The organism is Litchfieldia alkalitelluris (assembly GCF_002153425.1).
GTDB lineage: Bacteria > Bacillota > Bacilli > Bacillales > Salisediminibacteriaceae > Evansella > Evansella alkalicola.
The window spans coordinates 3,383,438-3,441,108 of sequence record NZ_KZ119600.1; the positions used below are offsets into that span (position 1 = coordinate 3,383,438).

The 57,671-nt window shown below is 37.2% G+C and carries 55 protein-coding genes, 1 riboswitch and 1 other annotated feature (2 of these 57 running past the window's edge); of the genes, 19 read left to right on the forward strand and 36 right to left on the reverse strand.

Features of this window, described 5'->3' with window-relative positions; genetic code table 11:
- From murC to BW724_RS16390, 9 genes are all read right to left on the reverse strand, one after another.
- Window positions 1-1,243: the 5' portion of a UDP-N-acetylmuramate--L-alanine ligase gene (gene murC, locus BW724_RS16345; RefSeq protein WP_088076245.1), read on the reverse strand. It extends 59 nt beyond the left edge of the window; the window shows 1,243 of its 1,302 coding nt (coding positions 1-1,243); it begins with the start codon at window positions 1,241-1,243; its stop codon lies beyond the left edge, outside the window.
- Window positions 1,244-1,426: 183 nt separating this feature from the next.
- Window positions 1,427-2,098 carry a hypothetical protein gene (locus BW724_RS16350; protein WP_088076246.1) on the reverse strand — a complete coding sequence of 224 codons (672 nt, stop codon included), beginning with the start codon at window positions 2,096-2,098 and terminating at the stop codon, window positions 1,427-1,429.
- Window positions 2,099-2,353: 255 nt separating this feature from the next.
- Entirely contained in the window at window positions 2,354-3,460 is a 1,107-nt protein-coding gene (locus tag BW724_RS16360; protein ID WP_088076247.1) for a nicotinate phosphoribosyltransferase, read from the reverse strand.
- Between the two features lie 50 nt (window positions 3,461-3,510).
- The gene (locus tag BW724_RS16365) at window positions 3,511-3,699 is read right to left on the reverse strand and encodes a hypothetical protein (RefSeq protein WP_088076248.1); all 189 of its coding nucleotides are present in this window, start codon (window positions 3,697-3,699) and stop codon (window positions 3,511-3,513) included.
- Window positions 3,700-3,904: 205 nt separating this feature from the next.
- The gene (locus tag BW724_RS16370; RefSeq protein WP_417891422.1) at window positions 3,905-6,091 is read right to left on the reverse strand and encodes a DNA translocase FtsK; all 2,187 of its coding nucleotides are present in this window, start codon (window positions 6,089-6,091) and stop codon (window positions 3,905-3,907) included.
- Between the two features lie 298 nt (window positions 6,092-6,389).
- Window positions 6,390-7,199: a DUF1444 domain-containing protein gene (locus BW724_RS16375; protein WP_088076249.1), complete on the reverse strand. Its 810-nt coding sequence runs from the start codon at window positions 7,197-7,199 to the stop codon at window positions 6,390-6,392.
- A 184-nt stretch (window positions 7,200-7,383) separates the two neighbouring features.
- The gene (locus BW724_RS16380) at window positions 7,384-7,704 is read right to left on the reverse strand and encodes a thioredoxin family protein (protein WP_088076250.1); all 321 of its coding nucleotides are present in this window, start codon (window positions 7,702-7,704) and stop codon (window positions 7,384-7,386) included.
- A gap of 12 nt (window positions 7,705-7,716) precedes the next feature.
- Window positions 7,717-8,736 carry a PTS sugar transporter subunit IIC gene (locus tag BW724_RS16385; protein WP_088076251.1) on the reverse strand — a complete coding sequence of 340 codons (1,020 nt, stop codon included), beginning with the start codon at window positions 8,734-8,736 and terminating at the stop codon, window positions 7,717-7,719.
- Window positions 8,737-8,813: 77 nt separating this feature from the next.
- Window positions 8,814-9,320 carry a hypothetical protein gene (locus tag BW724_RS16390; protein WP_088076252.1) on the reverse strand — a complete coding sequence of 169 codons (507 nt, stop codon included), beginning with the start codon at window positions 9,318-9,320 and terminating at the stop codon, window positions 8,814-8,816.
- A 161-nt stretch (window positions 9,321-9,481) separates the two neighbouring features.
- On the opposite strand from BW724_RS16390, the gene BW724_RS16395 reads away from it, so the two are divergent.
- Window positions 9,482-9,925 carry a YtoQ family protein gene (locus BW724_RS16395; RefSeq protein ID WP_088076253.1) on the forward strand — a complete coding sequence of 148 codons (444 nt, stop codon included), beginning with the start codon at window positions 9,482-9,484 and terminating at the stop codon, window positions 9,923-9,925.
- Between the two features lie 25 nt (window positions 9,926-9,950).
- On the opposite strand, the gene BW724_RS16400 is transcribed toward BW724_RS16395, so the two are convergent.
- Both BW724_RS16400 and BW724_RS16405 read right to left on the reverse strand, forming a co-directional pair.
- The gene (locus BW724_RS16400) at window positions 9,951-10,493 is read right to left on the reverse strand and encodes a DUF84 family protein (RefSeq protein ID WP_176371438.1); all 543 of its coding nucleotides are present in this window, start codon (window positions 10,491-10,493) and stop codon (window positions 9,951-9,953) included.
- Between the two features lie 64 nt (window positions 10,494-10,557).
- Entirely contained in the window at window positions 10,558-11,631 is a 1,074-nt protein-coding gene (locus BW724_RS16405; protein ID WP_088076254.1) for a M42 family metallopeptidase, read from the reverse strand.
- A gap of 284 nt (window positions 11,632-11,915) precedes the next feature.
- Between BW724_RS16405 and BW724_RS16410 the strand changes: the two genes are divergently transcribed.
- A complete protein-coding gene (locus BW724_RS16410) occupies window positions 11,916-12,239 on the forward strand; it encodes a PepSY domain-containing protein (protein WP_088076255.1) in 324 nt (107 codons plus the stop codon).
- Between the two features lie 685 nt (window positions 12,240-12,924).
- The gene (locus BW724_RS16415; RefSeq protein ID WP_088077990.1) at window positions 12,925-15,336 is read left to right on the forward strand and encodes a S8 family serine peptidase; all 2,412 of its coding nucleotides are present in this window, start codon (window positions 12,925-12,927) and stop codon (window positions 15,334-15,336) included.
- 66 nt (window positions 15,337-15,402) lie between these two features.
- On the opposite strand, the gene BW724_RS16420 is transcribed toward BW724_RS16415, so the two are convergent.
- Window positions 15,403-16,221, reverse strand: a complete 819-nt coding sequence (locus tag BW724_RS16420; protein ID WP_088077992.1) for a YtnP family quorum-quenching lactonase — start codon at window positions 16,219-16,221, stop codon at window positions 15,403-15,405.
- Between the two features lie 79 nt (window positions 16,222-16,300).
- Complete coding sequence (gene trmB / locus BW724_RS16425; RefSeq protein WP_088076256.1) at window positions 16,301-16,936, reverse strand: tRNA (guanosine(46)-N7)-methyltransferase TrmB; 636 nt, start codon at window positions 16,934-16,936, stop codon at window positions 16,301-16,303.
- A gap of 171 nt (window positions 16,937-17,107) precedes the next feature.
- On the opposite strand from trmB, the gene BW724_RS16430 reads away from it, so the two are divergent.
- Both BW724_RS16430 and BW724_RS16435 read left to right on the forward strand, forming a co-directional pair.
- Window positions 17,108-17,431, forward strand: a complete 324-nt coding sequence (locus BW724_RS16430) for a YtzH-like family protein (protein WP_088076257.1) — start codon at window positions 17,108-17,110, stop codon at window positions 17,429-17,431.
- Between the two features lie 67 nt (window positions 17,432-17,498).
- Entirely contained in the window at window positions 17,499-17,783 is a 285-nt protein-coding gene (locus BW724_RS16435; RefSeq protein ID WP_176371439.1) for a YtzH-like family protein, read from the forward strand.
- A 69-nt stretch (window positions 17,784-17,852) separates the two neighbouring features.
- Here BW724_RS16435 and BW724_RS16440 read toward each other — a convergent pair whose 3' ends face one another.
- From BW724_RS16440 to thpR, 3 genes are all read right to left on the reverse strand, one after another.
- Entirely contained in the window at window positions 17,853-18,635 is a 783-nt protein-coding gene (locus tag BW724_RS16440) for a phosphotransferase family protein (protein WP_246596114.1), read from the reverse strand.
- 201 nt (window positions 18,636-18,836) lie between these two features.
- Window positions 18,837-19,820, reverse strand: coding sequence for a nuclease-related domain-containing protein (locus BW724_RS16445; RefSeq protein ID WP_088076260.1), 984 nt, complete (start codon window positions 19,818-19,820; stop codon window positions 18,837-18,839).
- 8 nt (window positions 19,821-19,828) lie between these two features.
- A complete protein-coding gene (thpR, locus tag BW724_RS16450) occupies window positions 19,829-20,377 on the reverse strand; it encodes an RNA 2',3'-cyclic phosphodiesterase (protein WP_088076261.1) in 549 nt (182 codons plus the stop codon).
- Between the two features lie 126 nt (window positions 20,378-20,503).
- Here thpR and cysK point away from each other — a divergent pair, with 126 nt between their 5' ends.
- Complete coding sequence (gene cysK / locus BW724_RS16455) at window positions 20,504-21,442, forward strand: cysteine synthase A (protein WP_088076262.1); 939 nt, start codon at window positions 20,504-20,506, stop codon at window positions 21,440-21,442.
- Window positions 21,443-21,563: 121 nt separating this feature from the next.
- Here cysK and BW724_RS16460 read toward each other — a convergent pair whose 3' ends face one another.
- The 5 genes from BW724_RS16460 to pepV form a co-directional block, all read right to left on the reverse strand.
- Entirely contained in the window at window positions 21,564-22,772 is a 1,209-nt protein-coding gene (locus BW724_RS16460; protein ID WP_088076263.1) for an MFS transporter, read from the reverse strand.
- A gap of 36 nt (window positions 22,773-22,808) precedes the next feature.
- Window positions 22,809-24,119 (reverse strand): TRAP transporter large permease, encoded by a 1,311-nt coding sequence (locus BW724_RS16465; RefSeq protein WP_088076264.1) that lies wholly within the window; start codon window positions 24,117-24,119, stop codon window positions 22,809-22,811.
- A gap of 2 nt (window positions 24,120-24,121) precedes the next feature.
- Window positions 24,122-24,613 (reverse strand): TRAP transporter small permease, encoded by a 492-nt coding sequence (locus BW724_RS16470; RefSeq protein WP_088076265.1) that lies wholly within the window; start codon window positions 24,611-24,613, stop codon window positions 24,122-24,124.
- Window positions 24,614-24,692: 79 nt separating this feature from the next.
- Window positions 24,693-25,856, reverse strand: coding sequence for a TRAP transporter substrate-binding protein (locus BW724_RS16475; RefSeq protein WP_088076266.1), 1,164 nt, complete (start codon window positions 25,854-25,856; stop codon window positions 24,693-24,695).
- 348 nt (window positions 25,857-26,204) lie between these two features.
- Entirely contained in the window at window positions 26,205-27,596 is a 1,392-nt protein-coding gene (pepV, locus tag BW724_RS16480; RefSeq protein ID WP_088076267.1) for a dipeptidase PepV, read from the reverse strand.
- 272 nt (window positions 27,597-27,868) lie between these two features.
- Here pepV and BW724_RS16485 point away from each other — a divergent pair, with 272 nt between their 5' ends.
- Window positions 27,869-28,087: a DeoR family transcriptional regulator gene (locus tag BW724_RS16485; RefSeq protein ID WP_176371440.1), complete on the forward strand. Its 219-nt coding sequence runs from the start codon at window positions 27,869-27,871 to the stop codon at window positions 28,085-28,087.
- Between the two features lie 57 nt (window positions 28,088-28,144).
- Here BW724_RS16485 and BW724_RS16490 read toward each other — a convergent pair whose 3' ends face one another.
- From BW724_RS16490 to ftsW, 4 genes are all read right to left on the reverse strand, one after another.
- Window positions 28,145-28,864, reverse strand: coding sequence for a pseudouridine synthase (locus BW724_RS16490; RefSeq protein ID WP_088076268.1), 720 nt, complete (start codon window positions 28,862-28,864; stop codon window positions 28,145-28,147).
- Complete coding sequence (locus tag BW724_RS16495) at window positions 28,864-29,529, reverse strand: hypothetical protein (protein WP_140354987.1); 666 nt, start codon at window positions 29,527-29,529, stop codon at window positions 28,864-28,866. The genes BW724_RS16490 and BW724_RS16495 overlap by 1 nt, the downstream gene beginning before the upstream one ends.
- Before the next feature lie 128 nt (window positions 29,530-29,657).
- The gene (rodA, locus tag BW724_RS16500) at window positions 29,658-30,842 is read right to left on the reverse strand and encodes a rod shape-determining protein RodA (RefSeq protein WP_088076270.1); all 1,185 of its coding nucleotides are present in this window, start codon (window positions 30,840-30,842) and stop codon (window positions 29,658-29,660) included.
- Between the two features lie 26 nt (window positions 30,843-30,868).
- Window positions 30,869-32,071: a putative lipid II flippase FtsW gene (gene ftsW, locus BW724_RS16505; RefSeq protein WP_088077996.1), complete on the reverse strand. Its 1,203-nt coding sequence runs from the start codon at window positions 32,069-32,071 to the stop codon at window positions 30,869-30,871.
- A gap of 198 nt (window positions 32,072-32,269) precedes the next feature.
- On the opposite strand from ftsW, the gene BW724_RS16510 reads away from it, so the two are divergent.
- Both BW724_RS16510 and BW724_RS16515 read left to right on the forward strand, forming a co-directional pair.
- Window positions 32,270-32,581, forward strand: a complete 312-nt coding sequence (locus BW724_RS16510) for a winged helix-turn-helix transcriptional regulator (protein WP_088076271.1) — start codon at window positions 32,270-32,272, stop codon at window positions 32,579-32,581.
- 313 nt (window positions 32,582-32,894) lie between these two features.
- Complete coding sequence (locus BW724_RS16515; protein WP_176371441.1) at window positions 32,895-33,878, forward strand: DUF4349 domain-containing protein; 984 nt, start codon at window positions 32,895-32,897, stop codon at window positions 33,876-33,878.
- 60 nt (window positions 33,879-33,938) lie between these two features.
- Here the strand turns inward: BW724_RS16515 and BW724_RS16520 are convergent, their stop codons facing one another.
- From BW724_RS16520 to BW724_RS16530, 3 genes are all read right to left on the reverse strand, one after another.
- Window positions 33,939-34,343, reverse strand: coding sequence for a secondary thiamine-phosphate synthase enzyme YjbQ (locus BW724_RS16520; RefSeq protein WP_088076273.1), 405 nt, complete (start codon window positions 34,341-34,343; stop codon window positions 33,939-33,941).
- Window positions 34,344-34,380: 37 nt separating this feature from the next.
- Window positions 34,381-35,184 carry a pyrroline-5-carboxylate reductase gene (gene proC / locus BW724_RS16525; protein ID WP_088076274.1) on the reverse strand — a complete coding sequence of 268 codons (804 nt, stop codon included), beginning with the start codon at window positions 35,182-35,184 and terminating at the stop codon, window positions 34,381-34,383.
- A gap of 697 nt (window positions 35,185-35,881) precedes the next feature.
- A complete protein-coding gene (locus BW724_RS16530) occupies window positions 35,882-36,574 on the reverse strand; it encodes a hypothetical protein (protein ID WP_088076275.1) in 693 nt (230 codons plus the stop codon).
- Window positions 36,575-37,027: 453 nt separating this feature from the next.
- Here BW724_RS16530 and BW724_RS16535 point away from each other — a divergent pair, with 453 nt between their 5' ends.
- Window positions 37,028-38,302 (forward strand): BaiN/RdsA family NAD(P)/FAD-dependent oxidoreductase, encoded by a 1,275-nt coding sequence (locus BW724_RS16535; protein WP_088076276.1) that lies wholly within the window; start codon window positions 37,028-37,030, stop codon window positions 38,300-38,302.
- A 233-nt stretch (window positions 38,303-38,535) separates the two neighbouring features.
- Here BW724_RS16535 and leuS read toward each other — a convergent pair whose 3' ends face one another.
- Both leuS and BW724_RS16545 read right to left on the reverse strand, forming a co-directional pair.
- A complete protein-coding gene (gene leuS / locus BW724_RS16540) occupies window positions 38,536-40,953 on the reverse strand; it encodes a leucine--tRNA ligase (RefSeq protein WP_088076277.1) in 2,418 nt (805 codons plus the stop codon).
- 187 nt (window positions 40,954-41,140) lie between these two features.
- Window positions 41,141-41,372 (reverse strand) — a binding site (T-box leader).
- Between the two features lie 155 nt (window positions 41,373-41,527).
- A complete protein-coding gene (locus BW724_RS16545) occupies window positions 41,528-42,730 on the reverse strand; it encodes an MDR family MFS transporter (RefSeq protein WP_088076278.1) in 1,203 nt (400 codons plus the stop codon).
- 169 nt (window positions 42,731-42,899) lie between these two features.
- Here BW724_RS16545 and ltaE point away from each other — a divergent pair, with 169 nt between their 5' ends.
- The 3 genes from ltaE to BW724_RS16560 are packed head-to-tail and all read left to right on the forward strand — an operon-like array spanning window position 42,900 to window position 45,468.
- Complete coding sequence (gene ltaE / locus BW724_RS16550) at window positions 42,900-43,922, forward strand: low-specificity L-threonine aldolase (protein ID WP_088076279.1); 1,023 nt, start codon at window positions 42,900-42,902, stop codon at window positions 43,920-43,922.
- Window positions 43,923-43,936: 14 nt separating this feature from the next.
- Window positions 43,937-44,899, forward strand: a complete 963-nt coding sequence (locus BW724_RS16555) for a tRNA modification radical SAM protein MnmL/YtqA (protein WP_088076280.1) — start codon at window positions 43,937-43,939, stop codon at window positions 44,897-44,899.
- A complete protein-coding gene (locus tag BW724_RS16560) occupies window positions 44,896-45,468 on the forward strand; it encodes a tRNA 5-(aminomethyl)-2-thiouridylate-methyltransferase MnmM (RefSeq protein WP_088076281.1) in 573 nt (190 codons plus the stop codon). Before BW724_RS16555 ends, BW724_RS16560 begins: the two co-directional genes overlap by 4 nt.
- Window positions 45,469-45,757: 289 nt before the next feature.
- On the opposite strand, the gene BW724_RS16565 is transcribed toward BW724_RS16560, so the two are convergent.
- Window positions 45,758-46,822, reverse strand: coding sequence for a tetraprenyl-beta-curcumene synthase family protein (locus tag BW724_RS16565; RefSeq protein WP_088077997.1), 1,065 nt, complete (start codon window positions 46,820-46,822; stop codon window positions 45,758-45,760).
- Window positions 46,823-46,837: 15 nt separating this feature from the next.
- Window positions 46,838-47,635: an alpha/beta fold hydrolase gene (locus tag BW724_RS16570; protein ID WP_088076282.1), complete on the reverse strand. Its 798-nt coding sequence runs from the start codon at window positions 47,633-47,635 to the stop codon at window positions 46,838-46,840.
- 126 nt (window positions 47,636-47,761) lie between these two features.
- On the opposite strand from BW724_RS16570, the gene BW724_RS16575 reads away from it, so the two are divergent.
- Entirely contained in the window at window positions 47,762-48,280 is a 519-nt protein-coding gene (locus BW724_RS16575; RefSeq protein WP_088076283.1) for a gamma carbonic anhydrase, read from the forward strand.
- A gap of 97 nt (window positions 48,281-48,377) precedes the next feature.
- On the opposite strand, the gene metK is transcribed toward BW724_RS16575, so the two are convergent.
- Window positions 48,378-49,574, reverse strand: coding sequence for a methionine adenosyltransferase (gene metK, locus BW724_RS16580; RefSeq protein ID WP_088076284.1), 1,197 nt, complete (start codon window positions 49,572-49,574; stop codon window positions 48,378-48,380).
- A 151-nt stretch (window positions 49,575-49,725) separates the two neighbouring features.
- Window positions 49,726-49,847, reverse strand: a riboswitch (SAM riboswitch).
- Between the two features lie 704 nt (window positions 49,848-50,551).
- Between metK and pckA the strand changes: the two genes are divergently transcribed.
- From pckA to BW724_RS16600, 4 genes are all read left to right on the forward strand, one after another.
- Complete coding sequence (gene pckA / locus BW724_RS16585; protein WP_088076285.1) at window positions 50,552-52,135, forward strand: phosphoenolpyruvate carboxykinase (ATP); 1,584 nt, start codon at window positions 50,552-50,554, stop codon at window positions 52,133-52,135.
- A 312-nt stretch (window positions 52,136-52,447) separates the two neighbouring features.
- On the forward strand, window positions 52,448-53,440 hold the full coding sequence (locus tag BW724_RS16590) for an ABC transporter substrate-binding protein (RefSeq protein WP_417891421.1): 993 nt from the start codon (window positions 52,448-52,450) through the stop codon (window positions 53,438-53,440).
- A gap of 25 nt (window positions 53,441-53,465) precedes the next feature.
- On the forward strand, window positions 53,466-54,233 hold the full coding sequence (locus BW724_RS16595) for an ABC transporter ATP-binding protein (RefSeq protein ID WP_088076287.1): 768 nt from the start codon (window positions 53,466-53,468) through the stop codon (window positions 54,231-54,233).
- Window positions 54,223-55,029, forward strand: a complete 807-nt coding sequence (locus BW724_RS16600; protein WP_235848994.1) for an ABC transporter permease — start codon at window positions 54,223-54,225, stop codon at window positions 55,027-55,029. Before BW724_RS16595 ends, BW724_RS16600 begins: the two co-directional genes overlap by 11 nt.
- Before the next feature lie 59 nt (window positions 55,030-55,088).
- Here BW724_RS16600 and ytkD read toward each other — a convergent pair whose 3' ends face one another.
- Genes ytkD through BW724_RS16615 form a run of 3 tightly spaced genes read right to left on the reverse strand, consistent with a single transcriptional unit; the run spans window position 55,089 to window position 57,023 of the window.
- Complete coding sequence (gene ytkD / locus BW724_RS16605; RefSeq protein ID WP_419178074.1) at window positions 55,089-55,589, reverse strand: RNA deprotection pyrophosphohydrolase; 501 nt, start codon at window positions 55,587-55,589, stop codon at window positions 55,089-55,091.
- A complete protein-coding gene (mobA, locus tag BW724_RS16610) occupies window positions 55,576-56,229 on the reverse strand; it encodes a molybdenum cofactor guanylyltransferase (protein ID WP_088076289.1) in 654 nt (217 codons plus the stop codon). The genes ytkD and mobA overlap by 14 nt, the downstream gene beginning before the upstream one ends.
- Complete coding sequence (locus BW724_RS16615; protein WP_176371443.1) at window positions 56,229-57,023, reverse strand: formate dehydrogenase accessory protein FdhE; 795 nt, start codon at window positions 57,021-57,023, stop codon at window positions 56,229-56,231. The genes mobA and BW724_RS16615 overlap by 1 nt, the downstream gene beginning before the upstream one ends.
- A gap of 134 nt (window positions 57,024-57,157) precedes the next feature.
- Between BW724_RS16615 and BW724_RS16620 the strand changes: the two genes are divergently transcribed.
- On the forward strand, window positions 57,158-57,671 hold the 5' portion of the coding sequence (locus BW724_RS16620; RefSeq protein WP_235848995.1) for a polysaccharide deacetylase family protein. 398 nt of this gene lie beyond the right edge of the window; 514 of the gene's 912 nt are visible here — the first part of the coding sequence; it begins with the start codon at window positions 57,158-57,160; the stop codon falls past the right edge of the window.

Sequence of the window (57,671 nt, forward strand, 5' to 3'; positions counted from 1 at the left end):
TAAACAAAATGACGCTATTTTCATGTTCCTTAAGCTTAGAGATAGTGTCTTCCTGTATTAACTCCGCACCTGGAACCTTCTCAATTAAGTCTTGGATCGTTAGTTCACCAGGTTTCTCCCTAGCTGAGGAAAATATATCACATAAGTAAACATGATCTGCATTTTTCAAGCTATCTGCAAAATCATCTAAAAATGTTACCGTTCTTGAGAAAGTATGTGGTTGAAATACTGCAACAACTTCTTTATCCGAATACTTTTGTTTAGCAGATTCTATCGTTGCCCGAATTTCTGTTGGGTGATGGGCATAATCATCAATGAGAACTTGAGTTCCAATTGTTGTTTCACTAAATCTCCTTTTCACTCCCCCAAAGGTTTTTAGGCGAGCTTTAACAATTTCTACATCAATTTGTTCATAATGGCATAAAGCTATAACCCCTAATGCGTTTAAAACATGATGAGTTCCGTAGCCTGGAATGGAAAAGGTATCATAATACGAGTCCCTCACATACACTTCAAAATGTGTGCCATTCTCGTCAGTACTAATATTTTTCGCATGAAAATCATGGTCTTCACTTAATCCATAATACACGACAGGAACTTGTGCATTGATTCGTTGTAAATATTCGTCATCACCACAAGCAATAATAGCTTTCTTTACTTGCATTGCCATTTCCTGAAAGGCATCAAAAACATCGTCAACATTTTGGAAATAGTCTGGATGATCGAAGTCGATATTCGTCATGATAGCATAGTCTGGTTTATAGTTTAAAAAATGTCGACGGTACTCACATGCTTCAAACACAAAAAATTCACTATTCTCTTCTCCACGTCCAGTGCCGTCCCCAATAAGGTAAGATGTTGGTTTAGCTTCCTGTAATACATGTGCTAGTAAGCCTGTAGTAGAGGTTTTTCCGTGTGAACCTGTAATGGCAATACTCGTGAAATTTTGTATAAATTCACCAAGAAAACTTGGGTATTGATGAACAGGGATGTTTTTATCATTTGCCTCTTTAATTTCTTCATTTTCATTATTATATGCTGCTGAAGCGATCAAGGTTTGACCAACTTGAATATTTTCTTTCTGAAATGGAAGAAGGGGTATTCCTTTTCTCTCTAATGGTTTTTGCGTAAAGAAAACCTTATCCACGTCAGAGCCTTGGACATTATATTTCATATCGCTTAGTATTTGTGCAAGTGCACTCATTCCAGAACCTTTAATTCCGATAAAATGATAAATTGTCATTGGGAGAACCTCCAAAATCCATTGGTTCTGAGGGTACCATTTAAGGTCCACTCGAATCATTTAATAAAGTATATGCCTTAATTGTATAAATGCGCCTATCTAAATTCATACTTACCTATTATAGCAAAATCTAGATAAGTTACCAATGTACTCTTTCCTATCTTATAATACTTAACGTAATTCTTAAGTATTCTTATCTTTTCCTTTTTTATAACGTAAATAATCAATACCATTTTCTTTCATTTTCGTCCTATAATTCTTTGATTGTTTTAGCAGCATTACTTCCTGCAGAACTTCAGATTCCCTTTGTTTCATAATTGAAAAAGCAGGTCCAATTACTTTTTTTACCGAACCTACATTTAAAACCCTCATAAATACTAAATCACCTGCAGTAACCTCAGGACTAAATAAGAAGAATTTTGCCGTATCACTTGTAGAGCTAAAGTAGCTATTATACACTACTGTACTACCAGTGACTTCATCAATTTGCACTGGTTCCAATGACATTAGCATAAAAAATCCACTTAAATCTAACATGGACTTCGTTAAATCTCCTTTCTTTTCCCTAACAAATAAATCAAACATTCTTGAGCCAACTACAGTAATATAATCAAAGGCAAACCAATGCTCAAAATGTGCTCCAATGACATTGTCAGTTTCTATATCTAAAATGTCTATTTTGGTTTTATGTGAAAATAACTTTTTGGCACGAACTTTTTCACGTATATTAGTATGTTGTTCCATATACTCAAAAAAATGAGTATATAAATCAAATAAGCTCCGTTCTATGTGTGCCTGTTTTTCCTGTTTAACTTTTTCAAAGTCAATGAGAAAAAAGGATTGCTTTCTTTCCATGAAATTCCCCTTCTTTAGCAAACATATAAAAAAGCCGGGACGAAAGTGTTTTTAACATATGAAAAATTCGAACATTCGCTTCGGAAATACACTTCGCTTTCCATGGGCGGCTGGTGAGCCTCCTCGTGCTGCGCACTACGGGGTCTCACCCATGCCTTCAATCCCACCGGAGTCTACGTATATTTCCTTCGCTATAGTTATTATTGTTCGCTTTTTCAGTTAAAACACTTTAGCTATGTCCCAGCCTCTTTATAGTTAAGCTTGTAACTCAATTTTTTCTAAACGTGGATTTGGTCTATATTTTCTACCAGTTTTAGCCTGTGGTTTTCCATTAAGGAGTACATTATCACCAGTAAAACCAATATGAATTTTAAGCAGGCTACTACCGACACCATACATATCTACTGGAGCCTTCATTTCTTCGTATTGCTTAATTCTTTTTGCATCAAAACCACCTGAGGCAACAATCTTTACGTGTTGATAGCCTTCTTTATCCAATGCTTCACGTAATGCAAATAACAAAGTTGGATTTACACCACGGGGATCAAATGTGCCAAGCACTTCTGGATTCCGTGTGAAATATTCATCAATAAGATTTTTAGAAGTATCTACACGAACTCCCTTTAATTTATTTCCGAAAGCCTTTGCTACTTTCAGAGAATCGGTGATCACATCATTGTTGTAGTCTACAAGGGCTAATAAATCATCCTCTGGGAATGTTTCATAATAAGCTCTAGTAGCTTCCACCACATCTCCTTCAAACAGTTGGATTAATGCATGGGGCATTGTTCCCATTCCTTGCTTTCCCCACCATTCGTTCATCGCATGTGTTGCTTGGGCTTGGGATCCACCAATATATGCTGCATAACCATCTCCAGCCTGTTGAGTAAAGTGATCGTCACGATCTCCCATAAAAATGATCGGTTTTTCTATCCCTGATGTTTTCGCTGCTTTAACAACCTCATACACATTAGTAGCAACAGATGTTCTTCGAGCAAAAATACCGTCTATGACACCTTCCAAAAATCCAAAGCTTTGATAAGGTCCTTTAATGGTAAAAACAGTTTCAAAGGGTTGAATTTTGTCCCCATCTTTTAAGGAGTAGATTTCAAGTTCCTCTGGGTTTGTGGCAAAAGTGTTGATGAGTGCGATCACTTCGTCCGTGCCGCATAATACAGCGTGTTCTTTCTGAAAAAACTGCATTGTAACAATATTGTCTGGCTTATGTCTCTCTGCAATTTTTTTCGTTTTTAAAAAGTAAACAGCTGAGAACCAACCTTCTCCCACACGTTCATCAAATTTAAATGTTTTGTTCGTTAATCTTTTAATTTTCCCTTGTAACTTTAAACTTATTTCCTTCATTTACATAACTCCTTGATTTACTTTAACCAATGCACCACCAATTACATCATTTAGTGGTAAAATGGACTTTTTTGATGCTCTTGTATAACTGCTTCTACAATTTCTACTAAATCTTCTTCATCAACTTGCGCAATTCCATTTTTTAAGACTATCCATTGTGTTCTCTCTTCTTCTTTCAGTAGGTGAAGCCACTTCGGAGATACATATTGAACCAAATTTGCTAAAGGAATTTGTTGCATGTGAACACTCCCCCTATTCTTTTTGATTCTATTCTTATCTCAAGTGTTGCTGGTAAAGAATCTTGCGTCGTTCCTTACACTTTCTTTTATTACACCTAGCTGGAAAGCTGATGGGATCCCACACCCTAGATAAATATATACTGATGTGATAGTTATACCATATTTTATAAAAAAATGGGAACTCTGTGTAGGTAAAAATCTCCCTTTACCTTATTCTTTCGTTAATTTCTTCTTTTGTCAAATAAACTTCTCGAGGTTTACTACCTCTCGCTTCTGAAATGATACCTCTCATTTCCATTTCGTCTATCATTCTTGCTGCTCGATTATAGCCGATTCGGAAGTGACGCTGCAGTAAAGAAGCTGATGCAGCTTGATGTTCATAGACAAATTCACACGCTCTTTCAAAGAGTTCATCCTCTGCTTCTCCATCCACTTGTTGAAGCAGCGTCTCTTTTTCGAAAAGAAATGCTGGTTTATCAATTTTTTTCACATGAGACATCACTCTGTCTATCTCATCATCAGAAACAAAGGTCCCTTGAATACGTACTGGTTTACCTGACCCATTTTCTAAAAATAGCATATCACCTTTTCCAAGAAGCCGTTCTGCACCTCCACCATCCAAGATCGTCCTAGAATCAGCTTGGGCAGACACAGAAAATGCTATTCTTGTAGGTATGTTCGCTTTTATTAATCCTGTAATAACATCGACGGAAGGACGCTGTGTAGCAACTAAAAGATGAATGCCACAAGCTCTAGCCTTTTGAGCGATACGACAAATTGCTTCTTCCACATCATGCGGTGCAACCATCATTAAATCTGCTAATTCATCTACCACTACTACAATATATGGTAGAACTAGCTCCTTCTTCCCCTCTTCTTTCATCTTATGATTAAATCTTTTCAAATCTCTTGTTCCGTGCTCTGCAAATAATTCATACCTTCGTTCCATTTCTAGTACAGCCCATTTTAGTCCCTCTGTAGCCTCTTTTGGATCTGTAATAACAGGACAAGCCAGGTGTGGTATATCGTTATAAGGTGCTAACTCCACCACTTTCGGATCTATTAGTAATAGTCTAACCTCCTCTGGAGATGCTTTATATAACAAGCTTACCAAAATAGAGTTTACACAAACACTTTTACCAGACCCCGTTGCCCCGGCGATTAATCCATGGGGCATCTTCTGCAAGTCCGTTACTACAGGAGTTCCTGTTATGTCCATCCCTAATCCGACTGTCAACGGAGAACTTCCTTGTTGGAAGGAAGAATGACGTAGTGTTTCTCTTAATAACACTGGTTTAGGATCGTTATTAGGCACTTCTATCCCAATAGTATTTTTCCCAGGAATAGGTGCTTCAATTCTTATATCTTTGGCAGCTAGAGCAAGTTTAATATCATCTGATAGGTTCGTAATCTTACTGACCTTCACTCCTGGCTCAGGCTGAACCTCAAACCTTGTAACTGTTGGCCCCTCAGTTACATTAACGACATTTGCTCCTATATTAAAATAGCGAAAAGTCTCATCTAACTTATTAATTTGTTTTGTTAACCACTCTTTATCTGAACTATCATTCCTCGGAGGTATATCTAGTAAATGTAGGGTAGGATAAGCATAATTTTTTTCTTGCTCAACCCTTTTCTTGCTTTCTTTTATTCGATCTCGCTTAAACATCATAACGTTAAATGGTATATTGCTTCCTTCTACTACTTTTCTATCACTACTCGTACGACCTTCCTCTACTTTTCTAGTTTGAATTTCAAATGCTTTGACCTCTTCTGTTTGCTTGTCTTTCGTATTTATTGAAGAAGGTATCCTTTCAATAGGTGAGTTATCCACCGTATTTTTTTCGTTAACTATAGATAAAGGTTTGGTTATTTCATCATTTTCACTACCAAGCGCAACTGATTCTGTCTTTGTTTCATGTTCATCGTTGTCGTCTTCCATGTAATTAACTTGGAAGGCTCCTTCTTCTTTCTCTACAGGTTTTAATGTTTCAAGTATAGTAGCTTGTTCTTCCTTTATTTCTTCATTATTTTCATCATTATCATTTTTGATCCTATAGCCATATATGGGAGACGGACTCTTTTGATAGGAGAATTGCGTACCTTGAAAAAATTGTGTACGCTCTTCTGATTGTTTATTTTGATTAATATTCACTACCTTATCTGTTTTTATGGTAGGTTTGTCGGGCTCTAGCGTTTGTTTCTTCTCACTCTTCCTTTTCCTGTTTCTTTCAACTAACTCCCCTAACGGTTCATCATCTCTCACTGCAGGAAAAGGAAAGTTATTTGATTTTGGATATTGGTGAATTACTTTAGCTCCAACCATATTGTTATAAAGTTTATTTGAGTAAGTTGTACTCCTGTTTTGTTGTCTATTTGTTTGGTTTTCCATTTCATCTTTAGGAAAAATCCATTCTTTAAAATATGTATACATTCGTTTGAAACGATCCAATGATATCATCCTTTTTTATTTGCATTGATAAATTACTAGTTTCTTTTTATCCTTCATGTAGCAGTATATCAAATTATAATAGATATGTAGGAGGTTTTTTAAATAAAAAACCTGTTAAACTTTGATATAGATTTTTGATTTTGCTAACTTTGCCAATAGGAACTTACATTGTTGCAAAAATAAAAAATCGCCCATTTCCGTATCAAACCTAATTCATACGGAAGGAGCGATTATTTTACTATTTTTTTGTACTACCTTTCGGTTTTCTCTGTGCGAGAATAAATATAGGTTCTAGTTCCCCGTCTTTATATACGAAAGGAAGTGCTGTAATTGGAACACGACCTTCCGAGAAAAATTGAAACACCATTTGAGCTAGCACATCGAACCCTGTCTCGTTTTGAATATCAGCAAAAACAAGTACATCCTGGTGCGGTACAGCTACCGCAAGTTCCCCAGCAACTTTTTCATCCATCTCTTTTAGCAATGGTTCGTTTAGGATTCGGCTTGCATCATATCCATCATCTGTGTGTAGAAAATAAAATTTATTACCAGCTACTTCATCTACTTTTAGTTCATGTGAGAGAGATCTCACATTGAATAAAGCCATCTCTTTAATTTCCTTCAGGCTTATCCCTTCTGTAGAAAGGCTCTCTTCATCGATAAGAGAATAAGATGCACCACGGTCTACTGCGTAAAAAATCCTTGTTTCTGCAGTATGGTCACTATAGATTAATTTTTTCCCATCTTCCTTTTCTAGTGGGAAAGAAGTAGAGCGAACTACTGGATAAATATTCTTTTCATTCCCTTTAATTTCAATTGGCATCACGAGTAGCCTTAAACCTTCAGAGACAATTTGGACTGTATCCTTTAGGGCTTTTTCCTTATTCTCCTTAAATTTGTCCTTTATCGTTGAAAGTTGAATCGTTACCCCTTTGTTTACTCGCTTATCTATTACTTTCATGCTTTCATTATCTTTATCGTAAGAAGTCACCCAGTTTTCATTTTTAAGGGCTGATTCTAGTTCTCGTTTAATTTCGATTGGTTTCATTGCAATACCTCCTAATCTAATGCTATTTTACCATGTTACAATCTATCTACCAACGAACGTGCTTTAATCTTTATAAGCAAGCTGGTAGATTGCATATCAACAACTCTTATCACGAATTCAGGTAAAAGTTAAAAGAGCTGCTTACACAATTTTAGTGATTAGCAGCCCTTCTCGTATTCCACTTTTATTTACTTAAAGCATCGTTTAGGAACTTTTCTATTTCTTCCTTTGTTTTTCGATTCTTATCTACGTAACGATGAACCTCTTTTCCATTTTTATAAACAAGAAAGCTTGGTATCCCAAATATATCTAGATCCTGACATAATTCAATAAAATCATCGCGATTTACTTTATAAAAAGTTAATTCCTTGAATGAATCTTCCAAGTCTAGCAAATGTGGTTCAATAAAGACACAGTCTGGACACCATCCAGCTGTGAACATAAAAACACTTCCCTGTTCTTCCGTTGCTTGACGGAACTGCTCCTTCGATTCAATTTGCTTCATATTTATTTCCCCCTATGATTGTTCAATTTTCATATCTCCAAACTTAATCCAACCAATCTTTCTCATTCCTTCTGAGATTATCAGACTAAGGAGGGCAGGTGCAAGTATATGGAGAACCAAGATGGAAAATAGTACACTCCCATCACTCCCCATCGTCTCCACCGTCATAATCTGTCCTACCAACCCACTTGTTCCCATACCAGCTCCTGCAGCATTATTTTCCATGTGAAAAACTAATGTGGCAAATGGACCAAGAATGGCAGCAGTCAACGTTGGTGGAATAAGAATAACCGGTTTCTTCATTACGTTTGCAATTTGTAACATGGACGTCCCTAAACCGAGGGCTACTATACCTGACCACCTATTTTCCCTAAAGCTACTCGTCGCAAAGCCCATCATCTGTGCTGCACATCCTACTGTAGCTGCTCCAGCAGCCAAACCTTCTAGACCTAGCATGATTGCTATTGCAGCACTCGAAATTGGTGCAGTGAGAGCTAGTCCCATTAAAACAGCGACTAAAATCCCCATGATAAACGGTTGCTGAAGGGTAGCAAACATAATTAAATCACCAAAGCTCTCCACCCAATTGGCGATGATTGGTCCAATCATTGTAGCTGTCCCAACACCAGTAATAATTGTAACGAGTGGAGTAACAATAATATCTATTTTCGTTTCCTTTGACACGAGTTTTCCAATTTCAGTAGAAAGTAATGAAGCTATAAAACTTCCTGCTGGCCCACCTAACTCCGCTCCCGCGGCCCCACTGACGACTGCAGCAAATAAAACAAGTCTAGGTGCCTTAAGTCCATAAGCAACTGCCACACCTATTGCAGGCCCCATAAGTCCCATTGCCGTAGTTCCTATTGACTCCAGCAAATGGAAATAAGGAACAGGGATTGTTCTCCCGGCAGTTTGCATTATCAACCCTATGATTAATGATGAGAATAATCCCAATGCCATATAACTAAGCCCGGTCACAAAATATGTATGAAAAGATATACGGACTCCTTTTCTGTTCAGAAATTCCTTCACAATATCACCTACCATATTGGTTACAAAAAAGAGGTTGAGACAGTATTTGGTTATGTCTCAGCCCCTATGTTATTGCATTATTTTGTCACAGAATGTACGATATCAAACATCATTTCTGCAATATTATTGATGTTAGATAAGTCTGTAATCGTTGTAATTTTAACACCATCATACCCTACGACAATTGTAAACTCACCATCTGGCTGCTCAGTTACGACAAAATATCCAACTTCATCGCCATTTTTTTTCATTTCTAAAATGAATGGCTCTTCCTCAATCATTAGCTCTTCTAGTACATCTTCCCTATCACCATACTCTACAAAATCATTTAAAAACAATAAAAATATATGTCCATCTCTCTCCAATATGAGATTATAATCATCGATCTCATTGACTTTAGTATAACTAGGTACATACATAGCTAACTCATCTGTGATATATGTTTGTGGCTTTGGTTCTTGTGCCATTTTCTCAGCAAACGACTCTTGTGCTAATTCCAAAACCCTTTCTTCAGATACTGCACACGCAGTAAAGGTTAGAAATGATCCTACTATTAAAACAACAAATAATTTACTATATTTCATGTTCTTCTCCCTCCTACTTCCTAGGCCTTCTATCATATTACATGAATTATTTTGATTAATACAATACCTTTCTAGAAATGTCATTTATCTTTAATATTTTGTTTCTTTTTCATTTGTTGATCTTTGAGTTAAAATTAGTAGAGAAGAAAGGGGTGAATTACATGCTTACAGTATATTTAGCAGGTCAAATTCATGATGATTGGCGTAAACAATTTAAAGAAAAAGCATCGGCATTAGAGTTACCTTTAACATTTGTTGGTCCAATGGAAAACCATGATAGGTCTGATAATATTGGGGAAGAAATATTAGGTAAACAACCGAACCCAGTATTAAAAGATGAAGCAGCCTCCAAGTTCAATAATTTAAGAACACAGGTGTTACTTAACAAATCAGATGTGGTCATTGCACTCTTCGGAGAAAAGTATAAACAGTGGAACAGTGCCATGGATGCAGCAACAGCAATTGCATTACAGAAGCCACTAATACTGATTAGACCAGAATCTCTTCACCACCCACTTAAAGAAATATCAGAAAAAGCACAAGTCACTGTTGAAACAATGGATCAAGCGTTACAGGCTCTTGCTTATATTTTTGAGGACAATTAAAATAATAAAATTATTCGAGGGTGTCTCATTGTTTTTTTGTGGACACCCTTTCTTTTCTACGTTCATGGAACTTCCATTGTCCATAGAGAAGTTCCACTACATGCCTAAACATTTTAGCCCTATCTACTTCACCCATAGTTAATATTCCAATTGTGCCCTGACCTTTTCTTACATTCTCTGCATTAGCCCATTGGTCAATAACCAGGCCCAGTTCCTTTCCTAATCTTATTTCTTCTGCAAGATCATTTGGCAAAAATATTCTAGCTCCCCCTGCAGTATAGATATCCCCAGTATCAGTGGCTAGTGCCCCCCAATTACATAGTTGCATTCCTTCATCTGTATCCACTACACCACCTTCTAACCCTATAGCCATTGGCGCTTTCATATTTTTAACTAAATAAGTTGCGCGATTCTTTGCCCCTAGTCTCGTTTCATCATCCGAGAAGGGCTGGGCAGATACGGACGATGGAACATCCACTGGACATAAATGAACGGAATCAGGAAAAACTTGTTTCACAGCATTTATTTTTGCAGGATTTTTCGAGCCTATATATATTTTTGTTATCATCATTTATTCTCCTTTAAAGAAAAACCTCCCCAATAGTAAGGGGAGGACAGTTCAAAAGTTAGCTTTATACATTTTGGCGAATCACTTCTACCGTTTGTTTATCCGTCTTCCTTGCTAGAGTAGTGATCAATTCTTTAGCTGCTGCATAATCATCAACATGGATAATGGAAGCAGAAGTATGAATATAACGAGAACAAATTCCTATCACTGCTGATGGAACACCATTTCCGGACATGTGTACACGTCCAGCATCAGTTCCACCTTGAGAAATAAAGAATTGATATGGAATGTTATTAGATTCTGCCGTATCTAATATAAATTCTCGCATTCCACGATGCGTTACCATCGTTCGGTCAAAAATACGAAGTAAAGCTCCTTTTCCTAGATGACCAAATGCATCCTTTTCACCTGAAGCATCATTCGCAGGACTAGCATCCAAGGCATAGAAAATATCTGGTTGAATCATATTAGCTGCAACTTGTGCACCACGTAGGCCAACTTCTTCCTGTACAGTGGCACCAGAGTATAAGATATTAGGAGTTTTTTCATCTTTTAATTCCTTTAAAAGCTCGATAGACAATCCAACTCCATATCGGTTATCCCACGCTTTAGAGAGAAGTTTCTTTTCATTGGCCATTTTTTGCATCGGGCAAACAGGAACTATTTGTTGACCTGGCTTAATCCCGATTCTCTCTGCGTCCTCTTTATCATCTGCCCCGATATCTATGTACATATTTTTTATGTCCATTGGCTTTTTTCGTTTTGCTTCATCTAATAGATGTGGTGGAATAGAACCAATGACTCCAATAACAGGACCATTATCTGTCATAATTTGCAATCTTTGTGCTAATAAAACTTGGCTCCACCAGCCTCCTAATGTTTGAAAACGAATAAGTCCATTTTCCGTAATAGAAGTTACCATGAATCCAACTTCATCCATGTGGCCTGCGATCATTACCTTAGGGCCATTTTCATCTCCCTTTTTAACTCCAAACACGCCACCAAGTCTGTCTTGAACTATTTCATCACTATACTTTTTTAATTCCTCTTTAACAAAGGCTCTTACTTCATGCTCGAACCCTGGTGCTCCCGGTAATTGCGTTAATGTATTAAACATATCGAAAGTTTCTTTATTCATCAAATTCTCCTTTCAAGAATTAGTCTATGTATCATCTACTTATTTTACCGAAACATTTCTTATCTTTCCACTTTTTCGACTAACGAAATAATCTTCCTCATTTGTGAAGAAAAGATCTTTTTCTCCCTATTATCATGGCAAAATATATATGTACAATCCATATTTTTTAATTGTGCGCTTGAAATTTGGCTTTTATTTTTATCTCGGCTATACTAAATGCAGAATGATACTTTGTAAAACAGATAAAATAAACATTGAGTTCTATTTGAAAGAAGGTGTATCAAATGGGTTGGAAACGCTTTGCAGTCGGTGTTGGTGCAGGTGTTGCTGTCACCTTACTTGCAAAAAATCAATTAGAGAAAAAACAAGGTCTCCTTTCACCTGAAAAAGCTTTGAAAATGGTGAAGCAAAAAGCTGGACATCTCGGTTCAATTGACGGGTCATGGGTTCATATGATTACAGAGGAATTCGAAAAGGATCAGCTCACGTATCAGGTGTATCGTGGTGGACTCACATGTACTGATGAGAATGGGGTAATGAGTGCATATGAGTTTTTTGTTGATGCAGCTACTGGAACAATACTTAAGTTAGAAAAACAAGAAGATTAAACAAGTAAAGTTCAAGGGCCTAGAAATTTTATTTTTACATCTCCCTCTATGATGAGTGGAGATGTTTTTTATATGTAAAGATTGTATTGAGCAAATTTGGTTTAATAGTATGAATGGAGTTAGTTTCTTTGGACTAATTCTTATTTTTTTTTGTTTTTCTTCCACGAGTTTGATTCCACAAACCCCCAACACAATTTTTATATATTAGAAAAGAGAACAGGCCGAATAATTAATTTGGACTGTTTTTTATATTGCATTATATTTATCCGCCTTAAGTAGACTAGTCACTTTTTCAAAAGAGCTATTCTTAAAAATAATCCTTTAAGTAAGTTATAAAAATAATTATTTTAATACACTAATTATTTTTCTCTTAATCTTTTTATCTGTGAGTTATCGTTAGTTAAAATACACAAAATCAGGACTTATGCCCCAATTAAAGTAGTAACGCACTAAAGAGGAAGAGCCTATATGCCTATTTAGAATATATTTAAGTACGATATTACGACACCCCCTCCTATTTTCCAATAATTTTTTTGATTCTTTTGTATCAAGGATATCTTTCTACACTCGAAGAATTTAATATATTACGAAAAGTAAAACTTTTCATTCAACATAGCAGGAGGTGAATTTTCGAAATATTGTAATATCTATTAAACAAAATGGAGGGATTTGTTTGAAAAATCTAATGAGTAAGTATTTAATTTTGTTTTTAGTAGCAATGTTATTATTCGTAACTGGCTTTTCTACAGCAGGACAAGCTAGTCAAGGGTCTCCTGAACGATTGCCTACAATTAAAGGTGATTACGACTATTCATCTAGTGAACCAGTAACTGTAATCGTAGAATTGAATGAACCTTCTATCATTGAAGCGAAGCATACAGGTAAAGTACAATCCAAAAATAATTTGAATAAAGTTCGAGAAAATGTGATTGAGTCTGTAAAAAAAGCTGCTCCAACCAGCTCTATCAATAATGAGTATGGTTACGTTTTTTCAGGCTTTGCAGTAGAACTACCTCAAAATGAAATTAGAAACTTAGTCGGAATTAGTGGTATAAATGCAATATATCCAAATATTACTTATCAAGCATCAGAATTTGATCCAACGATTATAACAGCAGAAGAGTTTTCTCCAGCTATGATGGATTCAGCTCCTTTTATTGGTTCAGAAGAAGCTTGGGATTTAGGTTTTACTGGAGAAGGAGTAACAGTAGCTGTTATCGATACTGGGGTAGATTATACACACCCGGACCTAGCCCATGCATTTGGAGATTATAAAGGATGGGATTTTGTAGATAACGATAATGATCCACAGGAAACACCAGCGGATGATCCTAGAGGCGATTCAACAAATCATGGTACACATGTTGCTGGAACAATTGCAGCAAATGGTGAGATTAAAGGTGTAGCACCAGATGCGACACTTTTAGGTTATCGTGTTCTAGGACCTGGTGGATCTGGTACAACTGCAAATGTTCTTGCTGGGATTGAACAAGCAGTTTTAGATGGAGCAGATGTAATGAACTTATCTCTTGGAGCAAATGTGAATGACCCTGACTACGCTACTTCATTGGCTCTTGACTGGGCAATGGCAGAAGGTGTTGTAGCCGTTACTTCAAATGGTAATTCAGGTCCTAACCCTTGGACTGTTGGTTCACCTGGTACAAGCCGTGAAGCAATATCAGTTGGTGCAACTCAACTACCTTATAACGTATTTGATGTGGAAATTTCAACTGATGGAGAAGTTGATTATCCATCTGCTGAAGTGATGGGACACCCTAGTGAGGAAGCTTTGTTAGGGCTAAATGACGGAGAATATGAATTTGTTCACGTAGGTCTTGGAAGTTCGGAGGAATTCGATGAAGTTGATGTAGAAGGTAAAATTGCATTGATTGAGCGTGGAGAGTTTGCTTTTGTTGAAAAAGCAACAAATGCAGCTAACGCTGGTGCTGTTGGAGCTATCATCTACAATAATGTAGCAGGTGAACAGCCGAGTGTACCAGGTATGGCAGTTCCAACTATTAAGATTTCCCAACAAGATGGCGAAGCAATGCTAACTGAATTAGAAGCCGGTAATAATACAGTATCCTTTGACATTGAAGATGCTGGTTTAGTTGGAGAAACAGTGGCAGATTTTTCATCTCGCGGACCAGTGCTTGACACATGGATGATCAAGCCTGATGTTTCAGCCCCTGGAGTGAATATTACAAGTACCGTTCCAACACATAATCCAGAAGCACCACATGGATACGCAGCAATGCAGGGAACAAGTATGTCTGCGCCTCATGTAGCAGGTGCCGCTGCATTACTTCTTGAGAAGTATCCGGACTGGAGTGTGGATAACGTAAAGTCTGCATTAATGAATACTGCAGAGTCTATTACTGACCCTAATGGCGATGTCTATCCATTCAACACACAAGGTGCTGGAAGTATTCGAGTGCTAGATGCATTAACGACAGAAACACTAGTTGTACCTGGCTCGTATTCATTTGGAACCTTTGAAAAAGAAAATGGACGTCAAGTAGAGCGACAACATTTTGAGATTCAAAACCTGTCTAGTGAAAGAAAACGTTACTCTATTGATGTTGAATTCTTCGATGGCTCAGAGCATATTCGAGTAAACACAAGTAACAATCTCAATGTCCAACCTGGTAAAACGCAAAAGGTAAATATGAATGTCCAGGTCAATGCAAGTGGTCTTGAGTGGGGCTTCTATGAAGGATTAATTACTTTAACTCACGGTGATGAAGTAATTGAAGTGCCAACGATACTATTTGTTGGTGACCCTAATGAAGATGAGTTTTTAATTCCACATTTAGAGGCTGGTGGATTTCAATTAACTGAAGATGGAGTATTTAATGTTACTCTATTATTAAATAAAGACATTGATTATGCTGAGTTTATGATCTACACGCCTGGTTTAGCCCCAATTGATATACTCGATATATACTCGAATCTACCTGAAGGCGAAGTGAACTTACAAGTAGATGGAAAATGGCTCTTAGATCAACTTCCTGCTGGAGAATATGCACTCGTAACATGGATTGGAGCACAAGGTTCTGAAGAAGGGTATATTTTAGGATACTTCACACTAGATTAAATAACAAAAACTAAATGCTTAGGGATTTCCCCTAAGCATTTTTCTTTATTAGTCTCCGTAATAGGTTTACTTCCTTAATATTGCATCCTGCACTTCTTTTCCACTCTCATCCCATTTTATCGCGCGATACTTATAATCATGATAATAAATAAACCATGCCTCTTCCTTTATTGCAGGTACTAAGTATTTTTCTTTTGCTGAAATAGAAGCCATTGGGTGATCATCATATGCCAGTACCCACAAGCTGTTTTGGTGGGCATGTGTCGGCATGAGATCAGCCATGTGAACAATCTTTTCTCCACCTCGATCAATCATCAAGATAGAATGTCCTGCACTGTGACCACCAGAATGTACTAGCTTCACGCCATTCACTACCTCTACACTTTCTTGGTATGTCTTTACTTGATGCTCAATGGGTTTCCAATTTCCTTCAAAATACGTATTACGTGAGCGGATATTGGGCTGACGAAGTTCCTCCCACTCTGTCTTCTGAACCCAAATTGTCGCATTAGGGAATGTAGGTACTAACTTTTCACCCTCCCATTTTGCCGCTCCAGAAGCATGGTCAAAATGCATGTGTGTCATTAGAATGTGATCAATATCATCTGTAGTTAAGCCAAGTTGTTGCAAGTCTTCTTCCAATGTTGATTCTTCCGTAATACCAAAATTACGTTTTTGCTTCTCGGAAAATTTACCATTGCCGATTCCTGTTTCTACAAGCAGGTTTAATCCATCTACTTGGATAAGAATAGGATCTGTCCGTAACTCAATTTGATTTAGATCATTCACAGGATATTTGCAGGACCATAGGGGCTTAGGTACTACTCCAAACATGGCTCCCCCATCCATGTGCGTAACGCCACCATTTAGCCAAGTAAAAGTCATATCTGCCTTCTTCCACTGTTCTAATGCCACACGCTCTCCCCCATTCACAAAATTTATTTCACTCGGAATGTTGATATAATTAAAGGTGTGCTTCTACACGGTAAATCTTCATTCCCCTTTTATTGTAACGTTCCTCGTACTCCGTCATAATGTTACCTTGTATATCACTTTTGTGTAAATCAAGACAAATATTTTTAAGCTTAAAGCCAAACTGAGATAAACTCTCAAGGGAATATTCAAATAAACCTTGATTATCAGTTTTCATATGAATTTCTCCAGTTTCCTTTAATACTTCTTTATATTGTTTCAAATACCCTTCATGTGTCAATCTGCGTTTTGCATGACGGTTTTTTGGCCAAGGATCAGTAAAATTAATGTATAATCTGTCAATTTCATTAGGTGCGAAGAACTCAGTGAGTTCTGTTACATCTTCCTTAAGCAATCGAACATTTTGTTGAGGGTTTTCTTGGAGCCTCTCTACACCAGTGATAATGACGCTATCATATTTTTCTACACCGATAACATTCCATTCAGGGTGGGCCTCACCTAATCTTGTAACAAATCTTCCTTTTCCAGTCCCTACTTCCACATGGATTGGGTGATTATTTCCGAAAATTTCATTCCATTTCCCACGCCACTTTCTAGGTTCAGGTTCTACAATTTGTGGGTTCTCCACAATTACTCTTTCAGCCCATGGTTTATTTCTTAACCGCATTCTTCCATTCACTCCATTAAATAAATCAATATTTTATTCCTAACCATTCATATCATATAAGATTTTTGTGTGCTTGTAAAAAAGGATTTATGATTAACACATTTAATTTTTGGGAAAAGGGTACAAACCGGTTAAGTAAATAGTGAAAACAATTTACTGGAGGTAGACAACATGGAGAGAACGAAATTAATTAGAACACTGAAAAACCTACTAGCAGAACAGTTCGAGTTAAAGAAAGGGACAAGCATTCATTTTCAGACGATGGACGAAATTTTAAAAGCATTAAGAGTTCAAAACATTAATGAAAATTTTACTGGAACTCTTCAAGAGATACACGCCTATGTGTCAGAAGGTCAGTTCCACCCTAATCCATATGCTCATATCCAACTCCATAAGATGAACATTGAACGCTGGGTTAAGGAATTAGAACTGTTAAGTGTTGGTGGAGGGGCTGTCACGATTGATTATGAACAACGGAAGGGGAGAGAGATTTAAGAATAAATTCTTCCAGGTGTCACATCCTAAACTTATTAGTGAAATAGATATAGAAGGATGTGCTAAAATGAATTACCACCACCAATTAGAGTTACTTGTAGATATCCTCGAAAATCAAACTGACGAAAACTATGGTACACACGATGAATATGAACAGGTGGAGAGGTTGGTGAATTCTCTACTCCAAAACAATGCAGTACCACAGGACATTAAGTCTGCATTAATGGATGTGGGACAATTTGCAAGCCAGCATGACCATGAGGGACAGAGAGGGAATTTCTCTAAACAAGAACTCAATCAATACGTTCAAAAGATTCAGTCTATAGAAAATGGATATAACACACAAATGTAAAAAGATAAGTGGAACGCAAAAAGGGGCATGATTAGCGTAAATGCCTTTCATGTCCCCTACATTACATGCTTAAGAGTGAAGCTCCGTATCACGTAATACATTACATAACAGAACTTCCCATTTTTCACTATCGATTGATTCACTTTTTTGTTTAGACCATAACAGAGTATCAATACACTGTGCAATCATATACCATCTCATACGATTCTTTAACCCTTGTGTTAAGGTTAACCCATATTCACTTAGCCATCTATCCCATTCGTTCCTAGGTACATATAGGTATAACAGGGGCGCTAAATCAAGAGCAGGATCTGCCACAATAGCACCATCCCAATCTATGAGATAAAGGCTGTCATCACCAGACAAAATCCAATTATTATGGTTTACATCTGAATGGCATACGACATGGTCCATTTGATCAATTTCAATCACATTTTTCTCAAGCCAGTTTAAGCTTGAGTGGACGAGATCATTATTTAGATTACATTTAAGAGCTTTATCTTTTAAGGTTTTAAAGAACTCAGTCGGTAGAAGAGAATGATTACCCATACGCTTAAACATGTATAACAATTCCTTCGAGCGATGAATTTTTGATAGTAATCTTGCAACGCGATCTTCTTTCATTTCAGGAGATTTTAATTCCCTACTGTTCACCCAGCGTTGCGCTGTGATAACATCTCCATTTTCTAACCGTTTTGTCCACAATAGCTTAGGAACAATTCCCTCTGCTGACAAAACTGCTAAAAAAGGAGAAGAGTTTCTCTTTATGAATATTTTTTGATCGCCTTGCTGAGCAATATATGCTTCACCTGTGGCCCCACCAGCTGGTAGCAATTCCCACTCTTCTCCCATGAAGTGTATCAATTATTTCACCCTCTATTTCACTACAATTTATTGATCATTACATTCATCCGAATTTCAAGCCTTTTTTCATTGTAAAAAAGAATCTACTATTATTCAACTTTAAGTTTATAGCCACTACAAGAAAATGATGGTAAATTTTCAAATATCTATATAATTATACCACTTTTTTAAACACTTAAATTTATTTAATTATTTATCTTTTTCTATAATCTCATCTTCTGCCTGTAAAAAATCAGTTCGCTCCCTCGCAATAGTTAAGCAATTAGACAAAATAGCATCCGCGATTTTCATTTGGTGTAGCTTTAATGGCGCTACATTTCTACTGAGTTTTTCCTTCCACTCTCTATAACTTCGCTTATCTATTAATGTAATTCTTTGCGAAGAGGAGTTATCAATGTAGGCATCTTTCGCCAAAATGACAGTTTTAATCGGAATTGATAGATCCATTTCAGTTAAAAGGGGTTCAATTACTGTTCTCATCCGTTTTAATGAAATAATTGGGTGGAGTATCTTTTCCTTCTTATCTCCTTTACTACATGTCCAAAAACGGTCTGCCCCTGGTTGATAAATGGTCTGTTCATTACCAGGAAGAGCCCGCACTAACCATAATTCAGATGGTGTTAAAATCATAATATCAAGATCTATGGAAGTCTTTTTATGGACAAACACTGGTTCATAGAAAACAAAAAACGTATCAGGCAATTCCATTAATAACGTAAAAAGAAGTTGATCATACTGATATTTTCTTTTTACATTAGATATTTCAGATATGGTTGAGCTAGCCCAATTCATTTGAAAAGAAAATAATTCTTCCCTAAAGCTAGCTTTTAAATGATCTAATGAAGGAGAAATTGGCAATTGATTATTTAAAAACAAATCTTCTTCTTCTGTTTGTGTCTCTAGTTGAGATTCTTTCTGCTTGAAAGGCCAGAAGTTTCTCCAACTCTTTTTCACTACTTCTTCTTCAGGTTTTGAAGAAAAAAATCTCCTTTTACCTTGCTTATTTAACTCCCAAGAATGAACGAGTCGCTGCCACCTTTCCTTTTTTAACCGGACATAACGACTTGGATATTTATATATATCCATTTCATAACGGGATATATAATCTGATAATTTTACTAATTGAGCGATGTACATCTCCCCCATTTCAACAAGAGGCCAATCTCTTTCCAATATCCATTTTACCTTGAAAATGGAATTATGGAAACAGACTTATACATAGGTTTTTTTCCTGGGTTTATTTCAAAGAGTGTCAATTCCAGTACAGGCCAATTTTTTTCTACTAATTTATATTGTCGAAAGTCAATAGGCGCTTGGCTTTTATAATTTTTAGCAAGAGTAATGTGTGGGCGAAAAGGTCGCTTTTCGACTGGGAAATTCAGCTTTTCCGCTTGTTCAGAAACATTATTTTTTAACTCAGTTAACCCCTTGCTTTCCTCCACCCCAAACCAGAGTACTCTAGGACTTTTCTCAGCTCCAAAATATCCGATCCTTGATAAAGTTAATTCAAATGCATCATTTGAAACGTTTGATTTCAAATTAGCCCATAGTTGATCTACTTTCTGTTTATCCCACCCTCCTAAAAATAACAGAGTAATATGAAAATCATCTGGATAAGTCACTTTCTTGTAATACTTGTTTACATTTAATTCTTCTTGTACACCCTTTAAGATTGGTTGAATATGTTTCGGTATTTTTAACCCGATAAAATGATGTCTTTGTTCCGTCATTAATTGCACCTACTTACTTTTTTCTCTTAATAAGAGTATGATACAATAGTAAAAACAATTATTCCGATTTTATTAATCAGCATTCAATTAATTAAACTTATGTATAAATAGAAAGGTCGTGAACAAATGCGTGTTGTAAATAATATGGCAGAACTAATTGGGGACACTCCCCTTGTAAAACTTCAGAAAACTGCGGACCCAAAAGGCGCTTCTGTCTATCTTAAGCTAGAGTTTATGAATCCTAGTGGTAGTGTAAAAGACCGTGCTGCATATAATATGATCGTACAAGCAGAAAAGGACGGCTTGTTGAATCAAGACTCTGTTATTATTGAACCAACCAGTGGAAATACAGGAATTGGTTTAGCTATGAATGCAGCTGCCAAAGGATACCGTTCTATTCTGATCATGCCAGATACTATGTCAAACGAAAGAATAAATTTACTTAAAGCCTACGGTGCTGAAGTCGTTCTTACTCCAGGAGACAAAAAGATGCCCGGTGCCATTGAAAAAGCGCACGAATTAGTAAAGAAAATCCCTAACAGCTTTATGCCTATGCAATTTGAAAATGCAGCTAACCCAGACGCACATAGATATACTACAGCCAGTGAAATTGTAGAAGCGATGGAACAGCTAAAGAAGCCATTATCAGCGTTTGTAGCTGCCTCTGGTACAGGTGGAACAATTACAGGAACAGCGGAAGAGTTACAAAAAGCTTATCCAAATATGACTACCCATGTTGTTGAACCAAAAGGATCACCGGTCCTCTCAGGTGGCAAGCCTGGTCCACATAAACTTGTAGGTACTAGCCCTGGTTTTATACCCCCTATCCTTAATCAGGATGTATACGGTGAAATATTCTGCATCTCCGATGAGGATGCTTATGAAGTAACTAGACAGCTTTCTAGAAATGAAGGAATCCTTGTTGGTCCATCATCTGGGGCTGCTTGCTATGCTGCACTCCAAGTTGCAAAGCGCCTTACACCTGAAGATGTGGTTGTAGCTATCGCTTGTGATACTGGAGAGCGTTACTTGTCTACAGACCTATTTGATTTTGATCAAGAGTAGATATAAAATGGAAAAGCGTAAGCGCCTAAGGCTTCCACAATCATATTTTGTGGAAGCCTATTTTGGTTATGCAAACTGACCTTATTTGTCTCAATAAATACAAATTAGAATACGGTTTTCATTAAGATGGAGAATCATGATTTGCCTTCATCTCATGGGAGCGATTCTCTAGAGATACTGAAACAACTAGAACAATGAGAAATAGGACCATGAATAAAGCAGAAACTTGATACATATGCACATAACCAATACTAGAAGCGATTGCACCTAAGATGACCGCACCTGTTACAACACCTAAATCTAACGAATTAAAAAACATGCCATTGGCAAGTCCTCGTTCCTCTTTAGATACCTTATTTATCATCCACGCTTGAATGGTTGGCTGAAGAATTCCGTAACCAATTCCATACACAAACGCAGTTAAGACTACAAAGATACTATTTGTTGAAAAAGATAAAAGAATTAAACCAATGAACATGAAAATAGCACCAGGTATAAGCACAGCGAGGGGCCCTTTTTTATCGAAAAACCTCCCAGCAAATGGGCGCACGAGTAATACCGCTAATGAAGAAAATAGAAAAAAACTACTTACACCACGAAGATTTTGTTCCTGTCCGAATAACACAATGAAACTAACTAACCCACTATATGTGGAATACATGAGAACATTCAAGATTGCTGGCACTAAAAGGTTGCGTGAAATAAAACGTTTCTTCTTTTTAACTGTTTCCTCCACTTCAATTTTATCTATGATATCAATGGGGGTACGAGGCATTATTTTATATATGAGAGGGAAAACAACAACAAGTATGATGGAAGCAACTAGTATTAATATCTTAATACTATATGTATCTAGTAAAAATAAACCAAACACAGGTCCTAGCATTAATGCTAATGTATTAGAAAAGCCAAAGTACCCCATTCCTTCTCCCATCCTCTTATGGGGAATAAGATTGGAAGCCATCGTAGGTAACGTGGTACTAGCTATCCCAAAACCAAGACCATGTAGCATTCTTATTAAAAGAATTGTAACAACAAAATAACTCCAATAGATACCAACCGTTGCTATGAATGCAATACACAAACCTACAAATAAAAGCTTACCTATTTTGTGCATTTGCGAAGGTCTACCTGTATATATTCTGGCCAATATGGCAGAGAATGCAAAAAGACTCGTAACAACACCTATTGTTGTATCGGTACTTTGAAAGTTTTCCCTTAAGTACACTGGTGTTGTCACTAAGAGCATTTGCATATTGAGGAACAAAAGGAAACAACTAATCGTAATGATAATAAAACCCTTCGACCACAATTTTTCCTTATTTGTCATTTGTTCACCTTCAAACAAAAGATATTCATTACCTAATTAATTACCAATTAAGTCTGGTAAAAATGTTGCGATCTCTGGTACTGCAAGCATAAGAAGCGTAACTATGATGATCACAAATAAAAATGGCCAAATTCCTCTAAATATCTGTTCTACCTTCACATCTTTCACAACACCTTTAATGATATAAACATTTACTCCTACTGGTGGAGTAATAACACCCATCGCTGCCACTAGGACCATAATAACCCCAAACCAAATTGGATCGTACCCTAACGTGCCCACTACCACTGGATAAAAAATTGGAATCGATAATAATATTAACGCTAAAGCATCCATGAAAAACCCTAAAATGAGGTATATCAACAAAATTAATGCCATCGTAACAACTGGTGGAAATATTAAGCTCTCAACCCAACCACCAAGTTCAAATGGAATTCGACTAAGTGTAATCAAGCGTCCAAATACTACTGCTGATCCAATTAGTAGCATAATCATAGCTGTTGTTCGAAGAGTTTCGAATAGTGATTTTTTCAACCCTTGCCAACTTAACTTCCTAGTGATAAGTGTAAGTAATAAAACGCCTCCTGCACCAACAGCACCTGCTTCTGTCGGTGTAAACCAACCAGTAAATAATCCACCCATAGATAACGCAAAAATTACTGCCACTTCCCATAGCCCACCTCGGAGAGAAAGGAACCTTTCTTTCCATGTTGACTTTTCTCCTCGTGGTGCAAGGTGTGGATTTCTCAAAGCAAGTATATAAATCAATATCATAAAGGATATCATTAAGATTATACCTGGGATAATACCTGCTAAAAATAATCTTCCAATCGATTGTTCTGCTGCTATTCCATATATAATGAAAAGAGTACTCGGTGGAATTAGAACGCCTAGAATACCACCAGCTGCTACACTAGCCGTTGACAGTGAATCATTATATTTATGCTTCCTCATTTCTGGTACAGCGATCGATCCAATAGTTGCAGCAGTTGCCGTGTTTGAGCCAGATATTGCTCCAAACAACCCAGCTGCTCCCTGAGAAGCCATAGCTAATCCACCAGGTAAATGACCTACTGCCTTATAAGCAAAATCAAACACTTTAGCTCCAATGCCAGCATTTAATGCTAAAAATCCCATCCATACAAACATCGGAATAGCACTTAGTGTATATGTGGAAAAGTTAGAATAAATTTCTGTTGCTACTATTCTTAGGGCAACAGATGGTGAATTTAAAATAAAAATTCCAATAATTCCTGCAAATAACATGGAGTAAGCAACTGGCGTGCGTAATATTAAGAATATAAAGAAGATAAGGATCCCTAAAACCCCGATCATAACAGGTGACATAACTATTCTCCCCCCTCTTTATCAAATAATGACAATATTTTTCCTATAACCACCAATGCAAGAACACCAAACCCAGCAGCTAATATGAGAACAAATGGATAGTGCGGTAAAGCAATGGTTAGGGAAACTTCACCATATGCTCTCATATCATTTGCATACAATATGATATTCCATGTGATTAAAAACAAAAAAATAGCAGAAATAATACCTATTATAGTGTCAATTATCTTTTGTACTCTTTTAGACAATCGGTCCATAAAAATACTAATGGAAATATGTCCATCTTTAACAGCACAATAAGCAATAGAAAGAGATATTATTACTGGAGTCAGAAATAGGATTAAATCGTGTGTACCTTGGATTGGCATATTAAATAATCTTCTTGAGAGGACATTTGCAATGACCAACATTGCAGTTAGAAATAGTATGATAGCAGCGATATTTTCCATCGTTTTACTGGCTTTTGTAACAATCTTTACATATCCTTTTATCATTTAAACGTCCCCTTTTTAACAAATTACATCGCATCATTCTTAGTGAATAGATGCGATGCATGTCTAAAAAATATTACTTTTATTCACCAAGTTCCTCATTATATTTCTTTGTCAGTTCAACTAGTTGATTCATTATATCTTCTCCATCGAGTCCTGCATCATTTAGTTCCTCAATACGTAGGTCTATCATATCTACTAATCTGTCAAGCCAACGAGCTTCTTCCTCTTCTGTTAAGAAAATTTCTTCCACTCCATGCTCATCAATTGCATACTGTAAGCTATCTTCAACCTCCCTAGTAAATACTTCGATGGAATGTTCAAATGCTTGTTCATTCACTTCACGTATTGCTTCTTGGATATGTGAAGGGAATGAATCCCAAACATCTTTATTCATCGTTACATAATTAATAGTTGTATAAATTAAACTAGAGTGAGTTACGTAATTCGTTACCTCTGCTAAATTAAATGATCTTAATGTATCAGCTGGTAGTAAACTTCCATCTACAATTCCTCTAGACATACTCTCATAAGCCTCTGTTACAGGCATTGCTACAGGCGTTGCACCTAGAGCTTCTAATGTAGCAACATTCGTACCACTTGCTCGAATCTGCATTCCTTCTAAATCTTCTAAACTTCTAACAGGTTCTGAAGTCATTAATAATCCAGGGGCAATTCCATAAATAAACATAATCTCAGTATCTTGTAACTCTTCAGGATTTAATTGTTCAACTACATCTTTTGCAACATGACTAGAAACTGCTGAGTTCCTATACTCTAGACCTCCAGAGTATAAAGAGTTCAATACTGGTAATCTACCTGGGTTATATCCAGAAACATCATGCCCGATATCCGCAAGTCCTGATTCAACACCTGGATAAATATCACCACTACCCAGTAGGGAACCTCCAGGATACATCTCTATTGTAACTAAACCATCAGTAGCCTCTTCGATCGCTGCTGCCCATTCAGGAAAAATTTCTCGCTGAATTGGGTGAGGTGCTGGAGCAAAGTCGGCTAAACTAAGGGTAACTGGATCCATCGTTTCAGCTTCAGATTCAGAATCAGAATCAGATTCACCTTCTTCCTCTTCTGATGGTTCATTTGTTTCTTCTGTTACATCATTTTCATCAGTATTAGTAGTACTCGCTTCCTCACTACCTTCATCTCCTCCACAAGCTACCATTACAGCCGTAAATAAGATACTAATAATGATTAATAAGAAAGATCTCTTTAATACGTTCATTTTTTGGCCTCCCTTTCGTCATTCAAATGTAATTTTTTTAAAGAATCTAATAAACTTAAAATGCCGACACACTAGAGTTGTTCTTCACTCCCCCTTCTACTACAACCAGATTGAATGTAAACGCTTTCTAAAACAGGTTGTAAAAAGTCAGAAAATTTTCATTAATTAAACTACTGTTTGTTGGTTTTAATTATATACAAAATTAAATACTAGCAATACCTTCATGAAGAAGGAATCAATAGAAAATTTTTCGTACAGTATGTAGGGACAAAAAAACCGTTAAGCAGCATGCTTTAACGGTCCTTTTTCCCTATACGTTAAAATTTTTGAATTTGACAACACAAGAGCTTATTTTTTCGCAAGCTCATATATTGCCTGTGCATAGATTGAGGTTGCTTTTTTCAAATTATCAATAGAAATATATTCATCTGATTGATGTGCTACATCTAATTGCCCGGGAAACATTGGTCCAAAGGCAACTCCAGCTTCCAACGATCTTGCATACGTTCCCCCACCAATTGCTAATGTTTCAGCTTTCTCTCCTGTCTGTTCCTCGTATACTTTTGCCAATGTTTTAACAAGGGGATGATCCTCAGAAACTGCATGGGGCTTTTCATGTGTAATTATATGGGTTGTAAAATGTCTATTCTCCATTGAATTCTTCAATTTTTCATAAATAGAAGGGTAATTGGCTCCATCTGGGTATCTTAAATTAACACCAATTTTTCCTTCTCCACCTTTTTTACAATTTAAAACACCTAGGTTTAATGTTACGTCCCCTTTCATGTCATCTTTATAATCAATCCCAATTTTTTTCCCACGGGAATCTAGAAAAAATAAATCACTTAAAGTTTTAAAATAATCAACTTCGTTTCCTTGAAGCGGGAGAGTGGAGATAAAGTTTGCTAAATATAAACCACTATTAATCCCCTTATCTGGCTCCATGCCGTGTGCTGATTTCCCAGAAACTTCTAAAGTAATTTTGTCGTTTTCTACATGAAACTCTCCTGACACACTGTGCTCACTTAAAAAATGCAGAAACCTATCCCTAATATCATTTATATCTATACCACTTAATGTCGCACTTGCCTTCTCAGGTACCATATTGAGCCTCTCGCCTGCATGAAATGACTCGACAATTCCCCCATCAGCTGATATGTAGGTGGAGAATTCAAGATCACAAATCCCCTTTTCAGCATTAATAATTGGAAAATCAGCATCTGGTGCAAAACCTACATTTGGCATCTCCTCATGCTCAAAATAATGCTTAACACAACGCCACTCGCTTTCCTCATCAGTACCAATAATGAGCCTCACTCTTTTTCCTAATTGTAAATGTTGATCTTTTATTATTTTCATTGCATAGTAAGCAGCCATCGTTGGCCCCTTATCATCGATAGCACCCCTTGCAAAAATCTTACCCTCCCTAATTTTTGCAGAATAAGGAGGGGTCGTCCATCCTCCCCCTGCTGGTACCACATCCACATGACAAAGAATCCCCACTATTTCTGATCCTTCCCCCATTTCAATATGAGCTCCGTATCCATCAACATCTTTTATGGTAAACCCATCATTAGCCGCCTTCTCTAGGATCCAGTCATAAGCTTCTCGTATACCTTCTCCGAACGGCGCCCCTTCTTTTACAGTACTAGTATCTAAAACACTTTTTATTTGTAAAAAAGCTTGTGTATCCTCTATTAACTTTTGTTGTATATTTTCTACTTGCTCCTGCCAATTCATAATAACACCTTCCTCTTTAACAATATTTTAATATTAAAATAATATATTGCATTCATATTTTTTTAAAGTTTACATATTTATTTACTATAACCAGCAAAAAAGATTTAGTAACTGTTAACTCTAGTAACAGACTAAAATATGTTTCTATAGTCTAAGGGTTTATCGTTTTATAACTTTACACATTCACTTTATTACGATAAAATGTCAGAAAGGAGTGAAGATTTAAATCTTACTTGTTTTTGTTGATTGATAACAAATTAAGGAGTGATTTTTTGAAAACTTCAACTGACAGGATGATGACAAGAATCAAATCCATCTATCTTTATATTAAGGAAAGAGGAAGTGTCTCCACCAACGAATTAGTTGAAGAATTCGGAATTACGCAACGCACTGTTCAAAGAGATTTAAATATTCTAAAATATAATGAATTAGTTGAAAGCCCTGTACGAGGGAAGTGGAAATCCACCAACCGCAAATCACATGTTTCTTGATTTTTATCATACATAGAGAGTAAAGCAATCTTCGAACCTCATTCCAAAGAGGTTCTTTTATTTTGTCTCTCCTTCATAAAGTAAATGTAATTCTTCATCTGTTAATTCACGATATGTTCCTGGTTCCAAAGAAGGGTCTAATAAAAGTGAGCCAATTCGTTCACGTTTCAGGGCCACTACCTTCCTCCCCCTAGCCTTAAACATTCTTTTTACTTGATGAAATTTGCCTTCTGTAATTGTTAATAAAATAACTGTTTTAGATTCCTCATTTGGATACGATAATTTTGCAGGTTTTGTTACATAACCATCGTCTAATTCTACTCCCTCTTTTAGTGCTTCTTCATCGGCCACGGTCAGTGGAGCATCAATATGTACACGATATCGTTTATCAACTTTTTTCTTAGGAGAAGTTAGCTGGTGAGTTAGTTTCCCATCATTTGTAAGTAGCATTAATCCTGTTGTATCTTTATCTAGTCTCCCAACAGGAAATGGTTCAAAAAGTGCATCTTCTGGCTCTAATAAATCAACCACAGTCCTTTCATTGTTGTCTTCTGTTGCCGATATCACTCCTTTCGGTTTATTCATCATGATATAAATATAATCCCTATACTCTATTAGTTCTCCAAATATCTCTATTTCATCATCTTCCGTATTCACGTGAACTTTGCCGTCCTTTACTACTTCTTTGTTTACATTCAATGCTCCGCTCTTTAATAACTTTTTCACTTCTTTTCTCGAACCGTAACCCATGTTTGCTAATAATTTATCTACCCTCATTAATTTTGCCTCCGTTCTGCAACTATCTGTTTACCAAAGGTCCCTAAATTCCCATCTAAATAAGCATTTATTACTCCAGGGACAATTTGTCTCACAGCTTGATCAATCATTTTTTCGTTAAAGCCTTTTCCTTTCATTTCTCTTTTAAACTCTTCAGCGAGCGTAATTGCCATTCGAGTGGCTTCTCGATTCATATACAAAACATCAGATTCATTCGCGTTAATGATTTCTATATTTCCTTTAAACAAAGTCTCTATGTTCTTAATATAGCTTTTATATTCCTCTGGGACTGCCGCCAGTCCTTGCCTATCCTTTTTTAATTGTTCTCCTTGCGTAATAAATTTTACAGGGACAACTGTCTGGGAGTTCAATACAAGTTCACGGATATCGGAAGCCATTAATTTCGTAGCTGCTAAGTAAAACACAGTCTCCTTTGAAAAGTAAGTTTTATATTTTTCTATAAAAGGTTTAACCCCATCTGCTGGGAGTAAGAGCCAAACTTCCTTTTCATACTTAAAATTTTCTGGAGCAATCCAACTGATATTACTATTATCTATTATTTTCTCCAAAACCTTTTCTTTTGAACGGGAAAAAACATGAATTTTTTCATTATGTACTTGTTCAACTAGTGCTTGTGCCAACGATCCATATCCTATAAATAACACCAAATCCCCTCCCCTATTTAAATACTGAACCGAAAATACCACACCACGTAAACCCATGATATATTACACCATAAAAAAGGTGCTAAAAAGTCATCTTCACTTTTTAAACACCTCTTTTCTTTATATATTTAATCCTCTTCTCCAAACATATAATGCTTAGTCCGTATGTTTACATTTAATACAATCCCTATCGCTAACATATTTGTAATCAATGCACTTCCACCATAGCTTATAAAAGGTAGGGCAAGCCCAGTGATTGGCATTAGACCAATCGTCATTCCTATGTTTTGGAATATCTGAAAGACAAGTAATCCAATAACCCCTGCAACTAGGTAAGTACCAAAGGTGTTATTGCAGTTAAAAGCAATAATAACCATACGGTATAATAACAAGAAGTAGACTACAAGGAGCACCGTTGCACCAACAAATCCAAACTCTTCTCCTATAACAGTAAAAATAAAGTCTGTATGCAACTCGGGGATAATTCCACTTTGAGATTTAACCCCTTGGAAAAGACCACTTCCGTATAATTGTCCAGCTCCAATACCTTGAATAGCCTGATATAGTTGAAAGCCAGTATCTTCAATATTCGCCTGTGGATCTAGCCATGCATAAATTCGATTTAGCTGATGATTCTTTATAATTTTATTAAATATCTCAAAATGATGATTATGAAGCCAGACTAAAGCGCCAATTACCATGATAACTAAGGAAAATAACAGTCCGATCATTCTGTAGGCAACACCTGACATAATAATCATACTAAACATTATAGCCCCAATAACTAATGCAGTACCTAAATCAGGCTGTATTAGGATAAAGATAAACGGTGGCAAGCCTACACCTGCTATTTGCCCTACCACAATTGCATCGGATTTAAAGGACTTTTCCCTAGGCTTTTTCGTAATATTGTACAAGAGATGTGCTAAAGTAATAATCACAAATATTTTTACAAACTCTGAAGGTTGAAACCGAATTGGGCCTACTTCTATCCACCGTTGTGCTCCACCTGCTGCAGCGCCTAAAGGGGTGAATTCAACGATAAAAAGTAAAATCATCCCTAAAATATAGAGCGGTATAGAGAAGTTTTTAAATAAATCATAATCAATGCTCATGGCACCCATCATTAAGATCGTACCTATTGCAAACCAGATGACTTGACGTTGCACAAAATAGAGGGGATCTAATCCCCATCTGTCGGTCAATGGCCCGCTACTGCTATATACAGCTAATAAGCTAATACACATGAGCACAAACAAGAGAAATAATAGCGTAAAATCTAATTGTTGAAAGGACGTTTTCCGCTCTTGCATCTATTTTCACCTACTAATCATTCCATTTAGCGTACAGGACGAAGCTTGCCCCTGCCTGTACTTTCTTTCGTTGCTGCCACTTCATCCTTAACAACAACTTCTTCCTCACGATTTTCTCTACTGTCACGTTCATTCTTACGCGAAACATTTACTAATATTCCCATTGATATTATAGTAACCAAAAGAGATGAGCCTCCATAACTAATAAATGGGAAAGGAATACCTGTAATTGGGAGTAATCCACTTACAGCACCTGCATTAAAGAAAACCTGTACACTCAATTGAAAAACAATTCCATAAGCTAATAGACTACCGAAGGCATCTTTACAGCGAGATCCAATAATAATACCTCTAATAATAATGATAAACATACATGTAAAAACGAAGCCCAAACCTAAAAGCCCAAGTTCTTCACTAACAATTGCTAATATAAAATCTGTATGTGCTTCTGGAAGATAAAATAATTTTTGAACACTTTGTCCTAAACCTGCACCTGTTAAACCGCCATGGGCGATTGCTATATAGGATTGTACTAACTGAAGCCCTTCAGAAGCCTCTAACTCAAATGGGGTTCGATAACCTATAAGCCGATTTAACCGGTATGTTTCCGATTGGGCATAGTAATAGATCGCCCAAGCAGCTAAACTCCCTAAAGATATTAAATGAATTTTTTTTGCCCCTGAACAAAAAGCAATTAATCCAGCCACAATAACAATGGAGGTCGCCGTACCTAGGTCTGGCTGCATCATTATTAAGAGAAAAAAGCCAATAATGACGACTAACGGTGGGAGTACACCAGAAAAAAATTTATCAATAAACGCTTGTTTTCGAGAGTAAACATAAGCTAAGTATATAATAGACCCAAGTTTTACGAATTCAGAAGGTTGAATTTGAAATCCAAATAAAACGATCCATCGCTCCGCCCCATTAACACTGTGTCCTACTCCTGGCACCTTTACTAATATGAGGGCAACAGCGGAAAAGAAAACAATCCAAAAGGATAATTTCCGATAATGCCTGTAAGGAAAAAACATGAAAAAGGTAAAAAATACAGTTGATATGATAATCCACATTAACTGACGTTGAAAAAAATAAGCAATATTATCAAATTTTTCATATCCTTGAACAAAGCTGGCACTATAAATCATAATAAGTCCAAATAAAACAATCAATGTAACCGTAGTAACTAAAATCCAATCTATATATATCCCTTTTTTTGACTCATCCAAAGATACTTCACCACCGATTCTATCCACATGATGCTACTTTACTAATTATTACATTATATCAGAAGGAAACCTTCTTAAAAAGATACAAGACTACTCATTTCTTAAATAAACTATTATAACCAACTATATTATCATCAGTTAAGGTACTTACAAAAAATAAGTAGGGTGTGGTATAATCTTTACAAGGAGATGATGTCTATGGTTCAAATGAATTTATGCCCAAAATTTGAATCGGCATTTCAATTATTAGGCAAGCGCTGGAATGGGTTAATACTTCGTGTATTACTCCAGGGTCCCCAACGTTTTAAAGATATATCAGCAGTAATCCCAAGTATGAGTGATAAAATGCTAGTGGATCGCTTAAAACAACTAGAAGAAGCTGGCTTAGTTGAAAGGTCTGTTTATCCAGAAACCCCTGTCAGAATTGAATATCAATTGTCTGAGATGGGAAAAGAATTGGAACCTGTGATGGACGAACTTCAAACATGGGCAGAAAAATGGATTGATTAATACGAAAAGCACAAGCGCCTTGGTCACAGGCGAAATGCACTGGAAGGACTTTGACAGAAGCCGCTCTTTGGCTTCAGAAAAGGCCTGAAGTGACACGAGCCTGTAGGCGCTGGAGCTAGACATAGTTTCGTAGAAACTACTTATTATTAACCACTTATACAAAAGCGCAAGCGCCTTGGTCACAGGCACAGAATTCAAAGGAAGAATTGTAGAAAGCAGATTGCTTTTTTACATTTCTTCCTTTTTCTTTGTAACCTGATTCCCGTTAGAAGCGACAAATAATAAAATGAGATAAATGAAGGGGTGTCAGATGATGAAGAATAATTATTTTGTTGTTTTCCTAGCCATGATGTTCTTGACCATTAGTATTTTGTTTGGTTGCAGTTCAAACGATGATATGAGTGCCGATGAAATGGACGGAAGTTATGAAGTGATGGAAACTGAAATGTATGCTTCGGATGATAGTGGTGGATTAACTGATGAATCTTTAGAAGAAAGTGGAAGAGCAGTGACCACTTCTAATAATACTGGTGAGGACCTCGACTTTGATACAGCAAATAGAATGGTAATTTATAATGCCAACATGTCTATTGAGGTTACAAATTTCCAACAAGCTCAACTAGAAATTCAAAATCACGTTGAGAAAATGGGTGGATTTATCATCGAATCCAATCAGTACAGTAGAGGTGAAGACAACACATCTGGATATATGTCCGTTAGAGTACCACAAAACAATTTTTATCCCTTTTTAGATGAACTAGAATCTTCGAGTACAAAGGTAAATGAAAGGTCAGTCTGGGGAAATGATGTCACAGAAGAATATGTTGATCTAGAATCAAGGCTCCGCTCAAGAGAAGCAGTAGAAGAACGCCTTCTTTCATTCATGGAAGAGGCTGAAAATACAGAAGACTTACTCAAAATATCTAGTGACTTAGGGAAAATTCAACAAGAGATCGAGCAACTTACAGGCAGAATGAAGTATTTAGAAGATCATGTAGCCTTCTCAACCGTTACTGTACACATAGAAGAAAGAAACATCAAAGTCCCTTCCTTACAGGAAACGGATACACTAAATACTTGGAAAAAAGCACAAAGCTTATTCATGGATACAGTTAATTTTATCATTTCGATTTTCTCCAGTGCGGTTGTAATACTCATTGGACTCTCACCCATTATTGTTCCTATTTTAGTCTTAATAAGTATTCTGTTAGTGATGAGAAGAAGAAAAAAGCGTGCCACACAAGATAACATGTCAGTGGATAGTCAAGATCTTAACGACGACAAGGATAAACAATAAACATCATAACGCTTTATAAAAAGAGGGTGGGACATATTAAATCCCAGCCTCTTTCTCCTTTTAACCTTCTATCCCTTTAAGAAACATCGTTCTTGTACGCGGTCCATCAAACTCACAGAAATAAATTCCTTGCCATGTACCTAGGATCAATTCTCCATCAGAAACAATCACAACCTGTGACGCTCCCACTGTGCTTGCTTTTAGGTGTGAAGCAGAATTCCCTTCCATATGACGATACTTCTTATGAGTCCATGGATAAACTTCATCCCAACGCATCAACATATCATGTTTCACATCTGGATCTGCATTTTCATTAATGGTAATTCCTGCAGTAGTATGGGGACAATAAATATAAACTACCCCGTTTTTTAACCCTTCTTCCATTACAAATTGCTGTACTTCCCTAGTTACATCAATCATTTCATCACGAGACTTTGTTTTTAACGACAGTTTCTTTAATGACATATCTTATTCCCCTTTCTATCCCAATTTTTGTATGGCGTTATACCCCTTGCCCCCGTGCGTGTATTGATGTTGCTTTGACTGCCTCATTTATGGTTTCTTCAAAGTTATTTTTTTCTAATACTTTTAATCCTTCAGCGGTTGATCCACCAGGAGATGCGACTTGTGAAATCAATTCTTCACGTTCTCCGCCATTTTCTAGCATTCCAACAGAGCCTTTGATCATTGATGTAACTAATTTTCTTGCTTGCTCCCTTGATATATTGTTGGCTACTGCTGCTTTCTCCAATGCTTGAGCAAAACTATATACAAAGGCTGGTGCACTGCCAGTAATTGCCGTTAAGTCATGCACTTGTTGTTCCGATAACTCTTCTGAATCTCCAATGGCATCTAGGAGTGTAGTAATTATTAGCCGTTGATCGTTTGTGACATTCTTTCCACATGTATATATGGACATCGATTTACCAATTTGTGCGCCTGTATTTGGCATGATCCAGCATACTCCTGTTCCTTGAGGTAAACGTTTTTTCATATAGGAAACGTCAATTCCCGCCGCTACAGTTACGACTAATTGATCTTTTACAATTCTCCCTAATTTTTGTAAAATGTCTTGTTGGGTCTGAGGTGGTGTAGCTAGAATGATTACATTGTGTTCTGAAACCACACTTTCCCAATTTTGTGTTATCTGAACGGAATATGTATCTTCTAAATAATTGAGCTTTTTTATATCCGATTGATTAGCAACCGTAATATTACTTCCTGATGCACTTTGAGCAACAAGACCTGATATGATTGCTTCTGCCATCCTTCCTGCTCCTATGAATAAATAATTTGTGTTTGCCATTATATAACCCCTTCCTTTACCTTTTCTAAATTAACATTTTTAAAACAAAGATGAAAGGATGTTGATAGGTTATTCTATTAAGAGAGTGGACTCACTCAAAACACCGAATGATCTGGTATGAGATTTTGCTTTTTCTATTTTTCATACCTGATCAGGCCTCGAACCCCAAAATGGGTTTATGATAACGGGAGAAATTACTCTTATTTTAAATTTCAGATCGAAAATAGCGAAAATAGATGGAGAAATTCCCACTAATAACTTGAAAACCATGAAAATTTGATTTCAAAGTGTACTTAAAGGGAAAAACTACCCGTATTCCCCCTTACGAAGATATATTCTGCAGCTTAAAAGGAAAATCTCCCCTTATTTTTAAGTATCTTTGGTCACTTACTCAACTCACCCAATTAAGGAGAAACCTTCGTATGATGCTTTGCTTCTTGAAAGTTTAACTTTGTTTTTTCACAATCAACCTCTTTATAACATCATAATTCCCCCATTAACCTTCCAAAAATAGACAGAGTAGGAACCTAGCAAACATGAGCTAATAAAATTTATATTTATTATGTTATTTAGCCTATCAAAAACGAAAAAAAACGAGACAAATTCACTAAGTGAAAAGGTCTCGTTTTCCCTATATATTTTTCAGTTTTCTCCATCTAAACGGTAATGCTTAAATCTAGAAGCTCCATGAAAAGAATTAGCTTATATTTTCTAATCTTCTCTCAAGTTGTTTCATCTTAAATCTATCTTTATTTACACTTTCATAATGTTTTAATTTACGCTTTAAACGTGACTTAGTCCAAGTAAAATCAGCAATCTCTTTTCTATTTAAATACGTAGCAAAGAAATCGACATTCCCACTCTCGTATTTTAAGTGATCATCTACTACATCAAAATACCTTTCAAAGGCTTCAAGAATTGATGACCCTTCTGGTACGAAATCACCATAATGTTCTAAACACTTTTTATAATTATTTTCCCTCAAAGTATTCAAAAAGGTTGTTAAAAATAGATCTTCTTTTCCTTCAAGCTTAAACCCTTTTTTCTCAAGCAGCTTTAGGAATATTTCTAATTCATTATGATAAAAAGAATAAACCTTTCGCATTTCCTTTGTCATCGTTATTGATAAACTCATTAACCCCTCGGAGCGAGCATGCAACATGTTCAACAACGCTTTGTATGCCTCCGGTTTTAACAAGAACGTCGGATGTACTGTCCTTAGGTACTTATTAACCTCTTCATTTAAAATACGTTGTAGCATTTGCTCTTTTTCCATTTTCTCCAAGGATGCTTTCCGCTCCTGTTCAGCATACTCCCTGATTCTTCTTTGCGTTTCAGCTGCCCAAACAGCCTGTTTTGCTTCAAACTTCTTTTTTAATGTTTGAAACATGCGCCTCTCCTCCTTCCATAATTTCACTTTAATATTTTTACCACTTGAAGTGTATCACATCCAAAACAGAAATAAAATAGAGAATGAGGAAAAAAATGAAACGATTTCGCATGTGATACGATGTGAAGTATTCTTATACTTATATTTAATGATATATCCTTGTATTTCGTGATATATAATTATTAAAGTTCTATGACTTGTTATGAAAAATATGCTTGTTTAAGACACAGGCGTCGGAAATATATAGTCGATTATAAAAATTGTAATACTCATTTCATCGACCTGTATTAGTAATAATGTCAATGCATGTCTACTAAATCCTAACAACATGTCGTTTTTTTAGACGTATGGAACTTATAGTTAAGATTGATAATGATGATAAGTAGAAACTTGTTCAAGGAGAACTATTATATGATAAAATACTTGCATTGAAGAAGATGGAAGGTGTAGTTAATGTATGATGTAATTGTAATTGGGGGCGGCCCTTCTGGTTTGATGGCCTCTGTAGCAGCAGCAGAGTATGGGGCAAGAGTTCTACTCTGTGATAAAGGAAATAAACTCGGACGGAAATTGGCCATCTCTGGTGGAGGTAGGTGCAATGTCACAAATAGAGCAGATGTGGAAGAGATCATTCACCACATTCCTGGAAACGGTAGATTTATGTATAGCCCATTTTCCGTTTTTAATAATGAAGATATCATCCAGTTTTTTGAAAACCTAGGTATTCAACTGAAGGAAGAAGACCGTGGAAGAATGTTTCCAGTAACAGATAAAGCCATTTCGGTTGTAAGGGCTTTAGTCGACAAAATTAGATCACTAAAAGTAGAAATTCGCACTAATGTTAGTGTGAGGGATGTCATATATGACTTTGATCAAAAGATAGTATTGGGGATTAAGTTAGAATCAGGTGAACAAATTAAAGCACCTAATGTCATTGTTGCGGTTGGTGGAAAATCTGTCCCGCATACAGGTAGTACTGGTGATGGCTATCCTTGGGCAAAAAAGGCTGGACATACCATCACAGAGCTATATCCAACAGAAGTTCCAATCACAGCAAATGATCAATATATAAGGAAAAGGGAGTTGCAAGGACTATCATTACGTGATGTTAAGCTATCCGTTCTAGATCCTAAAACAGGAAAACTAATAAAAGCACACGAAGGGGACATGATCTTTACTCATTTTGGCATATCAGGTCCAATTTCCCTTCGCTGTAGTCAATATGTTGTGAAAGCAAAGAAAAAATACAGTATTTCAAAAATACCAATAGAATTGGACATTTTCCCTAGTAGTCATGAAGATGAGCTTTTTACAGGTTTACTGTCTCTATTAGACCAGCAACAGAAAAAAGCTATTAAAAATGTGCTAATTGGGTGGGTGCCTGAACGACTAGTTCCTGTACTTCTTACTATGGCAGATATTGACCCAATGCTCGTACAAGCAGAAATATCTCATGAAAAACTACGTAATCTTTCTCGACTCGTGAAGCATTTTCCTATTCAAGCAACGGGTACATTATCACTTGAAAAAGCATTCGTAACTGGTGGTGGTGTTTCCGTTAAAGAAGTATATCCAAAGCGCATGGAATCAAAATTTATGAAGGGCTTATTCTTCTGTGGTGAAGTCATGGACCTTCACGGATATACAGGGGGCTATAACATCACTGTAGCCTTTTCCACAGGTTATACAGCAGGGCAAGCTGCTGCAATGAGTCAATGGGAAGAATAGGTTGTAAACATTAAGTCCGCATTTCCTATTGTTGGAATGCGGACTAGTTTTTGTGATGTCATGGATTCCTGGCCGCATTCCGAGAAAATGCGGACTAGATTTCCAATACTCACAGATTCCTGTCCCCATTCCAAAAAAATGCGGTCTAGATTTCCAGCTACTATGGATTCTAGTCCGCATTTTTTTATTTTCTTCTTTTTTACAATTCTCGTAACTCAAACAATTTCAAAAGACTAATTAGCTACAATGTTTACAAGCTTTCCAGGTACTGCAATGACTTTGCGTACAGTTTTCCCTACTATTTCTTCTTGGATTTTTTCAAGAGCCTTAGCTTTTTCTTCCATTTCTTCACGTGAGGCATCCTTAGCGATGACAAGCTTCGAGCGGACTTTACCGTTCACTTGGACAACGATTTCCACTTCGTTTTCCACTAACAAGCTCTCATCATACGTTGGCCAAGCTTCGTATGAAATGGATTCTGTGTGACCGAGGCGACTCCACAACTCTTCACACAGGTGTGGCGCAACAGGCGACAGCATTTTCACAAAGCCTTCCACATGGGATTTAGATAGTTTCTCCTGCTTATATGCTTCGTTAACGAATACCATCATTTGTGAAATGCCTGTGTTAAAACGAAGGTGTTCGAAGTCATCCGTCACCTTTTTCACTGTTTGATGGTAGGTTCTAGTCATCTCTCCTGTTGCTTCAAAATCACCAATAGCTTGATTCACATTGCCTTCATCAGTAACAATCAAACGCCATACACGATCAAGGAATCGACGGGCACCATCAAGACCATTCGTGCTCCAGGCGATAGAAGCATCTAAAGGTCCCATGAACATTTCATATAGTCGAAGTGTATCTGCACCGTGGCTTTCTACAATATCATCAGGATTTACGACATTTCCTTTTGATTTACTCATTTTTTCATTATTTTCACCAAGAATCATTCCTTGGTTATATAGCTTTTGGAATGGCTCCTTCGTGTGAACAACACCAATATCGTATAGGAACTTGTGCCAGAAACGAGCATACAATAGATGTAACACTGCGTGCTCTGCTCCACCAATATATATGTCTACTGGAAGCCACTTCTTTAATTTTTCTGCATCAGCAAGGGCCTGATCATTATGTGGGTCAATATAACGAAGGTAATACCAGCAGCTACCTGCCCACTGTGGCATTGTATTCGTTTCTCTGCGACCTTTCATTCCAGTTTCAGGGTCCGTTACAAACAACCAATCCTCGGCATTGGCAAGTGGTGATTCGCCAGTTCCAGAAGGTTTAAACTCCTCCAAATCAGGAAGTGTTAACGGAAGCTGATCCTCTGGTACAGGTTTCATAGATCCATCTTCATAATGGATAATTGGGATCGGCTCTCCCCAATAACGTTGGCGACTAAATAACCAATCACGAAGACGATACGTCACCCGCTTTTCACCCTTATTGTTATCCACAAGCCAGTCAATCATTTTACTTATTGCTTCCTCATTGTTTAGTCCATTAAGGAAGTCAGAGTTTACGTGTGGGCCGTCTCCAGCATATGCTTCAGTGGCTACGTCTCCACCTGATACTACCTCAACAATCGGTAGCTCAAATTCTTTGGCAAATTCATAGTCCCTTTCATCATGTCCTGGAACTGCCATAATTGCACCTGTTCCATAGCTTACAAGAACATAGTCAGCAATCCAGATTGGAAGCTTTTCACCCGTTACGGGATGCTTTGCGTACCCTCCTGTGAAAACACCTGTTTTTTCCTTAGAAAGCTCCGTTCGTTCTAAGTCACTTTTCGTTGCCACCTTATTTTGATACGCTTCAACAGCTGCTCGTTGCTCTTCGCTTACAATGGAAGAGACTAATTTATGCTCAGGTGCGAGTACTAGGTAAGTAGCACCAAACAATGTATCTGGACGAGTCGTAAACACGGTGATCGAGTGCTCAGTCCCTGCAATTGTGAAGGTAACATCTGCCCCTTCTGAACGTCCGATCCAGTTTCGTTGCATATCTTTGATGCTCTCTGGCCAGTCTAACTCTTCAAGGTCTTCAAGCAGACGATCTGCATAGGCAGTAATTTTAAGCATCCACTGCTTCATAGGACGACGCTCTACAGGGTGTCCACCACGTTCACTCTTACCATCAATTACTTCTTCATTGGCTAAAACCGTTCCAAGGGCAGGACACCAGTTTACAGGTACTTCATCAATGTATGCTAATCCTTTTTCATATAGTTTTAGAAAAATCCATTGTGTCCATTTCACATAGTCCGCATCAGTCGTATTTACTTCCCGATCCCAATCATATGAGAAGCCAAGGGCTTTAATTTGACGACGGAAATTATCAATGTTTTTCAAAGTAAATTCTCTAGGATGCTTCCCAGTATCTAAAGCATACTGCTCTGCTGGAAGTCCAAATGCATCCCATCCCATTGGATGAAGAACGTTATATCCTTGCATTCTTTTCATACGGGATAGAATATCTGTTGCTGTATACCCTTCAGGGTGCCCCACATGTAAACCTGCACCAGATGGATATGGAAACATATCTAATGCATAAAATTTATCTTTATTGTCTTCCTCCTCTGTTTTAAACGTCTTATTCTCTTCCCAAAAATCTTGCCACTTTTTTTCAACTTGCAAATGGTCAAATGACATAGTTACAGCCTCCTTCATTTATATAAAAATAATCTTTATCCACACAATTTCTTAAGTCCATACTACTCCATTAATTAGTACCGCTAAGGTTTATGAAGCTTATGCAAAATCCCTTTCTTCATAGAAGTCGCCTAACCCCTTCGTACTACGCTTTAAAGCATTAAAAAACCTCCCATCCCTAGCCTTTGCTAGGGACGAGAGGTTGAATTATACATTACCTTACCCGCGGTACCACCCACATTAGCATAAATGTGACATTATGCTCACTTCATTCCCGTAACGTGGGTGACGTCAAAGGGTACTTCATTTTCCCCTTTGCAATTCAGAGGTGAGTTCATGATTATTGCCGTTAACTTCCACCAACCGTTAACTCTCTGTAGCACAATAAATTCATTACTATTCCTCGTCATCATCTTTCGACATTTCTATATGATTAATTGCTATTGTATGCAATCGCTTATCAAACTGTCAAGTAAAGTTCTATTATATATAGTAGACAAAATAAATTTTATTTAAACAAGGCCTATTTTGCAAGAAAAATTTTCTGAGTAGTATATCGTATAAACATTTTTACTTATGCTGACTCTAAATCACGCTTAGAGAAAGATTTATCCTCTATTTTCCGATCAAACAATAGGGTTGTAACAATTGGAATGGAGAACATGGCTGCCAGAAGATAGAATAAAGCTGACATTCCAAACAAATCTACAATGACTCCGCCGAATAATGGACCAATTAATCTACCACCCGTTCCAACACTATTAACAATCCCTTGATAAAAACCAGCCTTCTCTTTAGGTGCCAACTTATGGGCAATTGTTGGAATTGCCGGCCAGACAAACATTTCACCAATGGTCAGCACAATCATTGCTGCTAGAAAAGCTGTAAAAACTGATGCTTGACTTAAAATGATATATGCTACAGTAAAAATGGCTACACCTACATAAATTTGCGCTTTAAGTGAATGTACCCACCGTTTAATAAAAAAGCGGATAATAGGCTGACAAAAAACAATCATTGCACCATTTATAGTCCATAAAACACTGTATTGATTTAGGGGTATTCCTAAGTTTTGTGTATGAACAGAAATAGTCGTCTGCCATTGGACATAAGCAATCCAGCAAATAAGAAATCCAGCACACAACACAAGTAGGGCATGGAACCGTTTTTTATTTGCTATTAATTGCCCTTGTTCAAAAACGTCCGTTGCAGATCCCGTATCCTTTTTGTCTTGTAAGTTTCGAAAAAAGATAAATGCTAAAACAAAGAAACTTAAATACATGAGTCCATTCCCTAAGAAAACAAAATCAAATCGATAGCTTGCTAGGAAGCCTCCGATTGCTGCACCAACTGCAACACCTACGTTTTGAGCAACATACATGGCATTAAAGGGTTTTCTTCCCCCTTCTGGCCAAACAGCTCCTGCCATTGCATACATACAAGGGACCATAAGTCCTGAACCAAATCCTAAGCCAATAAGTAGAACGATATAAGCAATGAAGGATTCGTGTAGAATAGCCAGAGTAAAGGCACTCCCCATTGTAATCGACACTCCCATAATAATGGTTCGATATCCACCAATACGATCAAATAGCTTTCCTCCGATTAGATTTCCAATAATACCAGCTAAACCGTTGAACATAAGGACAATCCCAGCTACGGATAGGGGTTGCCCTAACTCCTGGTGCATATAAATTGTATTTAAAGGCCATAAAAAAGAGGCCCCAGTAATATTGATGGCCATACCTATAACAAGGATCCATATTGATCTTGGCATAACGATCCCCTTTCTTTCGTTTCACTAAGTAAGATATTAGATGATTCAAGATTTTTTGGCAACAATAATTATTTTCCTTATTTTCCTTCCCACTTTTTCCCCTTGTGACAGCTTTCTTTTTCTATGATAGGATGTGTTAAGAATTTAGTGTAAAGTGCAGGTGATCCACATGATAGATTTAAGAAGTGATACGGTAACGAAACCTACAGCTGAAATGAGACAGAAGATGGTTGAAGCAGTTGTAGGAGATGATGTTTATGGAGAAGACCCCACTGTTAATGAACTTGAAAAATATGCTGCAGAACTTGTTGGTAAGGAAGCCGCTCTCTTTGTAACAAGTGGTACTCAAGGAAATCAAGCAGCAATCTTAACTCATACGAAGCCTGGTAATGAAATCATCATGGACAACGAATCCCATGTGTTTTTATATGAAGCAGCTGCAGCTTCTGTTTTTGCAGGCGTTCAATCAAGAACATTAATTAATGAAAACGGAAAAATGAATCTAGAAGAAATGGAAGGGGCAATTCGTGGAAACGATATTCACTTTCCAGAAACAGGTTTGATTTGGTTGGAAAACACCCATAACAGAAGTGGAGGCTCCGTTCTTCCCCTTTCCTATATGAAAGAAGTGTATTCACTAGCTAAGTCAAACAATGTCCCAGTTCATATAGATGGTGCAAGAATTTTTAATGCGGCAGTGTCACTAAATACAACTGTGAAGGAATTGGCTACCTTTAGTGATTCCATTCAATTTTGCCTGTCAAAGGGATTAGGAGCACCAGTTGGATCTATCCTAGCTGGTGACAAAAGTTTCATCCGTGAAGCAAGAAAGAAACGTAAAATGCTTGGTGGTGGCTTAAGGCAAGCTGGAGTCATCGCTGCCCCTGGACTACACGCTTTAAAAACTGGTATACCTCAACTAAAAGAGGATCATCAGAACGCTAAACGTTTAGCAAAGGCAATTGATGAACATTCAGGATTTACGGTTATGAATCAGGTGGAATCGAACATTATACTTGTGGACACAAAGCCATCCGGACTAAGTGCTTCAGAATGGATCAAAAAGCTTGAACAGGTAGGGATTTTAGCTGTTGCCTTTGCTCCAACAGTAATTCGATTTGTGACACATCGAGACATTTCCAATGATGAATTAATTAATTGTATATACAAAGTTACGAATTTAGAGTATTGAAGGAGAAAACCATCATGAACACAGTACCTCCCCACTTCGGAGATAAAAGATACTACACATGGAACAATCATTTAAGAACTGAATTTGGAGAAAAAATATTTAAAGTACCATTAGACGGCGGCTTTGACTGTCCTAACCGCGACGGTAAAGTAGCAAGTGGCGGTTGCACATTCTGTAGCGAGCGTGGATCTGGAGATTTTGCAGGGGACAGAAAAGACGATCTCGTCACGCAATTCCGCACTATTAAGGATAACTTACATCGTAAATGGAAGGCTGGAAAATATATTGGATATTTCCAAGCATACACAAACACGTATGCTCCAGTCGAAGAATTACGCGAAATGTTTGAAGTCATACTAGAACAAGATGACGTCGTTGGATTGGCGATAGCTACGAGACCAGATTGTTTACCTGACGATGTCGTTGAATATCTTGCTGAGCTAAACGAAAGAACCTACCTTTGGGTTGAGCTTGGATTACAAACTGTCCACCAAAGAACGGCGGACCTCATTAATCGAGCTCATGACTATGCTTGCTATGTGGAAGGCGTAGAAAAACTTAGAAAGCATAATATTCGCATTTGCTCCCATATTATCAATGGTCTACCTTTGGAGGATCACCATATGATGATGGAAACGGCAAAAGAAGTTGCAAAACTGGACGTACAAGGAATTAAAATACACCTTCTTCATTTGTTGAAAAAGACAGCTATGGTAAAGCAATATGAAAAAGGGCTCGTACAGTTCATGAGCGCCGAAGAATATATTAACCTTGTCTGTGATCAGCTTGAAGTACTCCCTCCTAACATGATTATTCACAGACTGACAGGTGACGGACCTGCGGACTTAATGATTGGGCCAATGTGGAGTCTAAATAAGTGGGAAGTGTTAAATGGAATTGATCATGAAATGAAACGAAGGGATAGCTGGCAAGGGAAACTTTATGAAGCACAAGGGAAAGCAGGTGTACTGAAATGAATGTTTCAGGAATACTCCCTTTTGCAAGAGAGCTTTTAAGCAGATGTATTCCTGATGGTGGTGTTGCAGTTGACGCCACTGCTGGCAAGGGGAATGATACACTTTTTTTAGCAAAACTGGTCGGTGAGTCTGGGCATGTCTACAGCTTTGACATTCAGGAGCAAGCAATTCTAGCAACGAAGGATAAACTACAGCTTCATGAGATTGAACAAAGGGTCGAGCTTATCCATGATGGACATGAAAATCTAGAGAAGTATTTAAAGCTTAATCATAAAGGGCTTGTAAATGGCGCCGTTTTTAACTTGGGTTACCTTCCAGGTAGTAATAAAGAAATCGTCACGACACCAGACACAACAATAGCTGCCATAGAAGAGCTACTAGAAAACTTAGTAAAAGGCGGAATTATCGTCCTTGTAATCTATCATGGCCATCCTGAAGGCGCTGTGGAACGAGATCAGCTTCTTCCATATGTTCGTGAGTTAGCCCAGGAAGATTACCATGTTCTTGAATATAGATTTACTAACCAACAAAACAATCCACCTTTTATCGTTGCTATTGAAAAAAGATAATGAACGTAAGGCCTACTCAAGCAACGTAAGGTCATTGAAAAGTGGAAATATTGAATATTTATTAGACCAATATTCAAGACTCCTTATGTAAGGAAAGATGGTGAGACTGGAGCAAGCGAGACTCCTGCGGGATCAAAGGCAGAGGTGAGACCCCCCAGATGCAGGAGGCAGGACGCCGACATTACGCCGTTGCCCACAGGACGTGGGCAAGTTCTTAGGCGGAATTTGGAGGAGGCTCACCAGCCGCCCGCGGAAAGCGAGTTTGCGCAGGTCTCATCAACCTCTTTATTCACGTTTTACTTTTTCTTCGGTATATCCACCCATTAATATAGAAAAACAAAGTAGGCGCTCCACCACTGCGTATAAACCGATGACCCTTCTTCTTCAATTGAGGGTCATTTTTTACTTTATCGTCAGCTAAATATATTGCCAATAAACCATTGTTAATTAATCGGTGAAACTTCCAATGTGGAAGAGTACGAATACTAGCTGCTGCTTCATGGTAAAAATGCTCCATCCGTTCCATCATTTCTTCTTCATTAGGGTAATAAAAGCAAAAGTTTAAGTCGCCACCTTCACGGTCTTCCTCTTGATCAATAAAATAGTCCATGAGAATATGTAGTCCTTGAACATATGGAAAATAACCATCTTTGATTAACTGAGCCCTTTCCACCGTTAAATCTTCCTCTGCTGCAGCATATGCAGTGAGACAAAAGATACCCAAAGTAGACCCTGTGCTTGCAGAGAACTCATACCAAGTCATAGGAGGGACTTCTTTTTCATGCTCTGAAAACCATTTTGTGAGCCGTGGAACACGATCTTCTTTTTTCACATGTTTATGAACCTGTAAATCTGAATATAGTTCGGCTAAATTCAAATTAGCTTTCTTTACAGCAGAATAACCTGAAAAGAGACGAATCGTATTCTGACATGTGGAAACTAGTTCCTGTAAATAACCCCCATCATCTTTTTCCTCACGAAAACGATAGTAATCCCTTTGCTCCGCTTCAGGATCAAGAGCTACTGGCATTGAATCATGTAAAGCCCGGAAATCATCAGGATCCATGGAAGTACTTCGATCACATAAATTGTCCAAGTAATCACTTATTGTTTGATACGCAACGATAAAACGGATCACATCATCTCTCTTCTCTCCTGCAAGTAGTCCGTAAATTGCTCCACCTTCACAGTGAAAAGTTTTAGAATCAATGCTGGCTAATGCTTGCGTCCTTAATTCTTTATCAGGAATACTTGCTGCTTTTGTTCTCCAGTAACGGAGATATTCATGCACTTTAGGTAAGATTTCTTTATATATTCGAAACATTAACGTCCATGATGTTGTAGGAACCTTCACCATAACAGCCTCCATTTACTCTCTTTTGCCAATATCCTGAATGCTTATAAATCCTATTAAATGGGCTAAAACCTCTGCCTTTTCAGGTTCATTTAGCACCTCATGATATAAGTTAGGCCATTCTTTATAATATTTATTAGTAATGTTTAATCCATCAAACCAGCTTTTTGCCATCTCTTTTTTGACAATAAGATCATTTCCAGCCTGCGTTACTAGTAGTGGAATATCTGGAAAACTTGCTTTTTGTTCGTGCGCTTTGTTCATTGCCCTGACTAATTCTTTATACCACCTGACACTTACATGCTTGATTAACTTATTATCACCCAGGTCCCGCTTCCTCATCCATTCATCCCTTGTGCCAGAACCTGGTTCCAATCCAGAAGGAAAGCGAAATCCTGGACTTATAACATCTAAAACATGTGAGAGGGTTCTCTTATAGAATGGTGGGTCATTCTTTAAACCAAGACAAGGAGATGATAACACAACTACATTAGGTAAATCATTTTTAGTAAGTGCCATTAATGTGTGAATGGAAATTAAACCACCCATGCTATGGGCTAAAAGATAAACAGGAAGCTGATACTTTTTTGCTTCCTTTAACCACCCAGAAACTACTTCAATGTACTGCTGAAAACGATCCACATGCCCCCTTGGTCCCTCCGTTGTACCTTGTCCTGGGAGATCCCCTATAATAACATGAAAATTGAGTTTATTTAATTGATCAACAACCCAATTATAACGCACATGATACTCACCAGCCCCATGCACAATCACAAAAACTCCTTTAGCAAGTTGTACTTCCCTTTTCCACATAACTCTCCCCCCTCAATTAACCTTTTAACTATTATATTCCCATTCTCCCATTTAACGTCAAGGATAACCAATTATTCCATTCCATAATTGAATTTGATAAAATACGTTGAAAGGAGTTGAATAAAAATGATATATCCTTATAAAGGAGTTTCCCCATCTATTGATGATTCTGTCTTTTTAGCCGATGGTGTCATCGTAACAGGTGATGTTTCTATCAGAGAAAATACAAGTTTGTGGTTTAACACTGTGATTCGGGGAGATGTTGCTCCAACAATAATAGGTAAGAATGTAAATATTCAAGATAATAGTGTGTTACACCAAAGTCCAAATAATCCCCTTGTTATCGAAGATGGGGTTACGGTAGGCCATCAATGTATATTGCATAGCTGTGTGGTAAAAAAGAATGCTCTCATAGGCATGGGGTCAACGGTGTTAGATCAAGCTGAAATTGGTGAAGGAGCATTTATCGGCGCTGGTAGTCTAGTTCCTCAAGGTAAAAAAATTCCTCCACGTACATTAGCATTTGGGAGACCTGTGAAGGTAATTCGAAAATTAACAGATAACGATATCATGGATATGGATAGGATTCGTCGTGAATATGTAGAAAAAGGACAATATTATAAGTCTTTGCAAAAAAAAGAGTAAAGAAATGAAATTTTAAATTTAAAACAAGAGGCTGAGACATCGGTAATTATACCTGTGTCTCAGCCCCTTTTTATTTTATTGATTATAACTTTATTCTTTATTTTGTTGCTTGTTCTTTTAGAATTGCCGCTTTGTCCGTACGTTCCCATGGCAAGTCAATATCAGTACGACCAAAATGACCGTATGCAGCTGTTTGCTTATAAATTGGACGGCGTAAATCAAGCATCTTTATGATCCCTGCTGGTCTAAGGTCAAAATTATTTCGGACTAATTCAACTAATATTTCCTCAGATATTTTCCCCGTACCAAATGTATCAATGGAAATAGAGACAGGTTGTGCAACACCAATAGCATAAGCTAGTTGAACTTCACATCGATCTGCTAATTCAGAAGCTACAATGTTTTTCGCAACATATCTCGCAGCGTATGCTGCAGACCTGTCCACTTTCGTTGCATCTTTTCCTGAAAAAGCACCACCACCATGGCGAGCATATCCACCATAAGTATCTACAATAATTTTTCTTCCAGTCAATCCTGCATCTCCTTGAGGCCCACCTATAACAAATCGACCTGTTGGATTAATGAAGTATTTTGTATCATCGTTAATCAGGTCTGACGGGACGATAGGATTAATGACATGCTCCTTTAAGTCGGACTTAATTTGATCTAAAGTTACCTCTGGGTGATGTTGTGTAGAGATGACTATTGTATCAATTCGAACAGGCTTATCATTTTCATCGTATTCAACAGTTACTTGTGTTTTGCCATCAGGTCGAAGATAACCTAGTGTGCCATCTTTTCTTACTTCACTTAAGCGTCGTGATAATTTATGCGCTAATGAAATAGGTAAAGGCATTAACTCAGGAGTTTGATTATCAGCATACCCAAACATTAACCCTTGGTCCCCTGCACCAATTGCTTCTATTTGATCGTCAGATTCCCCTTCCCTTGCTTCTAGGGCGACGTCCACACCTTGAGCAATATCAGGTGACTGTTCATCGATTGAAGTTAGTACGGCACATGTTTCGTAGTCGAAACCATATTTTGCTCTCGTATAACCTATTCCCTTTACTGTTTCACGAACAATTTTAGGTATATCGACATAAGTTGAGGTTGTAATTTCTCCAGCAACTAATACTAACCCTGTGTTCACTGAAGTCTCACAAGCAACTCGAGCATGAGGATCTTCCTTCATTATTTCATCTAGTATTGCGTCAGATATTTGATCGCAAATTTTGTCAGGGTGTCCCTCTGTTACAGACTCAGAAGTAAATAATCTTCTTTTAACCACCATACGTACCTCCTTAATTCTTTTACAATATCTATAGCATATGTGAAATGACGGTACTCATTCTCCCAGCTAAATGGTATAAAACAGTAATTTCTTTGAAAAACATAAAAAACCTTTTCCAAACGAGGAAAAGGTTGTCCCATTAGCCTTTCACCTCTTATCGGCCAAGCCATATACGTAGATATGCCTTGCAGGTTAGCACCGTTCACCTTGTAAAAGTTGGTGATGGTTGCTGGGCTTCTTCGGGCCTGTCCCTCCGCCATCTCGGGATAAGAGTATCCGTTCGGGAAAAGGATACCCCATTTCCCTTCACCTGTCAACCAAATTTAACCTTTATGAGTATGAGCTGGACTAGATACTAGTCCTTGGAAAAACAGGATAATACTATAGGAGTATCACATTTCATTCATAATCACTATAATTGAAAGCATACTTGACTTGATTGTCCAATTACAAATTTTTATTTTGTTCAAATATTCACAATTGACAATCTGGTGAATTATTCCTTATTAATCTTCCTAAACAAATAGAAATAAAGTAAAATTAAATTGAAATTACAACTTCTGCTCTCACTCAACTATTATATTGGTTTATTTAGACTGATTGAACGTTGCCACTTACACTCTTCTATGATCTACTAACTAACAAATACTCTATTAACTCACACAGTATACTTACGAAAAGATGCAGGCAATCTTAAATTGTTTTATTTTTTCACGGGTACTATTGTTCAACACTTCACAAACTTTTCACTCGATCACTTCCATGATTACGTGCATTAGTAAACGACATTTTCATAATAACCATGTCTCTCTTGTTTTAGTGAAATTGTGCTATTTTATATTATTCGTATCATCAAAGGGACTTGCACAAAAACAACACAATAAGTATAGACTATTTATCCGAATGTGTTATACTAATTAACAGATAATACGAATAATATTCCAAATAGAATATTAAACAGGGAAGGAAGATGTGATATGAGTACTATTCACTTTGAAACGGAATTAACACGCGTTTTGAGAGGAACAAACGTACACCATGATTTATCTGTATCCCAATTAATTGAAAAAGGATTAGAGAGGAAAGAAGGGGTACTAACATCAACAGGTGCATTCCGTGCAACAACCGGAAAGTACACCGGACGATCTCCTAAAGATAAATTTACAGTGGAAGAGAGATCAACAAAGGACAAAATTAATTGGGGAGCTGTAAATAAGCCTGTTTCTCCTGAAGTATTCGAAAGATTGTATGTAAAAGTGTTACACTATTTAGGTGAAAGAGATGAACTATTTGTTCACCATGGCTATGCTGGTGCGGATAAAACCCACCAACTTCCAATTAGAATTGTAAATGAGTTCGCTTGGCATAATTTATTTGTAACTCAACTCTTTATTCGTCCGAAACGAGAAGAGCTAAAAGGGATTATTCCAGAGTTTACAATTGTGTCAGCACCAGGATTTAAAGCTGATCCTGAAATCGATGGAACTAATTCAGAAGCGTTTATAATGGTTTCCTTTGAAAAGCGTACTGTCCTAATTGGTGGTACTGAATACGCAGGTGAGATGAAGAAATCCATATTCTCGATTATGAACTATCTTCTCCCTGAAAAAGGTGTCCTTCCAATGCATTGTTCTGCTAATGTTGGTACTGAAGGTGACGCTGCTTTATTCTTCGGTTTATCGGGAACAGGTAAAACCACCCTATCCGCTGATCCTAACAGATTTTTACTAGGGGATGATGAGCATGGTTGGTCTTCTAATGGTATATTCAACTTTGAAGGTGGCTGTTACGCCAAGTGTATTAATTTAACAGAGGAAACAGAGCCAGAAATTTATCGTGCTATTCGTTATGGTGCTGTACTTGAAAATGTTGTGATTGATGAGGATACTCGTGAGCCTGACTTCTTCGATTCCACACTAACTGAAAATACAAGGGTTGCTTATCCACTAGAAGCCATTCCAAATAGTGTATCACCAAGTGTAGCAGGTCACCCTAATACGATTGTATTCCTTACTGCTGATGCCTTTGGAGTATTACCTCCAATTAGTAAATTAACTAAAGAACAAGCAATGTATCACTTCATTTCTGGATATACAAGTAAACTTGCTGGAACAGAGCGTGGAATTACTGAACCACAAGCAACCTTCTCAACTTGCTTTGGGTCACCATTCTTACCACTTCATGCAAGTGTGTATGCAGAAATGCTTGGGGAAAAAATTGAGGAACATGATGTAGAAGTATTCCTTGTTAATACTGGTTGGTCTGGCGGGCCATATGGAGTAGGAAAACGAATGAACCTTCCATACACAAGGGCAATGGTTAATGCTGCAATTCATGGAGAACTAACTAATGTTGAAACAACTGTGGATCCAATTTTCGGGCTTCATATCCCAGTTCGCTGTCCTGGTGTGCCTGATGAAATTCTTCAACCAAAACAAACTTGGGAAGATAAAGAAGCATATGATCGTAAAGCAAAAGAGCTTGCTCTTAAATTTAATGCTAACTTTAAAAAATTCAAAGCAGTCACTGGTGATATTAGAGCAGCTGGACCAACTGTTTAAATTAAAAACTAAAATAACACTTGAAACAAACTCGGATAATTTCCGAGTTTGTTTTTTTATTGCACACACGCAAATAAATTTTGCATAATGAATCATTTGAAAGTGTTATAGACTGTAGTTTATTGCTTCAAACCTATTTTCATTGGAGCCCTTATTTTCATTTAAAGGCTGCTGGTATGACATAATATTCTTATTTGAATAAATTACATATGTACCAAAACTTTTATTTAATCACATTTCTAGCACTAACTTCATAATTTATCACATCAGCATATACCTAATATTTTTCAGGAGGGACATACATTGAAAGTGATAAAACTGGCATCTATATTGCTAATCTCTTTGTTAGGTGCATTCTTTTTTTCAGCTTGTAGTACAGATGACGACACGACAGAGGTTCGCTTGGCAGAAGTAACTCGTTCCATATTCTACGCACCACAATATGTCGCACTTTCTCAAGGTTTTTTCGAAGAAGAAGGGCTTGATGTAGAACTAACAACTACTTGGGGCGGTGATACAACCATGACCACCCTACTATCAGATGGGGCAGATGTGGCCCTAGTAGGAGCAGAAACATCCATTTATGTTTATGCCCAAGAAGCAAATGATCCAGCGATCAATTTTGCACAACTAACACAAACTGACGGTACTTTTCTTGTTTCAAGAGAACCAATCGAAGACTTTGAATGGGATGATTTAAAAGGAAGTACTTTCCTTGGGCAACGTGCTGGTGGAATGCCTCAGATGGTTGGAGAATATGTGCTTAAACAAAATGGTATTGATCCCCACGAGGACCTTGAAGAACTAATACAAAATATCGATTTTGGTAACATACCATCTGCATTCGCATCAGGAACAGGAGATTTTGTACAGTTATTTGAGCCACAAGCAACCCAGTTTGAAGAAGATGGACTCGGATACATCATCGATTCATTTGGAACGCAATCAGGGAACATTCCTTACACTGTATATATGGCTAAAGAAAGTTATCTAAACGATAACGAAGAAACGGTAGAAAAGTTTACACGAGCGATTCAGAAAGCACAAGTTTGGGTGCAGGAACAGCCAGCCGATGTAGTAGCTGAAGCAATTGCAGACTACTTTGAAGATACTTCCCTTGAAGTGATCGAGCAAGTAGTAGAAAGATATAGAGATCAAGGTTCATATGCTGAAACACCTTTATTACAAGAAGAGGCATGGTATTTACTTCAGGAAATTATGAATGAAGCGGGAGAGCTTCCACAGGAAATTTCGTATGAGGAGTTAGTGAATACAGATATTCCTACAAAAATTATGAATGAGTAATCCCCTTCACTAGGAGGAGGTTCAGATGGCTTTTTTGGAACTGAAGGAAGTAGAGAAGGCATTTTTTTCAAAAGAGACATTAACAGAGGCAATTAAAGATATCTCTTTTTCCCTTGAAAAAGGTGAATTTATTTCAATAATTGGCCCAAGTGGTTGTGGCAAATCAACTCTCCTATCATTAATATCAGGACTAATTTTGCCTACGAGCGGAACGATAGAGCTAGATGGAATAGAAATAAAGAGGCCAACACCTGAAACAGGATATATGCTTCAACAAGACTATTTATTTCCTTGGTTATCCATTGAAGAAAACATAACACTCGGGCTTAAAACAATGGGGAAATTAACAGGGGAAACAAAGACATCCGCTTTACACTTGTTAGAAAAAATGGGGCTAGGAGATAAAGCCAAGCATTTCCCTGGAGAACTATCAGGTGGAATGCGACAACGAGTTGCACTCGTAAGAATGCTTTCTACTGACCCAAAGCTTTTACTGTTGGATGAACCATTTTCCGCATTAGACTATCAAACGAAATTAAAGCTTGAGGATTTAGTCTTTTCTACTATTAAAGAGCACAAAAAAACCGCTATTTTAGTAACACACGACATTGGTGAGGCAATTGCTATGAGTGACAGAGTCATTCTGCTTAATGACCGTCCTGGAAAGATACAACGAGTCTTTCATATCCCGAGTGAATTAAAAGATTTATTACCATTTGAGGCTAGAAACCATGCTACTTTTAACAAATGGTTCCAAGAGGTCTGGAAGGAGCTGGAGTCCCTTGAACGATAAAAATAAAGAACTCCACCAAAATTATGTAAAGAAACTAACTCGGGAAAAACGACTTATTCGCTTAACACAATTGAGCATTCTCATTTTCTTCTTTGTCATGTGGGAAGTAGCTACTGCGAGACAATGGCTTGACCCCTTATTATTTAGTTCGCCATCAAGAGTGTGGGATCTCTTTTTGACTAGAATCCAAGATGGTAGCTTGTTTACCCACACTTCTGTAACCTTATTTGAGACTATATTGGGGTTCATCCTTGGCACCGTAATCGGAACAGTAGTAGCAGGAATCTTATGGTGGTCTCCATTCCTTTCAAAAGTATTAGATCCATATCTTGTTATATTGAATTCCATGCCTAAAGTAGCCCTTGGTCCAATATTAATCGTAGGATTAGGTCCTGGATTTACGTCAATCGTTGCAATGGGTGCCTTAATCTCAGTCGTAATTACAATCATCGTTGTTTATAATGCATTCAGAGGTGTTGATGGAAATTATCTGAAAGTAATCAATTCCTTTGGCGCAACAAAAAGACAATCATTCTTCTCAGTCATCCTTCCCGCTTCATATCCTACCATTATCTCAACTTTAAAAGTTAACGTTGGGTTAGCATGGGTTGGGGTCATTGTGGGCGAATTCCTTGTTTCTAAACAAGGATTAGGATATATGATTGTCTATGGATTCCAAGTATTTAACTTTACAATGGTGATGCTGTCACTGATTATTATAGCTATTCTTGCAACTTGTATGTATCAGTTAGTCGAACTATTGGAGCGAAAACTAATTCATAAACACAGCAATTAACTACTCTACTTCAAAAGAAAAGGGAGCCACCAGCTACAGCTGAGAGCCTCCCTTTTCTTTTATCTTGTTTTACTCGGGAAACTTAAGTAACGTTTCATCACTTCTGTCAAGCTTAATTCAAGCACATCATCTTTCATAATGAAGCTATAATTATTCTTAGACCGAATATTAGCAGGTAAGCTATTTAAAAGTAATGGACCTTCCGTTTCATGATAATCACTTTTTTCTATAAGATCCCCAATTAATGCATAGTAAACATTTTTAATTACAACTTCTGTCTTACCTTCTACTTTATATTGACCAATATAAAATAGATCTTTCACTTTTCCGCCAGTTTCCTCGTAAACTTCCCTTATCGCAGCTTCTTCAGCAGTCTCACCAACTTCTACTTTTCCACCTGGAAACTCTATCCCCCTTGAGGAATGCCTTGTTAATAACCAGTCACTTCCCAATCGACAAATGACCCACACATGCTTCGGTTCCTTTGAAAAAGGATGATCTTCCGTTGAAAAGTTTACTTTATTGTTGTAGTAGTCAGTAAATATCTTAATCAGCACCATCCCCTTTCTTTGGATCATAACGAGAATCAGTTGAAAATTTTTTATAATCCTCTGGATAATTCATATTATAAAAGGACCTCTCTATTTCGAGATCACTAAAGCCACCGTTCTTAAAATCTTGCTCTGTTACGTAGTCTGCCTTAATTTGCTCTAATAAATCTAACATTCTAAGATTGCCTTCTTTTATATTCAACTTAACCTTTTGTAATACATCTTTATGGTACAACCCGAATAATGGGTGAATCCTTCCATTTATCTTCGGGATGACTGCTAAATTAGGCTTTTGATAAAAATTATATAGCCGTCTGATTAAATACATAGCTGTTTTTGTACTAACGAATGGAAGGTCACAAGCTAAAATTAAGTTCCATTCCGTATTCGATGTCCATAGCCCAGATTGTAAACCACCTAAAGGTCCCTTCCCCTTATAAATGTCTTCAACGATCTTTAAATTTAAAAAATCATATTCCTTTGGATGATTTGCAACAATGATCACTTCATCAACAACCTTGTCAATTTCCTGAGCAATATTCTCTATTACTGAAGTGCCCTTTATTTGTAGTAATGCTTTGTTTTCCCCCATTCTAGAGGATTTCCCACCAGCTAGAATTATACCAGTGACGAATGAATTATTTTCCATTACCTATTCTCTCCATACCCTTCTTGCTCTGCAACAAAGTCCAAATGAATGGTTTCTAAATCTAATAATGCTGCTTGTTTTTCACCGGTCATTTCCGCTTCTACTACTAACTTCAAATAGTTTCTGCATGTTTTACACACTTCTAATTTAGATGTTGTGTCCTCTTCTACAGTTACATAAAATAAATTCTCATAGTCATCATCTCCACAATGAACACACTCCATTTTTTTCTGTAACCACATAGATTCACACCGAGGACAGAATAAGTACTTTTCACCGTCATTCTGCAAAATCGCCAGCCTCAATGTTTCTCCACAGCATGGACAAATTCCCATAACATCTATGTCGTTTATGAATGAAGCACATCGCTCTCCTAGTACTTGCATGAACGGACGCAATGACTGTTCTGCCAGAAAATGTGGAACAGACGGGTCCATAATCTTATTTTCCCTAGAGAAGTTTTGAAAGTATACCATGTCAAAGGTAATAGTTCCTTTAATCCAATTCAGCACGGTCTCATCGCCTAAACCTCTTACTTTAGTGATAAATTCTTCTGTTATATCAGGATTATGTTTTATTACAACATGACTGATACTCTCAACTGCATGACGAAATAAAGGAACTGGTACTGGAGATATTTTCATTTGTGGAAGTACAGGAGATTCTAAATTTAAACTTCCTTTATCCAACTCATAGACTAATTTTTTATTAATCATATCTTTAATATTTACTTGTTCATCCATAATTCCCTTTTGTAGATTTATATACTCCTCTGAGACAACATTTCGTTCCATCATTTCACCCCATTGATGTATTGTGTAAAAATTCAAGCATTGATATGATTATTATATCGTTGATCATGAAAACATGTCCATGATTGTTAGCAATTTGGGATTCAGTCAATCGTGCTTATGGTGGGGGAATATCTATGAAAAACAGCATTAAAATAACGTTTATACTAATCACAATATCATTATCTATTCTATTGGTTATACTACCTACGAGTGATAAATCATCGCCAACTAGTAATCTACCACTCTATATGGCTTCCCATCCACATAAGGAATCAAATGACAGAGAGTTAGATTATTTCGAGCCATTTTACTTCAATGAAGCTGAAAGTATATCTACCGATGAAGTGTTGAGGAAATGGGAGAACAAGTCTTTACATTCAAGCGAATGGGGAGAACATGTGTCAGGTGTGAAGAATCGGTTAAACACTGATGATAAAGTAATAGCCCTTACCTTCGATGCCTGTGGTGGTACTTATGGTAGTGGGTATGATGAGGAATTGATATCTTATTTAAGATCTGAAGAAATACCAGCCACGTTATTTTTCAATACACGCTGGATTAAAGAAAATAAAGAAACATTTATGGAATTAAGTAATGACAAATTGTTTACTATAGAAAATCATGGTACCGAGCATCTCCCCCTTTCAA

Bases quoted from the DNA above. Each gene is read 5' to 3' on its own strand.
- thpR (WP_088076261.1), bottom strand. From the start codon at position 20,377: ATGACGGAACAAAGACATCATTTTATCGGGTTAAAAATACCGAAACAT.
- BW724_RS16490 (WP_088076268.1), bottom strand. From the start codon at position 28,864: ATGAGGGTAGATAAATTATTAGCAAACATGGGTTACGGTTCGAGAAAA.
- BW724_RS16615 (WP_176371443.1), bottom strand. From the start codon at position 57,023: ATGGAACGAAATGTTGTCTCAGAGGAGTATATAAATCTACAAAAGGGA.
- BW724_RS16465 (WP_088076264.1), bottom strand. From the start codon at position 24,119: ATGTCACCTGTTATGATCGGGGTTTTAGGGATCCTTATCTTCTTTATA.
- BW724_RS16520 (WP_088076273.1), bottom strand. From the start codon at position 34,343: ATGTCATTAAAGAAACTGTCGTTAAAAACAAAGTCTCGTGATGAAATG.
- BW724_RS16380 (WP_088076250.1), bottom strand. From the start codon at position 7,704: ATGAAGCAAATTGAATCGAAGGAGCAGTTCCGTCAAGCAACGGAAGAA.
- BW724_RS16405 (WP_088076254.1), bottom strand. From the start codon at position 11,631: ATGAATAAAGAAACTTTCGATATGTTTAATACATTAACGCAATTACCG.
- BW724_RS16430 (WP_088076257.1), top strand. From the start codon at position 17,108: ATGGAGAGAACGAAATTAATTAGAACACTGAAAAACCTACTAGCAGAA.
- BW724_RS16440 (WP_246596114.1), bottom strand. From the start codon at position 18,635: ATGGGAGAAGAGTGGGAATTGCTACCAGCTGGTGGGGCCACAGGTGAA.
- BW724_RS16475 (WP_088076266.1), bottom strand. From the start codon at position 25,856: ATGAACGTATTAAAGAGATCTTTCTTATTAATCATTATTAGTATCTTA.
- pepV (WP_088076267.1), bottom strand. From the start codon at position 27,596: ATGAATTGGCAGGAGCAAGTAGAAAATATACAACAAAAGTTAATAGAG.
- BW724_RS16365 (WP_088076248.1), bottom strand. From the start codon at position 3,699: ATGCAACAAATTCCTTTAGCAAATTTGGTTCAATATGTATCTCCGAAG.
- leuS (WP_088076277.1), bottom strand. From the start codon at position 40,953: ATGTCATTTGACCATTTGCAAGTTGAAAAAAAGTGGCAAGATTTTTGG.
- BW724_RS16515 (WP_176371441.1), top strand. From the start codon at position 32,895: ATGAAGAATAATTATTTTGTTGTTTTCCTAGCCATGATGTTCTTGACC.
- BW724_RS16510 (WP_088076271.1), top strand. From the start codon at position 32,270: ATGGTTCAAATGAATTTATGCCCAAAATTTGAATCGGCATTTCAATTA.
- BW724_RS16375 (WP_088076249.1), bottom strand. From the start codon at position 7,199: ATGAAACCAATCGAAATTAAACGAGAACTAGAATCAGCCCTTAAAAAT.
- trmB (WP_088076256.1), bottom strand. From the start codon at position 16,936: ATGCGGTTAAGAAATAAACCATGGGCTGAAAGAGTAATTGTGGAGAAC.
- BW724_RS16470 (WP_088076265.1), bottom strand. From the start codon at position 24,613: ATGATAAAAGGATATGTAAAGATTGTTACAAAAGCCAGTAAAACGATG.
- BW724_RS16435 (WP_176371439.1), top strand. From the start codon at position 17,499: ATGAATTACCACCACCAATTAGAGTTACTTGTAGATATCCTCGAAAAT.
- BW724_RS16555 (WP_088076280.1), top strand. From the start codon at position 43,937: ATGAACACAGTACCTCCCCACTTCGGAGATAAAAGATACTACACATGG.
- cysK (WP_088076262.1), top strand. From the start codon at position 20,504: ATGCGTGTTGTAAATAATATGGCAGAACTAATTGGGGACACTCCCCTT.
- BW724_RS16560 (WP_088076281.1), top strand. From the start codon at position 44,896: ATGAATGTTTCAGGAATACTCCCTTTTGCAAGAGAGCTTTTAAGCAGA.
- BW724_RS16350 (WP_088076246.1), bottom strand. From the start codon at position 2,098: ATGGAAAGAAAGCAATCCTTTTTTCTCATTGACTTTGAAAAAGTTAAA.
- ytkD (WP_419178074.1), bottom strand. From the start codon at position 55,589: ATGGTGCTGATTAAGATATTTACTGACTACTACAACAATAAAGTAAAC.
- BW724_RS16570 (WP_088076282.1), bottom strand. From the start codon at position 47,635: ATGTGGAAAAGGGAAGTACAACTTGCTAAAGGAGTTTTTGTGATTGTG.
- BW724_RS16400 (WP_176371438.1), bottom strand. From the start codon at position 10,493: ATGATAACAAAAATATATATAGGCTCGAAAAATCCTGCAAAAATAAAT.
- BW724_RS16410 (WP_088076255.1), top strand. From the start codon at position 11,916: ATGGGTTGGAAACGCTTTGCAGTCGGTGTTGGTGCAGGTGTTGCTGTC.
- BW724_RS16395 (WP_088076253.1), top strand. From the start codon at position 9,482: ATGCTTACAGTATATTTAGCAGGTCAAATTCATGATGATTGGCGTAAA.
- BW724_RS16420 (WP_088077992.1), bottom strand. From the start codon at position 16,221: ATGACTTTTACTTGGCTAAATGGTGGCGTTACGCACATGGATGGGGGA.
- BW724_RS16575 (WP_088076283.1), top strand. From the start codon at position 47,762: ATGATATATCCTTATAAAGGAGTTTCCCCATCTATTGATGATTCTGTC.
- BW724_RS16370 (WP_417891422.1), bottom strand. From the start codon at position 6,091: ATGGAAAACCAAACAAATAGACAACAAAACAGGAGTACAACTTACTCA.
- proC (WP_088076274.1), bottom strand. From the start codon at position 35,184: ATGGCAAACACAAATTATTTATTCATAGGAGCAGGAAGGATGGCAGAA.
- mobA (WP_088076289.1), bottom strand. From the start codon at position 56,229: ATGGAAAATAATTCATTCGTCACTGGTATAATTCTAGCTGGTGGGAAA.
- rodA (WP_088076270.1), bottom strand. From the start codon at position 30,842: ATGCAAGAGCGGAAAACGTCCTTTCAACAATTAGATTTTACGCTATTA.
- pckA (WP_088076285.1), top strand. From the start codon at position 50,552: ATGAGTACTATTCACTTTGAAACGGAATTAACACGCGTTTTGAGAGGA.
- BW724_RS16535 (WP_088076276.1), top strand. From the start codon at position 37,028: ATGTATGATGTAATTGTAATTGGGGGCGGCCCTTCTGGTTTGATGGCC.
- BW724_RS16360 (WP_088076247.1), bottom strand. From the start codon at position 3,460: ATGAAGGAAATAAGTTTAAAGTTACAAGGGAAAATTAAAAGATTAACG.
- BW724_RS16415 (WP_088077990.1), top strand. From the start codon at position 12,925: ATGAGTAAGTATTTAATTTTGTTTTTAGTAGCAATGTTATTATTCGTA.
- BW724_RS16390 (WP_088076252.1), bottom strand. From the start codon at position 9,320: ATGAAATATAGTAAATTATTTGTTGTTTTAATAGTAGGATCATTTCTA.
- BW724_RS16460 (WP_088076263.1), bottom strand. From the start codon at position 22,772: ATGACAAATAAGGAAAAATTGTGGTCGAAGGGTTTTATTATCATTACG.
- ltaE (WP_088076279.1), top strand. From the start codon at position 42,900: ATGATAGATTTAAGAAGTGATACGGTAACGAAACCTACAGCTGAAATG.
- metK (WP_088076284.1), bottom strand. From the start codon at position 49,574: ATGGTGGTTAAAAGAAGATTATTTACTTCTGAGTCTGTAACAGAGGGA.
- BW724_RS16545 (WP_088076278.1), bottom strand. From the start codon at position 42,730: ATGCCAAGATCAATATGGATCCTTGTTATAGGTATGGCCATCAATATT.
- BW724_RS16530 (WP_088076275.1), bottom strand. From the start codon at position 36,574: ATGTTTCAAACATTAAAAAAGAAGTTTGAAGCAAAACAGGCTGTTTGG.
- BW724_RS16595 (WP_088076287.1), top strand. From the start codon at position 53,466: ATGGCTTTTTTGGAACTGAAGGAAGTAGAGAAGGCATTTTTTTCAAAA.